We start from the raw sequence: 57,671 nt of genomic DNA, 5'->3' as shown, positions 1-57,671 counted from the left end.
CTTGGCAATTGATTCACCTCGTTTTTATCAAAATAAAAAGTCACCACAGTTTGTCTGCGATGACTTTTTGCATTTTCTTTCTACTTTTCTATTATAACTTTATCATTTTTCTAAGGTGTCTTTCAGTGTCTTTTAGTGTCCTCTTTTAAATTCATCTCACAATTTTCTAATGCTTTTCCATGAAGTTTATGAATATAACGTAAGTCATACCCCATCTCTACTGCTATCTGTTCCCAGGTCTTAAAGCAAAGATATCTAAGCTCCAGCAATATTTGGTATTCAGGGTTGCTAATCTTTTTTATAATAAATACGAATTCCCTTTTTAAATCAACTAATGTGTCTATATCCGCATTTATTTCATTTTCCAGATCCACCATTTTAGCTATTGTGTCCTCCATAGAATGCACATTACGTGTTCCACTAGGCGGTGTATCACTTAATGTGGATGTAGCTTTTGCAGCTAATGCCCTTAAGGATACTATCTGCTCAAGTTTACTGTTTATCCTTTGGTCAATTCTATATGCCTGTGATAAATATTGTTTCGCTGTCATATTACTTGTCCCCCTCTAGCCAAGGCATTTTGCCATTATAGTAAGTATCAGCAATACTTTTTTGAATTGCCTTATCTAGTGAAGCAATACGAGCATTTGCTCTATTAATGCTTTCCTCTTGCTCCTCTTCAGTTTTGAAGAATGAACAAGTAGTTTTAGAGCACTGTATACTGTTAAGGATTTTACACCTATTGTTTTTATTTGCAAAGCAATTTTTATTCATAAGTTTTGCCCTCCTTTAACTTAGCCTTTACTGCAGCTATTAAATCTGACTGTACTTTTTCTTTTCGTTTTAAAGCTCTCATTATATCCTCATCAATAGTCCCTTTAGTAATAATATGGTGGATAACAACTGTTTCATTTTGTCCTTGTCTCCACAATCTTGCATTGGTCTGCTGATAGAGCTCTAAGCTCCAGGTAAGCCCAAACCATATAAGAGTTGAACCTCCTGCCTGAAGGTTTAGTCCATGTCCTGCTGATGCTGGATGAATTACTGCTGCTTCTATTTCACCATTATTCCAATCCTTAATGTCTTTTGAAGTTTTTATTTCACGAACCTTAAATCTCTTTTTAATTCTTTCTAAATCATGATTGAACCAATAAGCCACAAGCACCGGCTTTCCATTTGCTGATTCAATTAAATCTTCCAGCGCATCAAGTTTTTTATCATGTATCGTAAACACTCGCTTGTCCTCACCATACACAGCACCATTTGCCATCTGACAAAGTTTATTTGATAAAGCTGCTGCATTTACAGCATCTATTTCTTCGCCTTTGAGGGATAAAACCAAATCTTGCTTCATGCCATCATAAGCTTTGCGTTCTTTTTCTGAAAGAGTTACAACAACCTCATTTATAACACATTCCGGCATTTTCAAATAATCTGTGCTTTTCATAGAAATGGTAATATCCGAAATAAGACGATAAATTGCATCTTCTGCACCAGCTTTTGGTTTATAACTAAATACCATCTGCTGATTTCTTTTATCAGGGTCAAAGAAGTTATTACGGTAATGAGTTATAAATTTTCCCAGTCTTTTGCCCATATCAAGAAGTCTAAACTCTGCCCATAAATCCATCAAGCCGTTACTGCTTGGAGTTCCTGTAAGTCCCACAATACGTTTTACTTTAGGTCTTACTTTTAATAGGCTTTTAAATCTCTTAGCACTATAAGATTTAAAGGATGACAACTCATCTATTACCACCATGTCATAGTCAAATGGAATGCCACTTTCATTTATCAGCCAGTCCACATTTTCACGATTGATAAGATAAATATTTACCTTTTGCATAAGTGCTGATTTTCTTTGTGTTTCACTGCCTACAGCTACTGAATAAGTAAGTCCTTTAAGATGATCCCATTTTTTTATTTCTAAAGGCCATGTATCTCTAGACACTCTAAGTGGTGCAATAACTAAAACTTTTGAAATTTCAAAGCTGTCAAGGCAGAGGTCAAATATGGCAGTAAGCGTTATTACACTCTTGCCAAGACCCATATCCAGTAATACTGCTGAGATAGGATTTTTTAATATGAAATTAGTTACAAAGTTTTGATAGTCATGAGGATTGTATTTCACTTAAGATCCCCCCAATCTTACCTGAATCATCTATACAGTAAACCAAAAAGCCTAACTGCTCCAGCTGCATTTTTCTATTTACTTGCAGTGGTCTCATTTTCTTACCTTTTGCCTTTAATTCAACAAAGGCGAACTTGCCATGTGGTAAAAGCACTAGCCGGTCTGGCACTCCATCAAATCCGGGTGATACAAACTTAGGACAAATGCCGCCCATCATTTTTACTGCTGTTACAAGTTTATTTTCAATATATTTTTCAAGCATAAATACCTCCCAATTTTTAAATTAGAACAAGAAAACAAATTTGAACTAATTTCCTATACGCGCACATACATACACCTGCACACACTCACTTTTTCTTTTTTATTATTTTTTGTTTATATAGACTTTAACTTGTTCCACCTATTCCAAATAACTTATTTTTCTTTAATCCACTAGCTTTTTTAAGTGAACCAATTTAGAAACAGAGTATAGTACAGCCCTGCTAACGTTCCTTTACTCTGGAATAAGCACGCTGCTTTCCATAGATAGGAAAATTGCTTGTTCCGTTTTTGTTCCCACAGTACTTGCTCCAATCACTGATTTTTCTCATAATGGCTCCAATAGCATAAGAATCTGCTGTTTTCATAGAAGATGCATCTTTGCAAAAACACTCACACCAAATTTCCATGTTGCAGACAAGATTTCGTTTTACAGTACCTACACGAGTGCCGCCGCCAAATTCGCTGCCTCCAAGGAAATTTCTACGTTCGTATAAAGACATTGTGCCCCAATCCTCTGGTAAAAGAATATCAAGATAAGTACGCACCAAGCCTTCGCGCTCGTCAGTTTCCATGGCATCAGCCTGTTCACCACTGGCAAGAACAGCATCATCACCTTCTAGATAGAGTTTTTCGCCTTGTTTATATAGATAAATAGCCTCTGCCCAAATCTGCTGCACTTCTTCAGTAGTAATTTGCCATGACTTTTTATCAGAATTACCATTGATACGCACCGGCCAAAATCTGCGGTTGCCTGAAATATCTCGTAAAAATCCATTCTCAGCATTAGTAGAACCAACAATAACGCACTGTCTGGGGTGATTTTCTACATTTACCCCATAGCTTGCCCTATATTTATCATCTACTCTTGAAATAAAAGATTTAACAATTTCAACATCTGTCTTACGCATTCCAGCGAGTTCACCAAGCTCAAGCATCCAATACCCCTGAAGCTTTTCTGGACCTGCCTTATCTTTCATATCTGTAATGGTTAAGCTATCTGAAAACCATTCTCCGGCTAGTTTTGCGAAGAATGTAGATTTACCAATACCTTGTGGCCCATTTAAGATAAGTACGCTGTCAAATTTTGTTCCTGGTTGATATATGCGTGCAACTGCCGCCACCATTGTTTTTCTAATCACTGCTTTTGTATATGTGCTGTCAGCTGCTCCAAAATAATCTATCAGAAGATTTTCTACACGGGCCACACCATCCCATTTGGGCAAATTATCAAGATACTCCCTGATGGGATGATAAGCTCTTTCCGCAGCTACTGCCAGCACAGCATCTTTTGTTTTAGCAGGAGCATAAATTCCATATTTACTGCTTAGATACACCTTTAAAGATGAGTTATCTGAATCATTCCAGCCGTACTTAATTTGCTTCCAAGGCAACCCGCCTTTGGCATCTATACCATCACGATGGCAGTTAAAAGCAAGTGACTTTAACCTGTCATCATTACGCAAAATCAGCACAATATTATCCAGAGTGTCCTTTACTTTACCTTGCTTATCAAGTTCTAAAGCAGTCTGCCAATCATCCTCTGAAAATTCATCTTCTGCCTGTGCTTGTCTCTCTTTTGCAAATTCTGCTTTTACTGCAGTATCTTTAATTGCAAAATCACACATTGCCACATAAGACGGCAGTTTACCTGCAGCTGTATTTACAGCCGCCTTATCATCGAGAGAACCAAATTTATGGATACGTACAAGGTCAAATGCATTTAGAAGCAGACCACTTGCAGGGTCTGTAGCATGATGGCTGTATGCAAATTTATCATCATAAATAATTACACCAGCACTGCTGTCAGCAGGAATATAATCATAGCGGCCTTCAACTGCAGATGGTTTATAAACATCATTTAAGAATTTTTCAATTACATCACGAATTGAATAAGTACGGCAGAATGTTCCTACTACACCCTCCTTTAAAAGAGGATCTGCTTGTTCTTTTAAACTTCTTTTAATAATTTCAGATTGGCGTGAAGATACTGGCCAAGTAGTGGTATCGTGCCAATCATCATATTTGGCAAGATATAAATCTGGATCAAGTAATGCCCCATCATTTTCTTTATATACAAATACACCATTTGAAGACGTTGAAGGCCAGTACATAAGGCGTTCTGCCTCATAGGTTGTATCATCAAAAAGGTCAATGCCTATTTCTTTTGCTATCATACGAGCAGCAGCTGCATACTCTTCTTCACTAATTTCACGGGCAAGTGGAATGATTAAACGGAATCTTGGATTTTCTAGTGTATGTTTATGGGTTGAATACATACAGCATTTAAAATCAAAAATCATTGTAATCTCCTCCCATATATCGGCTGCTGCATAATCCATATCTAATGTTAAAATAGAACGGCAAAGCACATGCCCTTTCTTACGTCTGCCCTCCCTTAAATAGCCGCCCACAAATCCACCCACATCTTTAATATCATCCTGCTGTCCCCTTTTTAGTTTGCGGTATTCTTCTATGGTTTCTGTTGTTTTTTGAGTAGTCTTTACACGGGAGCAAAAATCTTCCCATGAAATATCTGTGTTTTTCCACTTTTTATCCATACGGCTATTGCCAACTGCAATTTTCATAAACTCCCTACCTCCTGCAGCTTCTCATTAAAATATCTGATTAACTGTTTCCGTTTCTTTGCCTTTTCAATTTCTTGTGCCATCCCATTTGAAATAATGTCACCAAATACCCAGAGTTCATTACATTTTCCAAGTAAGACCATATTCATAAACATAGCTAGTTCCTGCTCCTGTGGAATGTCATCATTCATAAACTGAGGAAAAAGCAAATGTGGAGCAAGCGGGATACAATTCATCTCCAATACAAACCTACAAAAATCACGTGCCTTTTTTACATTTTCCTCAATATCCCCTGAATACGGTGAGCAAATATATACAAGAGGTTTAAAGACAGAGTTTTTTTCTGCCTTTAAACCTTTAGTAATATTTGTAATTGCAGCATAAGGAGTTGGATCATAATAACCCTCGGAGTTAAATTTATTTATATTCATAGCCCTTTTCCTCTCTTACCTTTTTGCTGCATTCACTGCAATAAACATTAGTACCATATAAATCTGCTTCACCATTACTAAATATTTCTGAAAGGTCAACATTAACTTCGCATCCACAGCTAGGACAGGTGCAGAATACATTTTCATCATTTATTTCAACCGCTACTTCCATAGCATCACTAATTTTTTCTTTAACATAAAACATTAATTTTCCCCCTTTTATATTTCCTTGTCTTTTAATTTTGTAACGTACCATTCCAGATGACGCTTACGCTGTTCATACTCCGGAACAGCTACTAGCAAACCCACATCTACTTTCTGTAAAGTTTCAAGCATCGTAATCTGCTCATCAGATAGATAGGGACGGATACTCTTACCTTTTTCAATACCGTTTGCAATTCTAAATTGCTTTGCTGACATCCCGGTAACAATGCGGTTAATCATGTCGCATTCATTACTAAAGTGATATGGCTTTGGATTTTCATGAAGTAACTTAATGTTGTCTGTCAATAACGGGAACTCCTTACGAGCCGAAACAAGAGTTCTAATAAACTGCTCCATTTCATTAAAGCGTTTGATGTATAGCTCTTTGAACTTCATTGCTTTCTGCCCTGTATATCCCATAACCAACATGGTGAAACCATCACGGGTCATGGCATAGCACGGTAATTTTCTGCCAGTACTATCCTTGTAATGGGTTAGCTCAAAGTTGGATTTAGTAAACTCTTCACTCAATCCAGATTTGGTGTCAGTGATTTTTGCAATATCACGCAGTACATGAAAATGCTGTTTTTCAAAGAACTCTGACACAAACAAACTATCCACTCTTGCCGTATCATTGGTGTCGGCAAATACACCATATTCGTCTTTGGGTATCAATTCTTTCATAAGAAAACCTCCTGTAATATAGTCCGAGAATTACTTCTCTGCCTATATGCCAAAAATCCGAAACAATCGAACCCTCTAAATTGGGTATTATTTATTCTTTTTTATAAAACTCACATTCATAGCCATCAGTATTAAGAATCAGTCCTTTTGCCCATGCTGGTGTTTCACTCATAATCCTACATACTTCTTCTACAGAAGATTTCCCTACTGGAACTTCAAGAACCACTTCATCATGAACGTGCATTACAATTTGAAATCCATGAGCAGATAATCTAAGCATTGCTTCTGCTAAAATATCACGGCTGATTGCCTGAACAATATTCTCTGCAAATTTAGGACCATAACTTTCTATTCGTTCCCATTTTTTCGTGCCGCCAACACCTTCATAGGTGACAGACTCACCGCCGAATCTGTTCTCTCCAATAAGAGGTCTCACATAGGCAAGCCTTCTTCCGCTTGGCAGCTTAATAAATAGAATTCCACTTTGATAAAAAATTCCGATACCATATATCCCAATTGGTTGTTTTGTTTTTACTACAGTTTTTACTGCACGGTCTATCCTCCACCAAAGAGAAGTTATATTAGGATTAGAATTTCTCCACGCATCGACGATAGGTTTTAACTCATCTTCAGCAAGTCCCATTTGAACTGCGCCCATAGCTTTAAGTGCTCCTACAGACCCGCCATAACCCAAGGCCAATTCTGCTATTTTGCCTTTCTGCCTTAAATGCCCGTTAATACCGTTTTTCTCAACAGGAACATTAAACATCTGTGATGCTGAAGCACAATAGATATCCCCACCACCTGCAAATATATCCATTCTCCATCTCTCACCAGCAAGCCATGCAATAACACGAGCCTCAACTGCAGAAAAATCTGCTACAATAAACCTACTCCCATACATTGGTATAAAAGCTGTTCTAATTAATTCTGACAGCACATTTGGAATGCTGTCATATAGTAAATCTAAAGCTGCAAAGTTTCCATCTTTCACTAAAGAGCGAGCCTGTTTTAAATCAGGCAGATGATTTTGAGGCAGATTTTGCACCTGGATGAGCCTGCCTGAATATCTGCCTGTTCTATTTGCACCATAAAACTGAATTAACCCTCTGGCTCTGCTGTCACTGCAAACCACATTTTCCATTGCTGTATATTTCTTTACGCTGCTTTTTGCAAGCTGCTGTCTAATTGAAAGCACCTCATGTATTTCTCCATCTGAATCTTCAAGCAACTCCGAAACTACTGCCTTGGAAAGAGAATCTGTTTTCATACCCTGCTTAAGAAGCCAATCCTTTAATTGTGCAGTAGAATTAGGGTTTTCAAGACCTGTTAACTTCTTTGCTTTTTTTATATTTTCTTCTTTTAATTTTTCATCGCAGGAAATTGCCTGTTTTACAAAATCCATATCAAGATTAATACCACAGTCATTGATCATCTGGTCTAAGTGGTAATTCTGCCATTCGGTTTCGGATACAGGAAATTTAGATAATTTATTTTGTATTGCCATTTCTGTTTCCACATCACGTTTGTTATAGAAGGTGAACATTTTCCATTTTTCTATGTCATGGTGTGGTAAATTACGAGTACGCCCACCATTTGATTTTGTTGGAGAGCAGGGAATGCAAAAATATTTAATTAGATTTTTACCTTCTGATAATTTTTGTTTTTTAAGACCCAATACTGCTCCAACACCCTCAAGGGATAATGGAAGCCCTAGAGTTGCCGCCCAAATCATAGTACAGTGCCATGACTTAGGAGAAAGATAAGTACCTGCTTTCATACCAAGCCACTTTGATAAGCAGATTCTTTCAAACTGTGCGTTGAATGCCCATTTAATAACAGAATCATCAGTAAGAGCATTTATAATTTCAATTGAAATTTTCTCACCTCCAGCAAGGTCAATCACCTTCACCTCTCCTCCATCTGCTGAATATCCAAACAGAAGAATGTCAAAATCCTCGCTCTCGGCATAACGGTATACACCTGACTTTTGAAGATTGACACTGGAAAAGGTCTCAATGTCTATTGAAATAAATTTCATATAAATACCATCCTTTCAAAAGCAAACAAGGCAGCAGAAGAATGTCATCCGCCACCTCGTCTTTATATTTATTTTTCTTATGCTAAAAAATCATCATCTTCCACAGTTGTGAAATCATCAGCTGCATTACTTCTACCGCCTAAAGGCTCACCATCTTTAATCTTTTGGATATTTCCAAGTCCACAGGCAACACCCTTGTTGCCATTAATATTGAAAGCATAGAAATTTAAAGACACTCTTGCGTAGCATCCGCTATACACTTCATTGCGGTCAAGGATAGGTCTTACTGCCTTATCTACAATCTGAGGTGCTGTTATGCTATTGGCATTTACAAAATAATGTCCTTTATATGCCTCATCATCACGTTCTGCGTCACCATTTCTTAAAGGCAGTTTAATAGCAGCCTTATTTGGCTTTTTACCACCAAACTTTGAAATCCCTTCTTCAATTGCTGTATCTATTGCTGCATTAACAGCATTGATAGTTTCTGTATCCGTCTTAGGGATAAGTACTGATACGCTGTATTTTTCAGCACCTCCATTAATTGATGCCGGTTCCCAGCCGTGAAAGTAGCTTAGACGTGTATTTACACTTGTAACAACCTTAGTTTTGCTTTGATTTATCATAATTTTCATCCTCCATAATTTCATTAAATTCGTTATTTGCATTTGATGTATTCATAGCCGCTCTTTTATCCGTAATTGGAACCAGTGTCGGCTTTCCTGGTGGTTTATATATGAGCCCACCTAAAATTTTCTCAAATTGTTTCTTACCCATCAGTTTCTGCATTTCCGTAAGGGTAATGAGACTCTGACGGTAGATATCATTATAGCCATTTGCCTTAGCTGCTTCAGCCACGGCATCTTCATTCTTATATTTGCGGACAGATCTGCCCTCGACTATCTTAAAGCCATGCCACTTTTTTCCATGATTCACTGTAGCATCTGTAGCGTAAGCCATAATTTTATTTGCCCACTTCGTAAGGTCGGATAGCCTGAATAGAACTTCCTCAATTTCTGAATCATTAAGTAGAGACGGCAGTTTAAACTCCATCTGTGCCAGTTTCAGATTTTCTTCCGCCCTTGCACGGCATTTAACAGCCGCCCTGCAGAAAGTGCACCACTCACCCGGAAGATATTCGCCTTCACCGTCATAAGCCATCAACGCCTTTGGCTTCAGTTCATTTTCTGCCCAGTCTTTTAATTTCTTTACCGATATAGTCCACGTGCTGATATTCTCCCTGCGTGGCTGGAAGATGCTCATGGAAACCTCCTCAATGTCATACAGTCTATCGTAGATTTCCAAAGCGCCAAGTGCGTACAATTTCATCTGAGGGTTTTCCACAACATCCACCAATACACCCATGCCATACTTGAAATCGATAATATGGAGCTTTTTATCAGCAATGATGATGCAGTCACCGGTTCCGAACCCCTGTGGTACATAGCGGGAAAAATCAAGATGTTGTTCAATAAGCACCAGTGGGTCCCTACAGCTTTGCCTTGCCAATTCAAGCTGCTTCAGCACAAATTCCACATAGACATCACTGTGTTCTTCCATCTCATCGGTGTTATAATCCGAAACAGGACGCTTGCTTCTCATGCGAAGTGCCTTTTTAAGCTTATATTCACAAAGGGCGTGAGCTGCGGTGCCTTCAGCCGCTGCACTGGATTCGTTATTTGCAAACTTCAGTTCCAATCTTGCAGATGGAAGACAATTGAGCCACCTGTGAGACCCGGACGCGGAAAGTACCGCGTGATCACTCATTACCTAGTACCTCCGCATCTTTCAGTATATTCGCATAATGTTTTGGGTTCACTTCACTTAATTTGGAACCGCCATATTTTTTAATGATCTTTCTCACTTCGGCAGTGAGACCAGCCTGACTCTTTTCTGCAAGGACAGCCCTTACATCCTCAAGCTTAATTTTCTTATCAGCTGACTTTGCTGTTTTCTTTAGTTCTGCCTCTTTAACCGGAGCAGGTTTCTTATCTTTATCTGCAGGTTCGCTTTCTGCCATTGCATCACAAACAGCCTGCAGGCTGTCTGCCAAGGATCGCATATCTGAAACCACATCAAGCAGCAACTTGATTTTACTCACTGCTTTCACCTCCTTTAAGTTCACGGATTTCCACGGTTTCAACCGAATCACCCGGTGTAAGAACAAGTACATTCACTTTTTCACCGAAAAGAAAATTTAACAATCTTTTACGGATTTGCATTGTACCACTCTCAATAACAGGATTAGGGTTACCGCTTGGATGTGCAATGTTGATACATACTTTATGTTTTAAACTCATAGCTTTTGCTCCTTTCTGAAGGGCTTTATTTACCCTCTGTCCATATGCAAAAAATCTAGGGGAATCGAACCCCTTTTTTTGAAAACTTTATTTAAGATGATTCTAGCCCCCATTTTTCAGATTTTTTTACTAAGGTTGTCATAAATCCTTTTTAGGCGGTTTCTAATAGCTGCTTCACTAACGCCTTCCTCAGCCGCAATAGAAACATTGGTACGCTTTTCATAGAATACTTTTTTGATTAATTCCTTCTGCTGAGGTTTTAAAGTTTCAATAGCTGCTCTTAGCCTGTCTATCTTTTCCGCATGCTCAGTTTCTTCAATGGATTGGATAATGTTTTCCAATGGGTTAGAATCATTATCAGTAAGATAGGCATTACGATCAGCTGCATCATCCTGATTCTTATCATGATAGGCATCAATGTGCATTGGAGTATGATAGTTCTCACGGCGATTATCATCTACTTCTGCATCATCCAAATTATGTAGAGTAGCAATGATAGCATCTGTTACACCATTCTTATTTGGCACGATTTTTATTGTCTCTCCATCAGCTGAGTAATAAATATAATTTGTTCTGTTCTTTTTGCTTGTTTTGTAATTTCTTAACATAAGTGCATCCTTTCCGCCGAACTGCATTGGCAGCAAAGGATACAAAAATAGGTCTGTGCCTCGAAGTACACAGATCCTTTGTCCTGAAAATGAGCGCAACAAGGTAAGGTACTTCTATTGCAACGCATAACAATCCTAAATGGACTGAAACGTAGCAATATGTATCCTTTGCCCTTATTGCAAATCAGGCATTTGATATTTTTTTGTAGACAAGGAATGGTCTAATTCTTTCTAACTACGAAGAACCTTTCCTTCGTCTATCATTATTGTAAGTGAGAATTGGACAGCCTTGGCGGACACCTCATGCCCGTTAATTTCAGGCTCAAAATAACGCTTTTCCCCACAAGAACACCTAAAAGCAACAATAAAAAAAGCCATACACAAACCCCTAAAAGGATTCATGTGTGGCTCATATATTTAATAACTAAAAAACGGACATCCCGTGTCCGCTTTTTCAAAAATATTTTGATTTTTTATAATATCTCTGCGCCATGTTCCTGTAAAAACGTTCTAATCTCATCCATCGATTTTGGATATAGGTGAGTCAATGCAAAATCATACCAGATATGACTATTGTTATTGAAGTTCAATGAAAATGGGGAATTGCGAATTATATGGCTGCTAATTTTAGGTGGTAGATGGAGTCCAAGGCAAATTAAAACTATGGAATTAATAGATCCCTGTTCTTCCCCATTAACGATTCTTCTTATGGTGCGCTCATTGACCATTATTTCCTCTGCTAATTCATTATAAGTTACTTTTCTCCACTTACGCACCATTTTAAGAGAGCTGGTATAGCTATTTGGTAATTCATTATAGACTCGCATTTCTTCCGCTATTGTATCGGCTAGTAATTGGGCCTTCTTTTCTGGAGCCGCATACTCAAAACCATTACAATATTTTATATCAAAATCAATATTTGATGTCTTATCACGATTGAGAAAACATTCAGTATAGTATCTTTCCCTACACCCAGTTTTGACTGATAACTCGAAAACCAAGCAGCACTCTTCCATATGGGTTCGTGCATAGTCAGTAAGTAGGGTCTGTCCAAATATATCCTGTGTTATATATTTTGGGTGGTTTAAAACAAAGTGGGAATCTGCATATATATAACTTCCGTCCCTAACTAAAGCGGCCATTTCCGTATTGGTTATGCTTTGGATGGCAGCATCCTCTGCACCTATAGAAAAAGTCTGATTTCTTTCAAGCGCACCCTTCTTAAATCTATGAGGCTTGACGTAGCGACCATCTATGTAAGTAAAGGTTCCGATTGCTTCCTCATATCCAGCATCAATCATACGAATTTTAGCTGCTAACCTTGACACACAGAAAAATGCTGCCAATGCATCAATAACTGGTTCCATTACATCTATAAGTTTAGATGTTCCAAGTTCAGTTCTAAACTGCTTGATAAATTCAAATGCCTTGGTCTTAAACATAATCAACGGCATTTGAATCCTTGGTGCAAGTGCATTTGCCTGCCACTCCATCCAGTCAGCTGCATCTCTAATGTTATCTTTTATCCCACCTGCTACTTGACACTTAATTTTACTAGCACTGCTGTTATATAATCGCTCCAATTCAAATGCTTTCCTATGTTTGTCCCAATGAACGCACTCGTGCACAATGGTGTTATTGACTGATCCAAGATTACGAAGGAAGTACGCTTTTGGATCTACGAATATAGTACGGGCATCGACATGAGTTTGTACCATTTCATCGCTATCTTCATCGTAAAATTCTGCATCACAGTCATGAAAGTATATCTGTCCAAAAACAGAGAAATCCTTTGTAATCTCTCTCATTTCCACGACAAGACCCATTTTTTCTGCTAACACTTGTGGTTCAACTGCCATTGGGGTTTTTAATGCTTCTGGGGAATGTCTGCGAAGGAAGTCTGCAGCAGCAGACTCTAGTTGTTCTTTATTAATAATAGGCACAAGAGAGTCCGACATAGGTTTTGACTGTTTATTTTTGCCGGTATACTCTGTTACACTGGAGATTGTAAAATCATCCAAATTGCAATCCAGATCTCCAGAACACTTCAGCATAAACCACTGCCTGCAATTTTCGGATTCATCATAGTGATAATCTGACTCCCGGACCTCTAGTTCAGCTTCAACAGCAACATCAAAGTCTATTTTCATATCCGGCAAATCATTAACATATACAAACTTTACTTCTATATCTGACATTTCTATACCACCGATGTTTCGAACTCTATATAACCTTAAGTCTAAGTCATCGCAGTTATCTGCAGTGTAACTTTGTACGGCAGTAAATAATTCATTATAGAATCTATCAGCCACATAATCTTTAAAAGAACGATTACCTGCCAAGACATTCCCTCCTCACCCCATATGAAATTAATATCTTTAATAATTTTCATTGTTTCAAACATTCAAGCATTAGTTTATAGGTAAATTATAGCATATGTTACACCTATCTCAATGTTTATTTTGCATTCATGAATTTTAATTGTTATATCGCTAATTTTGTGATAAACTTTATTTTGTAACTAAAATGAGTAACTAAGGTGAGGTGGCATTATGTCCATAAGTTATAAAAAGCTTTGGAAACTTCTAATTGATAGAGACATGAAAAAAAAGGACTTAAGAGAAGCCGCTGGTATTAGTACTGCTTCAATGGCTAAACTCGGAAAAAACGAGAATGTTAATACTGACATTTTAATAAAAGTATGTAAGGCTCTTAACTGTGATATTTCAGATATTATGGAAATTAAAAAAACTGAGGAAACCCATTAATCACAAAGGAGTGAGCTAATGAAACTGTTGTATTCAGATATCCTGCCCCTTGCTACATTACAGGGTCAAGAAACAATTATTGACTGTTTTAACGAACAAATTGCAAAGTCAGACCGAGTTGAAATTGCGGTTGGATACATCTCCCGTGTAGCCTTGGAAGAACTAGGCCGCCTGGTCGAGGAACTCAATATATCCAGTATATGCCTTACTATTGGTATGTACTTCATCGAAGGAATGCCGGAAGGATCGTACAATGCTGCGCTTGAACTGAATAAAAAATGGAGAGAGGCAGGCATTGGCGAAATTAAGATTGTAAAGGCATTTAAGTACCACGGTAAATTATACTGTTTCTATAAAGATGGACAGCCTTTTTCAGCTATCATTGGTTCTGCAAACTTAGGTGTAATCAAATTAGATGCAAATAACCGCCGACAGTATGAAATCTCTTCAATTACTGATGATGCCGCTGAATGCAGAGAAACTGCAGATTTTATAGAGAGGCTAAAAATGCAGAATTGCTCAGATAATATTGCCAGCATAACGGGAATGCCAATAATTAGGGAAGTTAACACATCACTTAGCGGCATTAATATGGTAACACAAATTCCCCAAACCGGTGTACAGCTTTATGCGCATCATAAAACAGGTATTTCATTTGTGCTGCCGATAAAAGTTCCTGCTTACAAACAGCGACATATGGACGATGGCAAGCATTTCACGAAATCAAATATTAATGTTAGCTATGCCGCACCGAGAAGCAGGAGAAAATCCCGTGATTGGTATGAAACCCAGCTGACCGTGAGCAAAGAGATAACTCGCTCCAAGGGATACCCTGAAAAGAACAAAATTTTCTTTGTTGTTACCGATGACGGCTATTGGTTTAAAGCTCATACTACAAGTGATGGCAATAAACAGTTCAGCGCTGTTGGCGATGAACTTATTCTTGGCCGTTGGATTAAGGGCAGACTTGCAGCTGCAGGACTTGTAACACCTGTAAATGATACCCAAGCTGATACAGACCGTAAGGGCATGATTACAAAAGAAATGCTGCAGGCATATGGCTGCGATAGCCTTGTACTTTCTAAAACTGACCAGAAAGCATTGGACGAAGACGGCTCTGAACTTGATGTATGGGTTTTATCATTTGAAACAACTACTAAAAAATGAGAGGTGCGGCTATGCAATACTTAAAAACATACCTTCAAAAAATTACAGATCGGGGCAATGTAAAATTGGCGGAATCTATTTTAAAAACTGCTGAAGATGTTGGTGAACAGTATATTCGCAATTTTTCATTTACAAATCATGAGATTGGCCTGTTGTTTGGAAATATACAGTCCGGAAAAACTGGTCAGATGTTTGGCATCATGTGCAAAGCCGCTGACTTAGGTTTCCCGGCATTTATCCTGCTCACTACGGACAATGTTGCTTTGCAGCAGCAAACTTTGGAACGTGTCAAAAACGATTTAGATGGTTTCTGTATTTGCGGTGAAAACGACTCAGGATTGTTTATTGAGAATAGCCTTGTAAAGCCAGCGATTGTCATCTTAAAGAAAAATTCACGAATGCTGAGACTGTGGGCGAATGTATTTAACTCCACGGGCTTTATGAAAGGAAATCCTCTTTTTATAGTTGATGACGAGGCAGATGCCGCTTCCTTGAATACACTTGTAAACCGCAATGGTCAGTCATCAATTAATAGGTATTTGGACTCTATAAAGAATGGTGCATCAAGCAGTCTATACCTACAGGTTACCGGTACTCCCCAAGCAATCTTACTACAGACACTTGCTTCCGGATGGCATCCGTATTTTACATATTACTTCCATCCCGGCAATGGTTATTTAGGTGGAGACTTTTTCTTTCCCACAAGCGGCAAACCTGAATGTATTGATTATCTTGAGACAATCAAACGACCAACAAGAAGTGTTGTTATACGACATATAGCTGTTTCTGCCCAAATTTTAGCATCCAACGGCAAAGTGTCAAACTGCCTTATACATCCGAGTGTACGTCAAGCTGTCCACCAGCGTTTTGCTGACAACGTCACAAAAGAAATAAATTGGTGTATTGAACATATCAATAATGAGTTCATCACCGAATTACAAAGCCAATACAATGCTTTAATGCCTGACAAAAGTAGGAAACTTTCTTTCGATATTATATATAAAACTGCTGGGGACTTGATGGAAAACAAGTGTATAAAAGTCCTTATAATGAATGGAAAGACAGATGTTGAAAGCCATGAATATGCGGCAGGCTGTAATTTTATCATTGGAGGAAATACTCTTGGCCGAGGCGTTACTTTTCCCGGTCTGCAGACAATTTACTATACAAGAACAAGCAAAAAACCTCAAGCTGACACTATGTGGCAGCATAGCCGGATGTTCGGTTATGACAGAGACCCCGGCATGATGAAAATATTTATAAATGAACAACTCTATAAATTATTTGCGGATATTAATGCTACTAACAATGCCATAATCGCCCAGGCAGAACAGGGAATTGATAATATTAAAATCTATTATCCATTTGGATTAAATCCAACTAGAAAAAATGTTCTTAATAACAAACGAGTCAACATTCTCTCCGGTGGAACGAACTATTATCCATTTTATCCTGATAATGACTCTATAGAGGATATATCAAAGCTGTTGGAGCCTTTCTCTGATGATGAACCTTATTACCAAGTAAGTTTAAGATTTATTAAGAAAATTTTGACTCATATTATTGCCAGTCCGGATTTTAAATTAGACGCATTTCTTTCGGTCATTGACACATTTCTTTCAGAGCAGCCTGCTGGACAGGGTATTTTGATAGTTAGAAGAGAAAGGAATGTAGCACAAGGCACAGGTGCGTTGTTATCTCCAAATGACTGGACACTTGGCGGCACTTTTCTCAATAAAGTCGTCCTTACCATGTATCAAGTGACTGGTACTAAGGGATGGGGAGGGAAAACTCTCTGGGTTCCGAATATTAAACTTCCTCACGATACAATGTATTATGATGTGTGTGAAGATAATACAGAAGCATAGGAGGACAAGCATAAATGTTTACCAATAATATAGCACAAAAAATTTTATTTGCTCCTCCACTTCAAGGAGCAGATACATTATTAATATTAAGTGGATATGCTACTCCTAATATGGCATCGTGGCTAATAAAGAGTTTTCAGGAGCAAAATATGCACCTTGTCAATATTTCATTGCTTATAGGGATGGTACCTTACGATGGGTTAAGTGTTCCTATACATGAAGGTTTTAAGGAACTCCATGGCAAGGCATATCCAAATGCTGTGGATAGCTTTTCCTGCAGCTATGTTTGCGAAAACCCTCCGGTCCATGCAAATTTGTACATTTGGCTAAAAGGTAAATTGCCAATACAGGCATATACAGGTTCTGCTGATTTTGTGCAGAATGCATTTATTCCATCTCGAAAGGAAATCGTGGAATGCTGTAATCCAGAAGAAGCACATAAATTTTTTGAGGAAATTGAGGCAAATTCCATCTACTGTAACCATGCAGAGGTTGAAGACCATATTGTTCTCCATCCAACACATCAAATTCTAGATGCTGAAAGTAAGCCAATAACCACTTTAGCTGGGGAAGGTATTATTTCTACAACACTATCTCTTCTTACAAATAGAGGTGATGTTGGAGAAAAGTCCGGTTTAAATTGGGGGCAACGTAAGGGCAGAAATAGAAACCAAGCTTATATACACCTTCCTGCTAAAATTGCAAGAAGTGGTTTCTTCCCGCTTGACAAACAGCATTTTACTGTTGTTACAGACGACAGTCACACGCTTCTTTTAAGGGTAGAGCAGCAAAACAACAAGGCAATTACAACACCTCTCAGCAATGCTCAGCTTGGAGAATACTTTCGAAACCGTTTAGGTCTCGGAAATGGTGCATTTGTTACAAAACAAGATTTATTGAACTATGGAAGAACAGATGTTACCTTTTACAAAATCGATGACGAAGAATATTATATGGATTTTTCTCCGCATCCCTCAATATGAAGGAGGTGATAAACTTATTATGTCAGATAATCACTCAAAAGAAGTTCGCAGCATGAACATGTCCCATATTCGAAGTACAAACTCTAAGCCAGAAGAAATTGTCAGAAAATATTTATTTGCCTGCGGATTAAGATATAGAAAAAATGTACGAACTCTTCCCGGATGTCCAGATATTGTTTTGCCAAAATACAAAACCATTATATTCGTAAATGGCTGCTTTTGGCATCATCATGACTGCGGACGTTTTGTCTGGCCGTCAACAAATAAAGAGTATTGGTACAAAAAAATAAACAAAAATGTTGAACGTGATAAAAAGAATTTTCAGCTACTTAAGCATCAGGGTTGGAATGTCCTTGTTATTTGGGAGTGTCAATTAAAAAAATCTGTTGCTGAATCCAATTTATCTTCACTCTACAATGATATTATTGCACAGCAACATTAAAAAACAGCAAAGAATAAGTTTTCATCTTGCTTACTGCTTTGCTGTTTTTATTCATCAATGTTAGGTTCTACTGATTCATAGGGAATCCCTGCAAAACTTTTTAGAATAGATTCAAAGATAATTTTTGCTCCTCTGCACGGAACAGCCATACCAATTTGCTTTCTGACACTTTCCTTGCTTCCAATAAATCTATAGGTATCAGGAAAAGTCTGAAGCCTTGCTCGTTCTCTGTTTGTTAATGCACGTGCTTCATCCCAATGGTATATATGGGTTCCGCCGCCTCCGCTTCCAGTTACCGTATAAGATGGTTTATTGGGGTCAAGCCGTTTGTAAATTTGGCTGATTTTTGCACCCGTTATATTAAGTCTCAGATTTTCAGGTAAATCAGCTGTAAAAGCGTTCTGTCCTGGACGAATGCACTGCAGTCTTCTGATAACAATTTCTGAATGCCTCGTTCTCTCATTGTTATATGCATCTTCAGGAATAGGAGGAACTTCAATTGCTGTTCTGCAAGTATTATCAGCATCTGCATAGGGTTCTGCAGACGGAACTCTGTATTCAACATCAATATCATTTCTAATTCCTACAATAATCAGCCTGTGTCTCGTCTGCGGAACTCCGTACTCTTCAAATTTGTATAAATGCGGTGTTATGGTATAACCTGATTTACGCAGCTCCGTTAGAATTTTTGTAAATGCCCTGCCATCATTTGCGTTCCTAAGTCCTCCTACATTTTCTGCCAGGAACCACTGTGGTCTAAAATGCCTCAGCGCCTTAACGCCATATGAATACAACGGGCCATATACTCCATCCATTCCTTTCTGTTCACCTACAACACTATAATCGTTGCACGGAAATCCGAACGCTAAAGCATCAATGGGAGCAAGCTTTGACATATCAAATTTTCGAATATCTTCATGGTAAACAGTCTCCGGTGCATCTGGGCAAATATTTTTACGATATGTTTCACAAGTATCTGCATCATAATCATTTGCCCATTGATGTGTAATTATAAATTCTGGATTCCCAATATCGGCGTGCATTGCCCCCCAAGCTATTCCACCCGGTCCGCAGAATAATTCACCTAATCTAAATGGCATAATTACAGCCCTCCTTCTGAAATTCCATCGGTGCTTTTTCTTGATATCATAAAATCTATAAGCAGCTGCAAATATTCCATGTCTTTATCGCTCAATTTCTCCAGGCCATGAAGTTGTGTACTCGAATGAATATCATTTTCGGAAATATATCCTGCTGCTAAAAGCAGTTCAAATGGATGGAATTCGAGTGCTTGAGCAATCTTACACAGATTCTCCCAGTTCGGTTTCTTACGAATACCCTTCTCAATTTTCATTATTTCGCTGTCGCTTAATCCACAGGCATTTCCTAATCTTTTCTGAGACAACCCTGCAGCTTCTCGACGACTTTTAATTAATTGACCTACCTCAGGCATATTCTCACCTCTATATTAGAATAGCACATACGCTGCTTATTGTCAATATATTTCTAATTTATGCTGCCTAAAAGCAGCATACAGCAATTATTATAGTTTTTATATATTCCATACACTTAAGTATACTGCTGCCTTTTTATTGAGTTCTATTTTAGCTGGAATATATGTTACCTTTGGTTTTAAACTAATATTTACCATAACAAAACCTCACTATTAAATTTAGACTAATTATCTTTATTATTGCCAGCTAAATGATAAGTAATCTAAAAGAGTGCTTATTTTATCCATAATTTTCTTTGACATCTATCCCGCCTACTCTTGAAAGCCACATCTATTCTGACTTCTCAACCCTTATGACATCTATCCTGCCTACTACACTATACAAATATTATAATTATTAAAACATTTCTCTGCAAAATAAAAATAAGGATTCCAAGATTAGAGATACTTAAAAATAAACTTTATGGTGATATCCTAATCTAGAAAACCCTTTATTTATCAGCGTTTCACACACTTTTATTTATCTATTCGTGACATCAATACTACCGTCTCCACATGACTAGTTTGTGGGAACATATCTACCGGCTGAATTTCAACAACCTTGTATCCTTTTTTATCTAAGATTTTTAAATCTCTAGATAATGTACTTGGATCACATGAAACATAAACCACTCTTTCTGGTTTAACTTCTCCAATTGCCTCTAATAATTTAATGTCACAACCCTTTCTTGGTGGATCTACAACTATTATATCAGCTTTTATTCCTTCATTTATAAGATTTGGAATTACTTCCTCAGATTTACCCACAAAAAATTCTGCATTATCCACATTATTAAGTTTAGCATTTTCTTTAGCGTTAATAATTGCAGGTTCTATTATCTCAACACCGTACACTTTTTTTGCTTTTTTAGATAAAAATAAAGTTATTGTTCCAGTTCCACAATATGCATCAAAAACAGTTTCATTACCTGTTAAACCTGCATATTCTAATGCTTTATTATACAATATCTCAGTTTGAATTGGGTTAACCTGAAAAAATGATAATGGAGATATATTAAATTTAAATTCTCCTATGTAATCTTTAATAGTATCTTCACCATATAATGTTATACATTCTTCACCTAAAATAACATTTGTATTTTTAGAGTTTATACTTAATATTATACTTTTTATTCCTTTTATATTTTCTAATATTATATTTTTAAATTCATCTAATTTAGGAATGTTTGAAGTAGTAGCAACAAGAACAACCATTACTTCTCCTGTTTTAAATCCCCTTCTTATCATTAAATGTTTTAAGACTCCATTAGAATTAAACTCTCCATCTGTAGTCGCTGGTTCAATATTGTTTTTCTTAATCCATTCTTTTGTAAGCTTTGCTACATCATCTGCAACTTTATCTTGAATTAAACAATAATCTAAATCTATTATGTTATGACTTCTTGGAGCATAAAATCCAATTACAACTTCACCATTTACTTTTCCAATTGGAAGTTGAACTTTATTTCTATATCTATACGGATCAGCTTCCATTCCAATAGGATACTTAACTAAATCTTTAGATAATCCACCAATCTTCTCTATACAGTCTTTTACTCTTTCCCATTTAAAATCTAATTGTTTTTTATAAGTCATATGTTGAATTGAACATCCACCACATCTTTTATAATTTGAACATTTAGGTTCTTCTCTATCTTCTGATGAATTAAGTATTTTTTCTATCTTACCATATGCATAATTTTTCTTAACTTTTATAATTTTTGTTTTAACTTTTTCACCTTGTAAGGCTCCTTGAATAAATACAGGATACCCCTCTATTTTAGCTACTCCTTCGCCTTCATATCCTTGTGATAATATATCTAAAATGTATTCTTTATTTTTTTCTATCAACTTAAAATCCACCTTTATTTAATTATAACTTCTATAAATTATATCACATTATAAGTTTTATATAATAGCTTAATTAACAAACCTTTGAGTTTTATATTTCCTTACTAATTATATATTTAATTATTCATCCATAGTAAACAAATATTCATTAGTAGAAAAATCTCTAAGGCTAATATGAATTAGTAGATTTATATATAATCATATATATGCTAGAAAAAACTTTATAAAAAATATTATTTTACAAAAGTTTCACACATAGCCTTAAACTGATCATTTTTATCAACAGAAATAGCTACATTTCTTGATTCACATTTTCCTGAAGAATTAAAAAAACAATTTACTGCCTGACAATTAATTTGAGGATTCATCTTTACTTCATCCATAGAAGAAAATAATTGCATTACTTCTCCAACATAATTAGTATTAGCAAGTGCCTTTACTTGGTTAATGAATTTATTTGACTTATAACTGGAACATTTTGTTTCTAAAGTCGTTGTTGAATCATTTCCTTCAATTAATATATATCCTGCTTGACACATTCCTGCTTCATTATGTACGCAACTCATGGCTGCACAATTTAACATAGTCATAATTATCACTCTTTCTTATATTTTCCTTATGACTTATTTTGCTCCATTATAATAAAACTTATTCTTTGCTCAGTCCACTTTACTTATTCACATATCAACACACTAAAAAATCAGAACAAAATTGCTAAGGCGACTTTAGAGCCGTCAATTTTTTTAGCCATGCACCCTTTCCAAACGCAGTGCAGGAATAATGGTGCGGCATATGATTATTTTTTATTCTTTAGGGGTACTCATCATACCTTTAAAACACTGTATTCTAAAAGTTATCCACAAATTCTTTAATAATATAAATTCCTAAAGAATAAAAAAAGGCACCCCTAAGGGTGCAAATAGAGAATCAGTTGCCAATTAATTCCTTATTATAATTATTGTCTAATACAATAAATAATATACATTCTATCATAACATAATATAATTATTTTGTAAATTATTTGTAAATGATTTTTACATTTAATTATTTAACTAAAATTATTTGTAAAATAATTAATAAAAAGAATAAAAAAGCTCTCGAATAAAATCGAAAGCTTTTTTATTATAAATTTATTATTCGCCTACTACGCTAACTTTTAATAGGTTAGTTGTTCCTGTTTTATCAACTGGAACTCCAGCAGCTAAAACTACTGTATCACCATTTTTAACATAGTTATGTTCTTTTGCTATTTCAACTGATTTTACCATCATTTCGTCAGTTGAAGACATTTTATCAGCAACTATTGGATAAACTCCCCATGAGAATGCTAATTGTTTTGCTACTACTTCATCTGGAGTAACAGCTATGATTGTACAATCTGGTCTAGATTTAGATATTCTCTTAGCAGTAGCTCCTGTTTGAGTTGAAGAAATTATAGCAGTTGCTTCTAATTCATTAGCTGCATTACATGCTGCTCTTGAAATTACTTCTGACATAGAAGATTTGTTGTTAGAGTAAGCAACTTTATGAGCTAATTGTTTTTCAGTTTCTTCAGCAATTTTAGCCATAGTTCTAACAGCTTCTACTGGGTAAGTTCCGTTAGCACTTTCTCCTGATAACATTATAGCATCTGTACCATCTAAGATAGCATTAGCTACGTCTGAAACTTCAGCTCTTGTTGGTCTTGGATTTCTGATCATAGAATCTAACATTTGAGTTGCAGTAACAACTGGCTTTCCAGCTGCATTACATTTTTGGATGATCATTTTTTGAACTGCTGGTACTTGTTCTATTGGAATTTCAACACCAAGATCTCCTCTAGCTACCATTACAGCATCAGAGATTTCTAAGATTGAATCGATGTTATCAACACCTTCTTGGTTTTCAATTTTAGGGCAGATTAAGATGTTCTTTCCACCATTTTCATCAAGAACTTTTCTTATAGCTACTACGTCAGCTGCTTTTCTTACGAATGAAGCTGCTATCATAGTAACTCCCATTTCACAACCAAATATTAAATCTGATTTATCTTTTTCTGTAAGAGCTGGTAATTGAATTGAAACTCCTGGTACATTTACACCTTTATGAGTTCCAACTAATCCAGTATTTTGAACTTCACAGATAACTGCGTTTCCTTTTACTGATTTAACAGTTAATCCTACTAAACCGTCATCTATTAAGATTGTGTTTCCTGGCTTAACATCATTAGCTAATCCTTCATAAGTAACTGCACATTTTGTAGTGTCTCCAACTACTGACATGTCTCCTGCATATACTGTAAATTCTGTACCCTTAACTAATTCAACTTTGTTTGGTTCGAATTTTCCAGTTCTTATTTCTGGTCCTTTTGTATCAAGAATGATAGCTATTTCTTTATCAAGTTTCTTTGATAATTCTTTAACTTTTTCTATTCTTCCTCTATGTTCTTCGTGATCACCATGTGAAAAGTTATGTCTTGAAGCATTCATTCCTGCTAACATTACTTGTTCTAATATTTCTCTGTCTTCACTTGCTGGTCCAATAGTACAAATCATTTTAGTCTTTCTCATGTAAGTACACTCCTCTTTATTCTAATTAGTTTATAAAAATTTATATAAATAAAAATTTATTAGCGTGATAATACTTCTGCTACATTATATAGATCTATATCGAATTTGCTTTCCATAGCTAATGCTTCATCTATATCTTGGTCTATAATTTGATTATCTCTAATTCCTATTACTCTTGAAGTTTCTCCTTGTAGAAGAACATCTACTGCTCTAGCTCCTAATCTTGAAGCTAAAACTCTATCGGAAGCTGATGGTGCTCCACCTCTTTGAATATGACCTAAAATTGTAGCTCTTGCTTCTATTCCTGTTAATTCTTGAACATATTTTGATAGTTCTTCTGCTCCACCAATTCCTTCTGCAAGAATAACTATACTATGAGTTTTTCCATGGTTTTTACCTTCTAATATAGTTCTGCAAAGAGCATCTCTATCGAAGTCACCCATTTCTGGAACTATTATAGCTTCTGCTCCACTTGATATACCAGCATGAAGAGCTAAATCTCCACAATCTCTTCCCATAACTTCAATTATTGAAACTCTTTCATGAGAAGTTGATGTATCTCTTATTTTATTTATTGCATCAACAATAGTATTTAATGCTGTATCAAATCCTATTGTGAAATCAGTATAAGCTAAATCATTATCTATTGTTCCTGGTAATCCTATAGTCTTGATTCCTAGTTTTGATAGTAACTTGGCTCCCATGAAAGATCCATCTCCACCAATAACAACTAAAGCATCTACACCATAAGCATTTAGTATTTTAACTGCTCTTTTTCTTACCTCTTCATCTTTGAACTCTGGGCATCTAGCAGTTCTTAGGATTGTTCCACCTCTTTGAATAATATCAGATACTGATGTTCTATTCATTGCAAATAGCTCACCATTAAGTAATCCACTGTAGCCTCTTTGAACTCCCATAACTTCAAGTCCTTTATCAATGGCTGTTCTTACTACTGCTCTTATAGCGGCATTCATTCCTGGGGCATCTCCACCACTTGTTAAAATAGCTATTTTCTTCATAATATATTCCTCCTTAAAAAACAACTAGGACACCCAAAGTCCTACCTGCGCATAGTTTATGCATATCTTATTAACCACTAACAATTGTACATAAAAATGTAATATTTATCAATCATATTTAGATAAGTTTTGATATTAATATATTTTTATCTAAAAAATCCATAACATATTTAGTGATTTTTTAGACAACATTATATATAATTCTTTATTTATCATGATAATTATTAAATAAAATAGTGTTAACATATTAGATTATATACTAATTTTATATATTTTTAAATAACACTCAACTTATATTATAACCAAGTAAAATTAAAATCATATACTATTATGATTATTTTTTATTTTACACTATTAGATATTATACCCTTAATAACTATAATTCTATCACTTTTACATTTTCATCTCCAACAAATTTTCTTAGTAAATCTAAAGATTCTTCATTCATATCTATCCATCTATCTCTTGGAACTCTAAACTGCTGTCTTTGCTCTGCTGCAAAAATATAAATAGGTGTATCACCTTTATAATTTTTTATTAAGTCCTTTAAATTTAAACTTAATTCTTTTGCTTTAATAGTATTTTGTACTCTTAAATATATTTTAGAAGCATTTATTTTTTCCAAAGGTTCTATACTTTCACATATTAATTTAGGCAACTCATCTGTTTTTAGACTTATTCTACCTTTAATTATTACTAGATCGTCCTCATTGCATAGTTCTCTAACTCTATCTAATACTTTTGGAAAAACTATAACCTCTATGGTTCCAGTTAAATCTTCTAATTGTAAAAATGCCATAATTGTGTTATTTCTTGTAACTTTTTTATTCACTTGTGTTAATATTCCACCAAGAATCACTCTATCATTATCATTAATTCCAGATTCATTATTAATAATAACATCATCTAGCATTGGAATTTCTAAAGTATCATCTAATAACTCATGATGTGAAAATATTTTTCCTATTTCATTTGAAGTTTGAAATTTTAAACTTTGTGCATAATCATCTAATGGATGACCTGATATATATAATCCCGTCATCTCTTTTTCCATTGTTAATAATGAACGTTTATCAAATTCATTTATATTTGGATATTCTATTTCTGGTACATAAATATCATCTGATGCAAACAAACTTATTTGTCCATCTATATTTCTTTTTCTATCACTTGAAATACTATCAACCATTTTTTCATATACAGCCAATAATTTTGATCTATATATCTTAAAGCTATCAAATGTTCCTGATTTTATTAAACTTTCAATAGTTCTTTTGTTTATAGCAGATAAATCTATCTTACTAATGAAATCAAATAATGAATCAAATTTACCTTTATTCTCTCTTGTTTTCACAACACTATTTATTAAATTCATACCAACATTTTTTATAGCTGCCAAACCGAATCTGATAGTTTCTCCTTTAACAGTAAATTTAGCAAAACTTTCATTTATATCTGGTGGAAGTACTTGTATACCCAATTCTTCAGCTTTCGAAATATAATATACTACTTTTTCACTACTTCCCATAAATGAATTTAACATGGCTGCTATCATTTCTACAGGATAATATTTCATTAAATATGCAGTTTGATATCCAACTACTGCATATGCTGCTGCATGGGATTTATTAAATGCATACGAAGCAAAATCCATCATATTATCAAAGATCTTATTTGCTGCTTCTTCACTAATTCCATTTCTAATACATCCTGGAACTACCACTTCATCATTTTCTATAATTCCATGAATGAAATTCTTTCTTTCTTCTTCCATGACTTTATGTTTCTTCTTTGACATGGCTCTTCTAACCATATCACTTCGTCCCATAGAATATCCTGCTAGCTTTCTAACTATCTCCATAACTTGCTCTTGATATACCATTACTCCATACGTTACATCTAGTATTTCTTCTAGTTCTGGTGCATCATATTTGACTTTCTCAGGATTTCTCTTACATTCTATATATCTTGGTATTTCAGCCATTGGACCTGGTCTATATAATGAAATTCCGGCAATTATATCTTCTAAAGAATCAGGCTTTAATTCTTTCATGAATGATACCATTCCAGGAGATTCTAATTGGAATACTCCCGCAGTCTTCCCTTCCCCTATCATCTTATAAACTTCTTTATCGTCAAAATCGATTTTATCTAAATCTATATCTATATTTCTATTTTCTTTTATAATTTTAAGTGCCTCATTCATTACAGTTAATGTTCTAAGACCTAAGAAATCCATTTTCAATAATCCTAGTTCTTCTAATGTAGTCATTCCAAATTGAGTTACTATCATTTCATCATTTTTTTGTAAAGGTACGTATTGAACCAATGGCGTTGATGCAATAACTACACCAGCTGCATGAGTTGATGAATGTCTTGGAAGTCCTTCTAAGTCCTTTGACATATCTATTAATGACTTAACTCTTTCGTCTTTATCATATATCTCTTTAAGTTCAGGATTAAAATCAAGTGCCTTTTCTATAGTTATACCAAGCATTGTAGGTATCATTTTACATATCTTATCAACTTCACTATAGCTATAATTCATAGCTCTACCTACATCCCTAATACATGCTCTAGCTGCCATTGTTCCAAAGGTTATAATTTGAGATACATTATCTTCTCCATACTTTTCTACTACATAATCTATTACTTCCTGTCTTCTCTCATAGCAAAAATCGCTATCAATATCGGGCATAGATACTCTTTCGGGATTTAAGAATCTTTCAAATATTAGACTATACTTTATTGGATCTATCTTCGTTATTCCTAATGTATATGCAATTATTGAGCCCGCGGCGCTACCACGCCCAGGTCCTGTTGGTATTCCATTATCATTAGCAAATTTAATAAAATCCCAAACAATTAGGAAATAATCAATATATCCCATTTGTTTTATTATCTGAAGCTCATATTCAAGCCTATCTATAAGATCTTTTGCAGAATCATTTTTAGATTTTAAGTCATCTAATTTAGCATAATCTAGATCCTTCCCCCTAAACTCTTTAAATTCCTCATATCTCTCTATTAATCCCATATAACAAGTATTCTTCAAATAATTATACGGTTCTTCACCTTCTGGTAATGGAAATTTAGGTAACTTAGATTCATGGAATTTATATTCATAATTACACTGCTTAGAAATTTTCACAGTATTCTCTAATGCTTCAGGTATGTAAGAAAACATTTCCCACATTTCTTCAGGAGATTTTAAATAGAACTGGTCTGAAGGATATCTTCTTCTATTAACATCATCCACAGTTTTTCCTGTTTGAATACACATTAATATGTCATGTGATTTATAACCATCTTTTTTTATGTAATGAACATCATTAGTTGCTACTAATGGTATTCCTAATTCTTTAGATAACTTTATATTTTCTTCATTTACTTTTCTTTGTTCATCCATGCCATGATTTTGAATTTCTAAATAGAAATCCTCTTTAAATATTTCTTTATATAAAAGTGCTGTTTCTTTAGCCTTTTCATAGTTACCTTTCAACTCATAAGATTGCACTTCTCCGCCTAAACAAGCGCTAAGAGCTATTAGCCCTTCACTATGTGCCTTTAAATACTCGTGATCCACTCTAGGCTTATAATAGAACCCTTCTATTGATGCTGTAGATACTATCTTCATTAAATTTCTATAGCCAATCTCATTTTTTACTAACAAAACCAAATGATATGTTGAATTATCTTTATCAGGTTGCTTTATTTTCATAGATTTTCCTGCAACATATACTTCACATCCAAGTATTGGTTTAATCCCATATTCAATGGCTGCTTTATAAAAATCTACAAGTCCATATAAAACTCCATGATCAGTTATAGCTATACTATTCATTCCAAGTTCTTTTGTTTTTGCCATGATTTCTTTTATTTTTCCCGATCCATCTAATAAACTATATCCAGTGTGAAGATGAAGATGAACAAAGTCTTTTCTTTCCTTATCAGCTATCCCTATTTCTTTCTCATTTTTAGTTGACACCATCTCAGTAATGTACCTCCCTTCCATAAAAATTAAATATATCTAATTATTTTTACTATTATCCTTATATTTTAATATCACATGCTCTTTACTTTCCTCTAAAAATATTTCTAAGTAAGCTAATTTTTGAAAGCAAAAATCTTCAATTTGCTTTTCACTAGACTCTCTCTGATAATAATCATGAGTGTATCTATTTCTTAACTTCACTGCCATAGATAAACAGTTCTTTAGATTTTTATCAAAAAAACCCTCATTAAAAGCTTGTTCTATTAATTTTAATGAAGTTGTAGTACTATTCACTCTTCCATCGTTAATGATTATATAACTTTCGCATATATCAATAATATATTCACAGAAATCTTGAAAAAATGCAAACATAGCTCTTCTAATTATTTTACTATTAGTGTTTTTATATTGATTAATAGATTCCTTTAAATCACTTAAGTTATTATAAGCAGCCTTATATTTTTCTAAAAACTTTTCTTTTTTATACTTATAGTAAGGACTCATCTATCACACCTCCAAAATAACTATACTGTTCATCTATCTTTAAAATCTTCTCCAATCGTTCATTATTTCTAACAAATTTTAAAACATAGTGTTGAAAATCATACCATGCTTCTTCATCAACTATATATTTATTATTACTATCTACTGCAATCCTTGCATACTTGCTTTCGAATTCCTTAAATAATATAAATGTAAGATGAATTTTATCATAATTATAGTATTCCATTGCTAATTCTACAAGTTCCTCTTCAATATCTAATGTATCAAGAAAACTAATGTTTGATTTTACAATCACAGCTAAGTCAATATCACTTCTATCCCTTATCCAATATTCAGTTCCGTAACTACCAAATTGAGCTATACACACAATACTATTAAATTCTCTAAGCTTATTTAAAAATTCAACTTTTTCCAAAAAGTAATCACCACCTATATATAATTATAGACTAACAATATTAATTCTTAAACCAAAACACTAACTTTAGTAAAATTCTTTTATAATACAATATGCGTAAAATAAGTGTATTGTATAATTAATTTAAGAGGTGTTAAATATGCGTAAATTAATTCCTATTAGTATTATAGCCATACTACTAATTTCATATATCAATTATAACAATATTGATAGATTTCCTAACGAAATTCCTACCGTAAAATTAATTATAAATGAAAAAAACTACAATACTAAGATGGAGAAAGCTACGTTAGATACAAAGCATCTAACGTAGCTTTTATTAAATTCATTCTAAAAATCTAATGACTTACTACATTCTACATAAGGTCCAACAACCTTTTTAACTTTTTCCACATGATATTCATTAATATCATAAGCTAAACAGTCTTCCTTAGAGTCAAATCTAGTTATAATTCCAATATCAAAGCTTCTTTCACTTCTTATAACATCAACACCAACTTCTAATTCCTTAAGTTCTTCAATATTTCCGTTCATACTTAATAAAGCTTCTTCAACAAACTTTATATTTTCCTTAGTTGGGTCCTTTAATTTAAAAAATACTATATGTGTAAACATAAATTCACCATCCCTTTTAGTATATATTTTTATATTTAGCTATATTTTAAGTGAATTTGATATTTTAGCATAATGGCGTAGTGGCATTGGAATTTGCTTTTTAGAACTCTTAATAGATATTTGTTGAATTAATTGCTTGTCACAATTTTACATTGGGAGCATGCATTAATTGGACTAGTATCTATTTTAGAGTTCTTAAAGTAAATTCCTCAGTCCACGAGCTTTATACTAAAATATCAGCACCCCTTTAAAACATAGCATTTCTTTTAGTTTCCGGTTCTTAATTCTTCTGCTATTTTCTCAATTTTTCTTAGTCTATGATTTATTCCAGACTTCCCAACTTTTGGATCAAGCATTTGTCCTAATTCCTTTAATGACTCATCTGGATAATTTAATCTTAATTCTGCTACTTCTCTAAGATTTTGTGGTAATCTTTGTAATCCTATTTTATTTTGAATTAATCTAATACTTTCAACTTGTCTAACTGCAGCGTTAACTGTTTTAGATAAATTAGCAGTTTCACAATTAACGAGTCTATTGACATTATTTCTCATTTCCTTCATTATACGTATATTTTCAAGTTCTAATAGAGATGCATGAGCACCAATTATATTAAGTAAGTCTACAATTTGTTCTCCTTCTTTAATATAAATTATATGACTACTTTTTCTTTGGATAACTTTAGAATTCAATCCAAAAGTATTTATAATATCCTTTAAATCTATAGCATATTCTTCACTATGAGTAACAAATTCTAAGTGATATGTTCTTTCTGGATTACTTATACTTCCACCACCAATAAAAGCACCTCTTATATAGGCTCTTCTGTTCTCTTCTGTTTCAATCATACTCTTATTAATTCGGTAATTTAAGTTCATTATGCCATCAATATCTTGTAGTATTCCAGTCTCGTATAATAGCTCTCTAACACCCATATCTTCTGAAATAACAACCATATAAATATTATTCTTTTTTAGAGAATTACTTTTTTTAACCATAAGCTTTGAGTGTATATTAAAATGTTCTTTTAAGAGAGTAAATATTAGTCTTGCACTTGCTGGATTTTCTGTGGTCATTTTGAAGCTTAAACCACTTCCACTAAAAGCTATGGTTCCACTCACTTTCATTATTGCAGATATTTCTGCTAATGCATCTTCTTTACACATATCCACATATCTACATATTTCGCCTTTAACTTTAGATGAAAATGACATCCTATTTCCCCTTATCTATAATTTTTTTAGAATTGATTTAGTTTTCTCTTCTTTTACTCTTTCTTTAATACGCTGAGATAAATACATATATTCTATTATCTTTTTCTTATCATATAGCAATTTCTTTTCCATAATAGTATCAACTAAAACTTGAGCTAATTTATCAGCATCATGCTTTATAAATCCCTTACTTATTTTAACTAAATTGTCACCAATTATTTTTATTCCTAAGTTATCTACAGCTTCACTATCTAGTTTAACTAATTCAGCATCTTCTAATTTATACTTTTCTTTTAATTCATTTTCCACTTCACCAACATTAGCAATAACATAATTCACTATATCTTTACCACCATATTTTTGTAACACCTTTAAGTGATCTGATACTTTAAACTTTGTAGTTTCACCTGGCTGTGTCATTATATTAGATATATAAAACTTTAATGCCTCGCTTTTTCTTACTTCTTTTGCTATATCTTTTACTAATAAATTAGGTATTATACTTGTATAAAGGCTTCCTGGTCCCATAACGATGGCATCAGCTTCTCTTATAGCTTCTATAGCTTCTTTTAATGGCTTTGCATTTTCAGGTATAATTCTAAAATTTCTTATTTTTGAATTTTGTTTTATAGCTTCTTCCGGTATTTGAGATTCTCCCCTAATCACTTTTCCATTTTTAAGGGTTGCTTCAAGTTCCATATTATCTAAAGTTACTGGAACAACTTTTCCTGTAACTGCTAATACAGAACTCATTTTTTGTACCGCTTCTTCAAAATTATCAGAAATTCCATCCATTGCTGCTAAAAATAAATTACCAAAGCTTTGGTTTTTCAGTTTTCCTTCTTTAAATCTATATTGAAGTAAATTCTCCATTATAGGCTCTGTATCTGCTAAAGCTAATATACAGTTTCTTATATCTCCTGGTGGAAGCATTCCTAAGTCTTCTCTTAAATCTCCGGATCCACCACCATCATCAGCAACTGTTACTATTGCAGTTATATTAGATGTATAGTACTTAAGTCCCCTAAGCATAGTAGAAAGGCCTGTTCCGCCTCCTATAACTACTATCTTAGGTCCCTTTATTAATAATCTCTTTTCCTCTATAAAACTTTCTATCTTTTTACTGTCAAAAGATACTTTTATATATCCTCTATTTACTAATGCTATTATTGATTTCATACTTTCAGTTACCGAAATATACAAAACAAAAATTCCTGTAATATTTAAAAATACATAAAATATTTTATAATATAAATCATATACTCTATGAGTTACTAATTCTGTAAATCCAAATGCAATTAATAATATCCCAAATATACCAAAGAAGAGCCACCTCTTAACTTTGATTCCCGGTTTAATTAATTCCTTTATCCTCATAGTTTCTTTTCTCCTCTATGAAGATCTTCACCAACATCTCTATGCTCTATCTTTGCTTTGTAATTTCCTTTATTTAATCTTTCATGAATCTCATTAGCAATTGCTACAGAACGATGTCTTCCCCCTGTGCATCCTATAGAGATTATAAGTTGTCTTTTTCCTTCTTTTATATAATTAGGTACTAAATATTCAAGCATATCTTGTAACTTTTCTATAAAAGTAATAGTTTCTTCCTGCTTTAATACATAGTCCTTTACTGATTTATCATTGCCTGAATATTGTTTAAGTTCAGGTATATAAAATGGATTTGGTATAAACCTTACATCAAATACTAAATCTGAATCCACTGGTATACCATATTTGAATCCAAAGCTTAATACAGTAATTGATAATTGCTTTTCTGATTCAATATTATCCCCATAATGTTCATTCATCTTTTCTCTTAAATCTCTTATAGCATATTTTGATGTATCAATTATTATATCTGCTCTGTCTTTAATTTCTCTTAATTTGCTTCTTTCTTGAATTATTCCATTTAAAACTCTACCATCTGGTGATAATGGATGACTTCTTCTTGATTCTTTAAACCTCTTTATAAGAACTTCATCTGAGGCATCTAAAAATAATATTTCATATTTAAATTCATTTTCCTTTAAGTAATTTAAAGTTTCAAATAAATCATCAAAGAAGACTCCTCCTCTTATATCAATTACTAATGCAACTTTATCAATTTTCCCATCGCTTTGAGAACATAACTCTGCAAATTTATTTATTAATTTAGGTGGCAAATTATCAACACAAAAATATCCTAAGTCTTCTAAACTTCTAGTTGCTTGTGTTTTACCTGCACCTGATAATCCTGTAACTATCACAAATCTCATCTAATAAGACCTCCTTATCTATAAACGATAACTTATTTAATAACTATCATCTTAAAATTATAACATATTATAGAGTATACATTGTAATAAAAAAAGTTCTATGACTATTTTTAATTAAATGTTTTATCAATATTATAAGAACAAAGTAGTTGTATCACGCCTTTTAGTTTAAAATAAAAAGATTAGAATTGAAAACTTGGGTTTAAAATCCTAAAAATTTTCTACTAAATATCTACTTTAAAAATTCCAATATAGAGTTTTTTTAGGCTCTGTTTTAAATGCATGTTGATATATGCAATAGGTAAAGTGGCATATATCAACACTCTGCTAAAACATAGCCTTTTTTAAAAATAAAGAACTCAAAAGCATTAACGCTTTTGAGTTCTTTATTTTTTTAAATATTATATGATTAATCTTCACCTATTATTCTAACTTCTGGATATAAATCTACATCAAATTGTTTCTTTACTTCTTTTTGAACATATTCTATTAAATCTAGAATATCCTTAGCTGTAGCATTCCCTTTGTTTATTATAAAACCACAATGTTTGCCTGATACAGCAGCTCCACCTAAAGTAAAACCTTTTAATCCTGCATCTTGAATTAACTTACCAGCAAAATGACCTTCAGGTCTTTTAAATGTGCTACCTGCAGATGGGAATTCTAAAGGTTGCTTTTCTTCTCTTTTGTTTGTTAATTCAGATACTCGTCCTTCAATCTTGTCTTTTTCTCCAGATTCAAAGCAGAAAGTCGCACTTATTACTATATAATTTTTTTTCATTATTATTGATGTTCTATAGCCTAATTTTAATTCCTCTTTTGACAGAGTTATTATATTTCCCTCTTCATCCATAACTTCTGCTTCTTTAATTACAAAAGAAACCTCTCCATCGTAAGCACCTGCATTCATAAACACAGCTCCACCTACACTACCTGGGATTCCACATGCAAATTCAAATCCAGTTAATGATGCTTTCAAAGCTTCAGCTGATACATCTTTTAATAACGCACCACTTTCTGCTTTTATTATATTTCCATCTCTAACTATATTATTAAATTCAGATAACTTTATAACAACTCCTCTTATTCCAGAATCTTTAACTAAAACATTAGATCCATTTCCTAGAACATAAAAAGGTATCTTATTTTCTTTACATATCTTTATTGTTTCTACTATTTGTTCTTTAGTATTTGGAGTTAAAAGTATATCTACTGGTCCCCCAACTCTAAAATTTATATGCTCACTCATTTTTGCATTTTCTTGCATTTGTGTATCTCTGTATAAATTGCTAAATAAAACTCTATAGTTTTTATTTTGATTCATGATAAAACTCCTCAAATACTTATATTGATTTTTTAAGTAAATATTATTATTTCCGTATTATTATAGCATAAATTATGAATTATGTTCATGTTTTTTAAAATAAGATATAATACTATCTGCAGCCTTATTATCTATTGATTCTGTAGATAATAATTCTTCTAATTTAGCATTTTTTATATTCTCAACACTTCCAAATTTCATAAGTAACGCTCTTCTTCTTTTTGCACCAATATTAGGTATATCTTCTAATATTGAATGTAGTGTTCTCTTATCTCTCAAACTTCTATGATATGTTATTGCGAATCTATGAACTTCATCTTGTACTCTTCTTATAAATTGCATAAGATTTGAGCTTCTATTTATAATAATCTCTTCGTTATTATAAATAATCCCTCTAGTTGAATGATGATCATCTTTAACTAATCCGCATACAGGTATCTTTATATCCAACTTATTTAATACCTCTTTAGCTACATTAACTTGACCTTTTCCACCATCCATCATAATTAGATCTGGAAAATTAGAGAACTTTCCATTTGAAAACTTAAGATTTCTCTCTTGTATTTCTTTTACTTCTTTTAATCCATGAGTAAATCTTCTTTCTAAAATTTCTCTCATGCTATCATATTCATTACCATTTTTAACATATTTTATACTAAACCTTCTATAATCACTATTCTTGGCTTTTCCATTTTCAAAGACTATCATAGAACCAACTGAATCTACGCCTTGTATATTAGATATATCAAAAGACTCTATTCTATTTGGTATATCATCTAAATTCAAAAGTTCCTTCAGTTCTTCTAAACACCCTCTATTTATTTCCTTGTCCATTAATAACTTTTCTTTAAATTGTTCTAAAGTAAGCTTTGCATTATTTTTTACTAATTCTAACATTTCTTTTTTACTTCCCTTTTTAGGCACTTTAACATTAACTTTAGAACCTCTTTTTATTTTTAAAAATTCTTCTAAAATTTCAGTATCTTGTTCTTTAGGGATATAAATATGTTTAGGTACTTTAGGCGTTCCCCCATAAAAAGAAATCATAAACTGAGATAGAATACTACTTTCCTCTTGATATGTACTATTTTCCAATATAAAATGTTCTCTGCCAGTAACTTTTCCACCTCTAAGAAAGAATACTTGAACACAACAATCTTTTTCATCTTTATACAAATTAATAAAATCTTCGTCTCCTTCTTGAGATTTAAAGATCTTTTGTTTTTCTACTATATTATCTATAGCTATTATTTTATCCCTCAATGAAGCTGCCTTTTCAAATTCCAAATTTTGTGAAGCATTCTCCATATCTTTTTGAAGTTTATTCACTAAATCTTTATTCTTTCCACTTAAAAGTTCCATTACTTCACTTATCATATTTCTATATTCTTCTTTAGATATGTATCCTGCACAAGGTGCATTGCATTTTTTTATATGATAATTTAAACATGGTCTAGTTGGATTACCACCTTCTGTTATAGCTTTCTTACATGTTCTTATTGGAAATATTTTTTTTATTAAGTTCATAGTTTCATAAACAGAAGCTATATTAGTGTATGGTCCAAAATATTTATTACCATCTTTTGCATATTTTCTAGTAATAAAAATTTTAGGAAATTCTTCGTTTATAGTAACTTTTATAAACGGGTAAAACTTATCATCCTTTAAAAGTATGTTATATCTTGGACTATATTTTTTTATTAGATTACATTCTAATATTAATGCTTCCATTTCTGAGTCAGTGATTATATATTCAAATTCTGCAATATTCTTTACCATAGCTTTTACTTTTTCAGAATGATTTTTTGAATTTTGAAAGTATTGTCTTACTCTATTTTTAAGTATTTTTGCTTTTCCAACATAAATAACTTCACCAAGAGAATTCTTCATTAAATATACCCCAGGCTTATCTGGTAAAATTTTAAGTTGATTTTTAAAGTCAAATATTATCATCACCTCCGCAAATTATATTTTTCTGTATTCTAATAATGTTGATATTATAATATACTATCGATATTACAATATCAACATTTAGTTAACGCTATGTCTAGATAGTGTTACATTATACACACCATCTAGACATAGCGTTAGTTAAATATATTTAATTTTAGCTTTGTTTTAAATATGTGTTAATTATGTAATAGATAAAATTGGACTATACTTATTCATATATAAACATAAATTTAAAACAGAACTTATTCTTTTATTTTTGATTTGATAATGCAGATTGTATAACTTCACCTGCAACTTGGGCTGCGACTCCTGATCCATATCCACCATTTTCAACAATAACAGCTATTGCAACTTTAGGATTATTCTCTGGTGCAAAACCTATGAACCATGAATGAGGTTTAGCATCTTGGCCATTTGGTAATTGATAATCTGCTGTTCCTGTTTTACCACAAGTTTCTGTACCTCTAAATATACTCCAACTACTATTTAATTTAGAATCAACTAAATTTTTCATATAATCTGTTATTATAGCAGCTTCATTTGCATCCATAACTTGTTTTAATTTTTCAGGATTTACTGTTTTTACTGTATTTCCATCCTTATCAATAACTTTATTAACTAATTTAGGTTTCATCATAGCTCCATCATTAGCTATTGTGCTAGATACTAAAGCCATTTGCATAGGCGTAGATAATATACTACTTTGACCTATTCCTGTTTGTGCTATACTTCCAACTTCATAACTTTTTAGTGTTGGAAATTGACTTTTTTGTATTGTAAATCCATCAGCTTCTATAGAATTATTAAATCCAAATTTTTCTGCTGTAGATTTCAATTTATCATTGCCTAATTCCATTGCTAAACCACCAAAGACAACGTTACTTGACACTCTAAATGCATTTTTTAAATCCAAGCTTCCATAAGCTGCTCCACCTGCATTGCTTAATGAATGACTATCATTGAATACAAGCTTACCATCATCTTGGAATTGTCTATTAGTTATTCCTGCTATATTTTCTAAAGCACTTGTAAGAGTCACTGTTTTAAATGTTGAGCCTGGTGGATATAATCCCCCAGTCGCTCTATTTATAAGTGGACTATCATCCGCACTTCCTTCATTAGCTGCTTTCATTGCTGCCTCTAAATTATTGGGATCATATGTTGGCTTTGATACCATTGCAAGAACTTCCCCTGTTTTAGGGTCTAATGCAACTACTGCACCTTTATTCTTTCCAAGAGCATCATAAGCTACCTTTTGAATATTGGTATTTAAAGTAGTTATTATACTATTACCTATTTTATTTTCTTCTTTTTTTCTCTGCTTAAAAGCATCCTTTAAATTATCCATTGAAAAATCTTTAGTTAAGTTTAAAAATGTATTACCAATAGAGCTATACTCTGATAATTCTTTATCATATGCTGCTTCTAGGCCTGTAGCTCTATATATTGGATCTACGTATCCTAAAGCATGAGTATATAAATCACCATATATATATTCTCTTTTCTGAGTAAGAGCATTATTCTTTTCACTTTTAGTTAAAGCATTGTCATTTCTATCATATATAGTTCCTCTAAGTACTTCATTTCTTCTTGCACTTAATCTTTTATTTCCTTGTTGCTCTGCTATTTTCGGAGCATTAAAAACTTGAAAATATGCTATATAAGAAATAAGAGCTACGAAACAAAATAGAAAAACTATCATCACTTTTTTTACACTATCTGAAATATCCTTCATAGTTAGTCCTCCTCTGATATTTTTTGCAGTATTGAAAGCGCAAAAAACATGGTTATAACTGAGGAACCACCATAACTAACAAGGGGTAAGGTTATACCTGTTAATGGTATTACCGCAAAAACCCCACCTATGATAACTAATACTTGACAAGCTATCATGGCACTAAAACCAACTGCAGTTAATTGAGAAAATCTATCTTTTATAAAAACAGCACTTCTCATTCCTCTATAGAACATTAAGAAATATATAATCATAACTCCAAGACCTATTATTATTCCAAGTTCTTCACAAATTACTGCAAATATAAAATCCGAAGTATTAACTGGAACAAATCCTGGATATCCTTGACCAAGACCACTGCCAAATAATCCTCCTGATGCTATAGCATACATTCCTTCAACTATCTGATATCCTTGACCAGTTGTATCACTCCAAGGATCTCTCCAAATTTCTACTCTTTGTCTCACATGACCAAATAACTTATAAGCAATAAAAGCACCTACTAAAAATAGAATTAAACTTATTATTACATATTTCTTTTTTCCTGTTCCAACATAAAGCATTGTAATTGCTATTCCAAAGAATATTAAAGCTGATCCTAAATCTTTTTGAAGAACCATACACCCTAATGAAAACATAACTACCAAAGCCGGTTCCCAAAGTTGTTTAAAATCCTCTTTTATATTATTTTTATCTTCATAGTTTTGAAGTGCTGCAGCAAGATACAGTACAAATGCTACCTTTCCAAATTCCGACGGTTGAAAGCCCATTCCTCCAATAAATACCCAGTTAGTAGCTCCATATATTTTCGAACCAAACATTAATGCTAATGGCATTAACATTAATGTTATAATTAAGAATACATTTTTATATTTTACAAACTCCCGTATATCAGGTATTGAAAGTACTATAAACATATATATTACAATCCCTGCTATAACCCATATTAATTGTTTTATAGCCACTGTAACATCTAATCTATATAATACAGCTATACCTATAACTGACAATATACATGAAAATATAAATAAAAATTTATCTCCATTAGGATAAAACTTATTCATTAAAATCTTAGCTACTGTTATTAACACACATATTATTGCACCCATATATATGGCACCCTTATCTATAGGATCTTTTAAAATTGCTAAATTCACAAAAAGAGCCATGCACAATATATAAGTTAATATCATTAACTTAGTATCACCTTTTCGTCTCACTATCTCACCTCATCCGCTAAATCTCTAGCTTAGAACTTTAAATGTAGAAGTACCTATTCTTATTTCATCTTTGTTAGATAACTTTTGTTTACCTTTTATTTTATTTCCGTTAACATAAGTCCCATTTGTACTATTTAAATCTTCAATAAACAATCCAGTATTTCTTACAAATACTCTCGCATGATTACCTGAAACGTGCTGATCCGAAAGGGAAATAGAATTTTCTTCTTTTCTTCCAACAGTTAAATCGTTTCTTATTGGAATTACCGAACCTTCTTTTAAATCAGTAGACTCGCCCGGTTTTAATACCTCTAAACCAAAATTACCTCTAGAATTAGTCGGTCTTCTTCTTCTTCCTCCACCTTTTATATCTTTATACATTATTTTTAATGCATAATAAATTATAAAATATAAAACCACAATGAAAATTGCTGCAAATATTCCTGCGGATATTTTTGAAAAATCCATAACTTCACCTCAATACATATTTACTACATCATAATAATGATTATACAACAAAAAGAGTAATTATGACATTATAAACATATCATTTTGTTTTTATCAGTAAAACGTACTATTTTATAATATTCCTATGTTTTCTATAATTATCAATTTATTTTCACATTATATTTAATATCATATTTATATTGTAAAATTTATCGTATACAAATGTCTATATTATAAAAGCTCGTAGATGATATCTTAATAAAAAATTAATAACTCAAAACCAAATTACAATAATTTCTTTAAATACTTACCAGTATATGATTTATCACATTTACTTATTTGTTCTGGAGTTCCTGTTTTTACAATAGTTCCTCCTTTATCTCCACCCTCTGGACCTAAATCTATTAGATAATCAGCACATTTTATCATATCTATATTATGTTCAATAACAACAACTGTATTACCCGCATCAACTAATCTTTGTAATATTTCTATAAGTCTGTTAACATCATCTATATGTAAACCAGTTGTTGGTTCATCTAGAATATATAATGTTTTTCCTGTGCTTCTTTTTGAAAGTTCTGATGCAAGTTTAATTCTTTGCGCTTCTCCACCTGATAATTGAGTAGATGGTTGACCTAATCTAATATATCCTAATCCAACATCATTTAATGTTTTTAATTTATTTTTTATTCTTGGTATATTTTCAAAGAACTCTAATGCTTCTTCTACAGTCATATTTAAAACGTCATCTATATTTTTACCTTTGTATTTTACCTCTAAAGTTTCTCTATTATATCTTTTTCCTTTACATACTTCACAAGGTACATAAACATCTGATAAAAATTGCATTTCAATTTTTATTATTCCATCACCAGAACAAGCTTCACATCTTCCACCTTTAACATTAAAACTAAATCTTCCTTGCTTATAACCTCTCATTTTAGCTTCATTAGTTTGAGAAAATAATTCTCTTATTACATCAAAAGTTCCTGTATAAGTTGCAGGATTTGATCTTGGAGTTCTCCCTATTGGGCTTTGATCTATATCTATGATTTTATCTATATTTTCATAACCTAATATCTCTTTGTGGTTTCCTATTGGATTTTTGCTTTTATTTATTAATCTGTTTAATCCTTTATATAAGATTTCATTAACAAATGTACTTTTTCCTGACCCTGAAACTCCAGTTACTATTGTTAAAGTTTCTAAAGGAATTGATGCAGTTATATTCTTTAAATTATTTTCCTTTGCACCTATTACCTTTATTTCTTTTCCATTTCCTTTTCTTCTTTCCTTAGGAATTTCAACATACTTTTCACCTCTTAAATATTGACCTGTTATTGATTCTTTACATGATTTAATTTCATCTACAGTTCCTACTGCAACGACTTCTCCACCATGTTCTCCTGCTCTTGGTCCAATATCAACAATACAATCAGCTTCCATTATTGTATCTTCATCATGTTCAACTACAATAACTGTATTTCCTACATCTCTTAAATTTTTCAAGGTACTTATAAGTCTATCATTGTCTCTTTGATGCAAACCGATACTTGGTTCATCTAATATATATAAAACGCCCATAAGTGATGATCCAATTTGTGTTGCTAATCTTATTCTTTGAGATTCTCCGCCTGATAAAGTACCAGCTTTTCTTGATAAATTTAAATAATCTAATCCTACATCAAGTAAAAACTGAAGTCTATTTCTAATTTCTTTTACGACTTGTTCACTTATTATCTTATTTTTAGGTGAAAATTCTAAACTATTTAAAAATTCCAACTCTTCATTTATTGGCATTGTAGTAAATTCATATATATTTTTTTCACCTACCTTAACAGATAAGGCTTCTTTCTTCAACCTTGCTCCCTTACATTTAGGACAATAACTATCACTCATGTATTGTTCTATTTCATTCTTTATGTAATCTGAGTTAGTCTCTCTATATCTTCTTTTTAAAGAATTTATCTCTCCATCATAAGAATAATTATAAGTAGCTTTTACACCTTCTTTTACATAATCAACTTTGATTCTCTTTCCATCTGTACCATACAATAATAAATTCAATTCTTCTTTACTTAAATCTTTTATTGGTACATTAAGTCGTAAATCATATTCTCTTTCTAATGCCTTTAATATAGCAAATGTCCACGATTCTTCTTTTAGTCTACCTGCACCCCAACTTGCTACTGCGCCATCCATAATACTTAACTCTTTATTAGGTATAACTAAATCTTCATCAAATTCAAATAAAGTTCCTAAACCATCACAACAATCACATTTTCCAAAAGGTGAGTTAAAAGAAAATAGTCTTGGTGCTAATTCATCTATACTAATACTACAATCTGGACAAGCAAAATTTTCACTAAATAATATATCCTCTTTACCAACTACATTAGCTATAACTAAACCATCAGCAAGCTTTAATGCCATTTCTATAGAATCAGTAATTCTTTTTTCAATATCTTCCTTTATTACTATTCTATCTATAATAGCTTCAATATTATGTTTTTTATTTTTATCTAGTTTAACCTCTTCTTCAGTTAAATCATACATTTCTCCATCAATTCTAGCTCTTATAAAACCATTCTTTTTAATATTTTCTAATATCTTTTCATGAGTTCCTTTTCTTCCACGAACTATTGGAGCTAAAATTTGAATTTTAGTTTTATCCCCATAAGATATTATTTTATCCACTATTTGATCCACAGATTGTTTAGAAATTTCCTTACCACACTTAGGACAATGCGGAATGCCTACTCTTGCATATAGTAATCTTAAATAGTCATATATTTCTGTTATAGTTCCAACAGTAGATCTTGGATTTTTACTTGTAGTTTTTTGATCTATTGATATAGCTGGAGATAATCCTTCTATATATTCAACATCTGGCTTATCCATCTGTCCTAAAAATTGCCTAGCATAAGAAGATAGTGATTCAACATACCTTCTTTGCCCTTCTGCATATAATGTATCAAAAGCTAAAGAGGATTTCCCAGAGCCTGATAATCCTGTAAATACTATTAATTTATCTCTTGGTATCTCTAAACTCACATTTTTTAAATTATTAACTTTTGCACCTTTAATTATTATCTTATCATTCATCTTATCCCTCTTTTCTTTTTAATTCTTCTATCTTATCTCTTAACTGTGCTGCTCTTTCAAATTGAAGATTTTTAGCTGCAAGCTTCATTTCGTCTGTATATTCTTTTATAAGTTTCTTTATTTCTTTCTTAGTTAAAGATTTTGTTTCTTCAACGCCATATTCTGTTGATTCTTCTGCTACTTTAGTAGCCTCTATTACATCTCTAACCTCTTTATTAATTGTTTGTGGTATTATTCCGTGCTCTTCATTATACTGTGTTTGTATTTTTCTTCTTCTTTCAGTTTCACTAATGGCCTTTTTCATTGATTTTGTAATATTGTCTGCATACATTATTACTTTACTTTCTGAGTTTCTAGCGGCTCTTCCTATTGTTTGAATTAAAGAAGTTTCAGATCTTAAAAATCCTTCTTTATCGGCATCTAAAATTGCAACTAGTGCAACTTCTGGTATATCTAATCCTTCTCTTAAAAGATTTATTCCAACTAAAACATCGTATTCACCAAGTCTTAAGTCTCTAATAATTTTCATTCTTTCGATAGTGTCAATATCAGAATGCATATAAGTGGCTTTTACACCTAGTTCAATCATATATTTAGTTAAATCTTCTGCCATTCTTTTAGTTAATGTTGTAATTAATATTCTATATCCTCTTGATATTGTTTCCTGAATTTCTGTATATAAATCATCAATTTGACCTTTTACTGGTTTTATAACAATTTCAGGATCTAACAATCCAGTTGGTCTTATAACTTGCTCCGCTATAGACTGTGAATGATCTAATTCATATTGTGCTGGTGTTGCACTAACAAACATGACTTGATTTATCTTTTTTTCAAATTCTTCAAACTTTAGTGGTCTATTATCATAAGCACATGGTAATCTAAATCCATAATCAACTAACGTATTTTTTCTTGACCTATCTCCAGCATACATTGCTCTTACCTGAGGTAATGTAACATGACTTTCATCTATAAATAATAAAAAATCTTCTGGAAAATAATCTATTAATGTCTTTGGCGGTGTACCTGGTGCTCTTCCATCTAAAATTCTAGAATAATTTTCTATTCCGCTACAATAACCCATTTCTCTTATCATTTCTATATCAAAGTTTGTTCTTTGTCTTAATCTTTGAGCTTCTAATAACTTTTCTTGTGAATTCAATTCTCTAAGTCTATTTTCTAATTCATTCTCTATTTCACCTAATGATCTCTCTACAGTTTCTTTTGAAGTTGCAAAGTGAGATGCTGGGAAAATCGAAACATGATTTCTTTCCCCTATTATTGTTCCCGTTAACACATCAAATTCTCTTATCCTATCAATTTCATCACCAAAAAATTCTATTCTTATACCTTTACTAGAAGTTGATGATGGAATGATATCCAATAAGTCTCCTCTTACTCTAAATGTTCCTCTTGAAAAATCTATATCATTTCTTTCATATTGAATCTCTATGAGTTTTTTTATTATCTCATCTCTCTCTTTTTGCATTCCTTTTCTTAAACTTATAGTTAATTTTTTATATTCATCAGGATTACCAAGTCCATATATACAAGAAACTGATGCCACTATAATTACATCTCTTCTTTCAAAAAGTGCTGATGTAGCTGAATGCCTAAGCTTATCTATCTCATCATTTATAGATGCATCTTTTTCAATGAAAGTATCAGTTTGTGGTACATATGCTTCTGGTTGATAGTAGTCATAATAAGATACAAAGTACTCAACTATGTTTTCTGGAAAAAACTCTTTAAATTCAGAACATAATTGAGCTGCAAGAGTCTTATTATGAGCCAAAATTAGAGTTGGTCTTTGTAAATTTTCTATTATATTGGCCATAGTAAATGTCTTACCAGATCCAGTTACTCCTAATAAAGTTTGAAACTCATTACCTTGTTTTATTGACTTTAATATAGTATCAATAGCTTGTGGCTGATCCCCCATAGGTTTAAATTTTGAATGTATTTTAAATTCTCCCATAATTAACACCTCTTTTTTGCGAACAAACATTCGTATGCATTTTATTATATTTTACTTTTCATTATAACCTAAGTCAACATAAACTCATTCAATAATTCATCAACAAAGTTAATTCTCTACTTCTAATACTTGATTTTTAATTCTAACTTAAAGTATTCTAAATTATTAGTTTTTTCAATTTTTAAAGATTTTATAAATTATTAGGCTATGTTTTAAATACAGCCAATTATTAAAGAAAAAAGCCAGTAAATTCAATAAGAATTACTGACTTTATATTATATACTTTCTACTTTAAGCCAATGTTGATATTTTAATATAATTGCGATCTGACATTGGAATTACACTAAAATATCAACTGTTTTTCAACTTATAAAATAAAACTACTAGTGTTTTTCTTTTACATTTTTTAATATCTTAGAAAACTTATTTTCTTTTATACATATTTTATCTTTCTCTTTTATTGTTCTTGGAACTAAGAGCATACCAAGTCTCTTACCTTTACTAGTTTTAACTGGTATTTCTTTTATTATTCCACTTAAGTCTTTAATTTTAAAAGTAACATTGTAAAAATTTTCTTTTAAAATAATAAGTACATCTGCTTCAGAATTTACAACACTATTATTCACTGAGATTAACTTATTTCCTGGCTTTATTCCTAAATTATATGCTATACCTCTAGGAACAACCTCCAATACAACTAGTCCTTCTTCATCGCTAATGAATTTAGGCTTTTGTTTATTTTCGTTATCTCTTTGGATTTTTAACATCACTTCATGTGCAAGTGGAGCAAATATTATTGCTACTATTTCAAAACCAAGTCCAAATCTTGCAATTTGAGCTATTAAAGTTAAACATATTCCATAAAATAATATAGAAAGTCCTGAGTGAACAGCTTTTTCTTTTTTACTTTTTGTAAATGTAATTGATGAATAACCTATTACAGCATAAAATGGCATTATTGATATTGTGCTTAATGCTAATAATTTATTTGTTAAATTTCCACTTATAAATGGCCATCCTTTAGGTGTTGATATAGTTGTTGTTATGTAATTGCTTGTATCATTATTAGACAACGCTAATATTAATATTGCTATAGATAAAACCCAATATCTATTAAGAGAAAATCCACCTATTATCTTTCCATTTTTGTTACTAAAAATAGGAATAGAACCTCTATCTCCATCTATCATTACTAAAAAACCTTCAACAATATGTAATACACCTATAAATGTCATAAGATATATTATATCAATATTGAAAATTGTAGTACTCTTTAATGACGGAAATACATTTGATAATAGACTAATTGCTATACTTATAATTCCTAATATAGCTCCAGAATAAGAAAAACATATAAATCTTGGTTTTACAAACATTAAAATTATTGAAATCATAAATAAATATATTATACCTGAGTTTTCCCAAAATCTTATTCCTAATATGCTAAGTATAACACTGCCTATTGCACCTGCTATTATTCCTAATACAATTTGTGATAAAGTTAGTTCTAGAGGAGTGTTTATATTGTCCCCTAGAATTAATCTTTGCATCATAACCAAATTTCTATTTTTAAAATATAATATTATCCCTAAAAAGATTAGTACAATCATTAATCCTGGATTTACTATTGCACCAGCGACCCCTCTTAATGTATAAAATGTTAATTCCATATTAATCCCCCTAATTAAGCTTCTCAGTTATAAGCTGTAAAGCTTTATTAAATTGTGGATCTATATCTCTAGAATATTTTTCTTTAAATAAATCTTTAGGTATCTCCACATCATAATCAGGCGCTATGCCTTTTTTATGAATATTTTCTCCATTAGGGGTATAATATTTTGAAACTGTTACTTTAAGTCCACCTATATCATTTGAAAATCTAATAGGTTGTTGAACTATTCCTTTTCCAAATGTAGTTGTTCCAACAATTGTTGCTACTTTATAATCTCTTAACGCTCCTGTAACAACCTCTGAAGCACTAGCACTTCCTCCATCAACAAGTAATACTAATGGAAATCCTTCTGCTATTCCTCCAATAGATGGTGATTCAGCTTTATTATTATATTTATCAATAGTATATGTTATTATTTTTCCCTCTGGTATAAATTGAGATGCTACTCCAACAGCTTGTGAAAGCAATCCACCTGGATTTCCTCTTAAGTCCAATATTAAACCTTTCATCCCAGAATTCTTTAATTCATTTATCTTGTTTTTAAAATCGTCAGTAATATTTTCATCCATGAAAGATGTTAATTGTATATAACCAATAGATGAATCAATCATTTCTCCTTTTATTGATTCAACTTTTATAACATCCCTTGTTACATTTACATCAAATGGACTATTTTGACCTCTAGCAATAGTTAATTTTACTTCTGCTTTTTCTTTTCCACTAATCATAGATATTGCTTTATCAAGATCTGTTCCATCTAATTCAACATCATTTACTTTTTGTATTACATCACCAGATTGTAATCCTGCTGAAGCTGCTGGTGAGCCTTCAATAGGAGATATTATTGTTATTTGATCATTCTTTACCCCAACTTGAACTCCTATTCCCATAAAACTACCAGTAGTTTGTTCCATAAACTTACTAAACTCTTCTTTATTCATAAATACTGTATATGGATCTTCTAACGATGCTGTCATACCTTTAATAGCACCCTCTAGCAATGTATTATCATCTATCTCACCATCAAATTTTGATATTAAAGCTTCCCTTACTTGAAATAGCGCTGAATATTTATCTACATCTTTCATTTGTTTTAATTCACTTGAAACCTTTTGTGAAGCTGTAGTTAATAATATACCTTTAGTTGCTAAATAATTTCCTACAAATATGCATCCAGTTCCAATCACTAGTAACATAGCAGTACTTATGATTATTCGCCACGCCTTACTTATTCTAGACTTTTCTTCGTCTCTTCTTAAATCACTCACAGTTCTAGACTTCCTTTCGTATTCTGTGTTATAAAAATATTTCTAATATTTATATGTATTTTGTTTTTTTATTCTTAAAGGTTGTTAAATTTTAATTTTAACTACTATCTAAAACTTAGAAATCGTTATCCAACAATGTACAACCACAATATATTAAATCAATACCTATTTAATTATTTATATAGTTATTTGGGCTTATAGATATAATATAAAACATTTAAAAAAAATAATAAACCATTACTCTTTAATTATTTTACTTATTTATATTATTAGAATAAACAAAGTATTAATACTCTATTTATTCTAATAATTAAAAATATTTAAAGAATATTTGGTCCATTATTTTTATTTATAAGTTAATTTTATTCTTATTTATAAGAAATTATACTATTAAGAATTTTCTTAAAGCTGATGCACTAGCTATTCCACCAACTAAAATTCCACCAATTACAAATTCCAATAACATTACTTTTAAAACATATATAGGAGGAACAAGAGCGACAAACATCATCATTGATGCTATCCAACTAAACACTCCCTTATAAGCAAAGAATAACACTATACATGATAATGTAGAACCTAAAACTCCAATTACCATACCTTCTATTATAAAAGGCCATCTTATAAACCAATCAGTGGCTCCTACAAATTTCATTATTCCAACTTCTCTTCTTCTTGAATAAACTGTTAATTTAGTTGTATTCATTATTAAGAAAATAGATACTCCAACTAGAACTATAAATAATGCTCCACCAACTACATTTATACCTTTTACCAATTTTACAATTCCGTCAACAACCTTTTTTTGATTATCTATCTTTTCAATTCCTGTAAATCCATCTAAAGCTTGGCTTATATTTTCCGCATCTTCTGGTGATTCTAATTTTACGGTAAATGATGCTGGAAATGGATTATGTTCTAAAGTATATCCTTGTAATAATCCTTCATTTTCACTTGTTGTTTTTTGAACTTTCTTATATGCTTCTTCTTTTGATTGATATATAACATCTTTTACGCCATCTACTTCTCTTAATTTTAATTCTATTTCTCTTTGATCAATAAGTTTTATATCATCTTTAAGAAATATTTCAAGATCAACTTTATCTTTAACGCTACTAATAGCTTGGTTTACATTACCTGCTAATAATATAAATATTCCTAAAACAAAGAAAGTTATAAGTACTGTAAGTATTGAGGCAAAACTTATAGTTCTATTTCTTTTTAAACTAGTAAATGCATCTTTTATAAAATATGTAATTGTATTAATTCTCATCTTCGTACTTACCTCTCTTTTCGTCTCTTACTATTTCTCCTCTATCAATTGCTATAACTCTCTTTTTCATATAATCAACTATATCCTTTGCATGTGTTGCCATTAAGACAGTTGTTCCTGATTTATTTATATCATCTAATAATTCCATTATTTCTCTAGCTGTTTCTGGATCTAAGTTACCTGTTGGTTCGTCAGCTATTAAAACAGATGGATTATTTACTAATGCTCTTGCAAGTGAAACTCTTTGTTGCTCTCCACCAGATAATTCATTAGGAAACATTTTATATTTATGAGATAAACCTACTAATGATAATACCATAGGTACTCTTCTTCTTATTTCTCTTGGTGATGCTTCTACTACTCTCATAGCAAATGCAACATTTTCATATACATTTAAATTAGGTATAAGTCTAAAATCTTGAAACACCATACCTATTTTTCTTCTATAATAAGGTATTTGCTTTCTAGTTATAGCTGATAAATCCTTATTTCCTATTGTTATTTTCCCATTAGTTGGTTCTACTTCTTTTAATATCATCTTAATAAATGTTGACTTTCCTGATCCACTTGGTCCTACCAAGAAAACGAATTCGCCTGAATTTATTTCTATATTTACATCACTTAACGCTTTTACATTATTATCATAAATTTTCGATATATTTTTAAACTCAATCATATTAACTCTCCTTTGGATGAAATTATACAATTTCTCTGTAAAACTTACAAAATAATTATATCATAGAAGAGTTTTTAATGTTATACAAATTTCTTAAATATAAAAATTCTATTATATTTAATCCATTTGTATATCTTTAAAGCCTTCTCCCAAGACTTCATGCACTTCTCCAACTGCTATAAATGCCTTTGAATCTGTCTCCTGTATAAATCTTTTTAATTTTATAAACTGATTTCTACTTAATACAGCATACAAAACTGTTGAATTATCTCCAGTAAAACCGCCTATTCCTTTTAAAAAAGTACAGCCTCTACCTAATACATCCATTATATATTTGCTAATTTCATCATTTTTTTGACTAATAATTATTACTTGTTTACATATATTGAATCCTTCTATAAAGTTATCTACAAGAATTCCTAATATTATTACACTAAGCATTGAATATAGACCTATATCTATTCCAAATACTAAAGCTGCTGCAAACGTAATAATAAAATCTACTATAAGCAATGACTTTCCTATATCTAAATTTAAAAATTTATTTAACATTTTAGCTAATATATCAGTTCCTCCAGTAGATGAGTTTTGATTAAAAACTAATGCCATACCGAAAGCTGCTATTATTGTTCCAAATATTGTTGCTATTATAAGATCGTTTGTTATAGCAACTGGACTAAAGAATTTCTCTACAATCCACATTATTATTGATAATCCTAAACTTGCATATATTGTTTTAACCCCAAAATCGCCATTTATAAATATAAATGACAAAACTAATAATATAGTATTTAATATAAAAGTTATTCCTCCAACTGAAATATTAGGTGCAAATTCATTTATTATAATACCTATTCCAGTTATTCCACCACCAGCAAGTTTATTAGGTATAAAAAAATACTCATTTCCTAATGCAACTAGTATTATACCTATTGTCATTATTCCATATTCTCTTATTAAACTTCTCATAATCATTCCCCCTATTTATAAATATATATCTATATTTCCACTATTGCCTTTTATTATTCAAAGTATGTAATAACTCCTCTATATTTTCCCATTATTTTTTTACAATATCAATATTCTTTTTGCTAAATAAATTTCTACTTTACTATTTTAAATCTAATTTGACTATATCTAAAATTTTATACTTATTATTAAACATTTTTAGCCTAAAAAATCACATACTTTACTTATATCAAAGAAATAAAAATAAGGTAGCAATAAATAAAAATATTGCTACCTTAATAATTAAAATTAATTATCTCTTAATTGATACTGCTTTTTTAACTTTTTCAACTATTTTCTCAGTTGTTAATCCATATGCTTTTAATAATTGTTCTGGCTTTCCACTTTCACCAAATGTATCTTCAATTCCAACTTTTAATACTGGAACTGGCATTTCTTCACATAATACTTCTGATACAGCAGAACCTAATCCACCAATTATGCTATGTTCTTCAGCAGTAACAATAGCACCTGTTTCTTTTGCTGCTTTTATTAATAATTCTGAATCTATAGGTTTTATAGTATGAATATTAATAACTCTTGCATCTATTCCATCTTTAGCTAATTCTTCTTTAGCTTCTAATGCTAATTTAACCATTATTCCTGTTGCTACTATAGTAACATCATTTCCATTTGCTAATGTTACACCTTTTCCTATTTCAAACTTATAGTCAGCATTGTCATTTACATTTTCAACTGCTAATCTACCAAGTCTTACATAACAAGGTCCCTTATATTCTGATACAGCTAAAATAGCTGCTTCAGTTTCAATTGCATCTGCTGGATTTATTACTGTCATATTAGGGATACTTCTCATTAATGAAATATCTTCAACTGATTGATGAGATGCTCCATCTTCTCCTACTGTTAATCCTGCATGTGTTGCACAAACTTTAACATTAAGTTTTGGATAACAAATTGAATTTCTAATTTGTTCAAATGCTCTACCTGCTGCAAACATTGCAAATGTACTAACAAATGGAACTTTTCCACAAGTTGAAAGACCTGATGCAACTCCCATCATATTAGCTTCTGCTATTCCCATATTTATAAATCTTTCTGGTGCAGCTGCTTTAAAATCTGCTGTTTTAGTTGACTTTGATAAATCTGCATCTAATACTACAACATCTTTATTCATGTTTGAAAGTTTTACTAATGCTTTACCATAAGCTTCTCTAGTTGCTATTTTATTACCCATTAGTTTTCCCCTCCAATTTCTTTTAATGCTTGATCACGTTGTTCTACGCTTGGTGCTGCTCCATGCCATCCTGCTTGGTTTTCCATGAATGAAACACCCTTACCTTTTACTGTTTTACATACTATAACTGTTGGTTGTCCTTTTGTGTTTTTAGCTTTTTCGATTGCAGCTAAAATTTGATCATAATCATGACCATCTATTATTAAAGTATTCCATCCAAAAGCTTCAAATTTCTTATCAATTGGAGCTGGATTCATTACATCTGAAATATTTCCATCTATTTGTAGTCCATTATAATCTACAAATGCAGTTAAATTATCTAATTTATAGTGAGCTGCTGACATTGATGCTTCCCAAACTTGACCTTCTTCAAGTTCTCCATCACCTAATATAGTGTAAACTCTATAATTTTTATTATCTAATTTACCTGCTAATGCCATTCCAACAGCTGCTGAAATTCCTTGTCCTAATGAACCTGTTGACATATCAATTCCTGGTAAATCATTCATATTAGGATGTCCTTGTAATCTAGATCCTATCTTTCTTAAAGTATTTAATTCTTCTACATTAAAATAACCTTTTCTTGCTAATGCACTATATAAAGCTGGTGCAGCATGTCCTTTTGATAATACAAATCTATCTCTATCAGGATTCTTAGGATTTTTAGGATCTATGTTCATTTCATTAAAAAATAATACACTCATTATATCCGCTATTGATAAAGATCCACCCGGATGTCCTGATGCTGATTCAGTAAGCATAGTTACTATATCTTTTCTTATAAGCTTTGATATTTCTTGAAGCTTTTCTTTGTTATTATTCATACTATAATCCTCCTATGATTAAATTCCTCACCTAGAACATATTCTTTTCATTTTTCAACAGTTTTATTCTATCATGATTTATTATATTTGTATATATTAATAATTATATTGTATACGTTATTTTCTTATATTGTATACACTATTTATTAATATGCTATACTTTTTCCACTTCGATAACCCATAATAATTAATATATGCCATGAAATTTGTTTTTCATGGCATATACAACTTAAGGATTATCTTAAAAACAATATTTAAATTTGAAATTTTTTTATTGGCTCTGTTTTAAATATGTGTTGATATATACAGTAGGTAAAGTTCAATTACTCTATCCACTTTGCATATGCAGATATCAACACCCTACCTTAAAATATAATTTATGTATTTTAGATAATCGATTTATTATATAATGAGTTAAATGGTTATTAATTTAAATAGTGTTTAAAAATTTTATTAATTAGAATATACCTAAAGCTCCTAAAATAGCACCAGCACCTATAAGTATTCCCATTATTTTAATTGGAGAAACTCCTTTTTTAACCATTTGTAATACTATTAATGTCAAAGCAAACGGTATTAATCCTGGCATTAATTTATCTAAAAGATCTGTTTGTAAACTGAAATCAACTTCTCCCATATTAAAACTTATATTAGTTTTTAAATCAACAAATCTACCAACAAGACCACCCATTACAAGAGTACCAAGTACAGATGCAGTTTCAATTACTTTATTTATTTTTCCACCTTGTAATATTTGTTCCACAGCTTTTTTACCAAGGTTGTACCCACTCATCCATAAGCTAAATGATATACCACCCATTATAGCAAATTGTGATATTAAAAATATTATTGGTCCAGCAATATTTCCTGTATTAGTAATACCTATACATATTGCAAGCAAAATAGGTGTAATAATCCCTTGTGTTAATGTATCACCAACGCCTGCTAAAGGTCCCATCAATCCTGTTTTTATAGCATTAAATCCTTCATCACTTATTGGCTTACCATTAGATTTTTCTTCTTCCATAGCTATAGTTATACCATGAATTACAGATCCACAAATAGGTTCAGTATTAAAAAATGCTAAATGTCTTTGTACTGCTGATTTTCTATCCTCTTTATCTTTATATAACTTCTTTACTATTGGTAACATTGAATGTGCAAAGGATGTAGCTTGCATTCTTTCATAGTTATAATTTGATTGTGCAAACATAAACCATCTAATCCAAGATTTTATTACATCTCTTTTAGTTAAAGTTTTAATTTCATCATTTTCAACCGGCTTATTTGTAGGCATAACATTTAATTCTGACATATATAGTTCCTCCTCTCAAATTCCTTTTATGCATTAGAAGTAGAATTACTATTCTTTATAGCAGTTACAGTTAATGCGATTACCATTCCTATTATTGATATAATAACTATATCAAGCTTAAAGCAAACTGACATTATGATTCCTAATACAAAGAATGGCATTGTAAATGAGTTTCCTATTAATTTTAAGTTCATTGCAATACCTAATGCTGGTAACATTGCACCTATTACATTAAATACATGTAATACATTAGGACTTAGAACTTCTAATAGTCCTGATACTGCATTAGGTCCATAATATACAACTAATGCTGCAGGTATGAAGCTTAGTAAAAAAAGTGCTATTTGTGGCGGTATTACATTTATAAATCCGACGGCATCAATATTTCCTTTTTCAACTTCTTTATCTGCCCAGTGAACAAAGAATGAGTTGATTGTCATTTTTCCTATCCATAGAATTGTTGCAATAGTGCCAAGAGGAACTGCTATTGCCATTGCAGTTTCAATATCTAAATCTGAAATTATTGCAAGTGCAGTACCAACATATCCAGCAAAAGCAGGATCTCCCATTTGAGCTCCTCCTGCTGATATAAATCCTAAATAAATAACATTTATACCAGCTCCTATTAATGCACCTTCTAAAGGATGGCCTAATATTATTCCTGTTATAAATCCAGCTACTAAAGGTCTGTTAAATGTAAAGAATCCTGCATAAGTAAACCAAGGACTCCATGATATATAATAGAAAAATCCTATTAATACAGCTTGTAAAATTGTAACATTCATACTGATCCCTCCTATGTATAGTTAAAGTTTATTTGTTATATTTTATCTAATTGAATTTGCTTTGCATCAGGAACAATTTGTACAAAAACGTTTACACCTAATTCCTTAAGCTCTTTAAATGCTTCTTTTTCTTCATCTGAAACTGAAATATTCTTATAGAATTGTTTTCTACCTTGTTTTGCACCCATTCCTCCAAGATTCAATTCTTTTATTGCTACTCCAGCTTTTACAAGACTAAGAACAGGCATTGGAGTCTTAATTAAAACTATTACTCTTTCTCCGTCATCATCTTTATTTAAAGCATTAATAGCATCATTTACTCCGTATATTTCAACTTTAATTGAAGATGGTGCCGCTGATTTTAAAACCATTTCCATAAATGGATCTTGAGCTACTGCATCATCTACTACTATTATTTTAGTTGCCTTTGTAATTTTAGACCAAGCTGTTGCTACTTGACCATGTATTAATCTATCATCTATTCTTGTTAAAACAATATTTAACATATTTATCCTCTCCTTTTTAATTAATTACTCCTTTTTAATAATTCCATTTCTTTAAATAATTCTTTAATTCCTTTTGTTCCTGTTTCCACGCAATGATCAGTTAAATCATCTAAGTTATAAACTTCTCTCATTGTAATTGCTTCAAGTAATATTGGTAAATTAACACCTGTTATACATCTAAAATTAATACTTGATAATTTACTTGAATTTAGAGCAACTACATTATAAGGGCTCCCTCCCATAAGGTCTACTAATACTAAAACTCCATCACCATCTTCTAAAGATTGAACTGACTCCTTAACCTTATCACCTAACATTTCAACACTATCTCCATGTTGAAGTCCTAATGTTAATATTTTTTCTTGTTTTCCTACAATAAGTTCCGCACTCTTTACTATTTCTTCTGAAAATTTTCCATGAGTCACCAATAAAATTCCTATCATCTTGCCTTGACACCTCCTTAGTTTTTCTTATACTTATTTATTAAGCAAGTCCCTTGCCAAAAAATTAATATAATGTGTATCAAAAATAGTATTTTATAATAGATATCCCTTTAACCCCAGTATTGTTAACGTTTAAATAAACAAAAATCATATAATATTTCATAAAATAATTTTATTTAATGCTAAATAAATTAATTATATACATTTTAATTTAGTATCACCCTATGTGTATTAAATGTGTATTAAACGTGTATTAAAAAAAACTAAATGTAAATACACATTTAGTTTTTTATTTATATAAATACACATTTTTTTTACATTTCAGCTCTGTTTTAAATGTGTGTTGATATATGCAATAGGCCAAGTGGCATTGTAATTGGATTTTTAGAACCCTTAATAAGTATTGTCAAATTTACTGCTTGTCTCAATTTTATATTGGGAACAAGCTGAAATGGGACTATACTTATTTTAGTGTTGTTAAGTGAGAGTCGGAATTTTATATTTCGCTCCTCGAACTTACTCAGCGACTATCAGAAGTCGAGTTTCCTTTTTTT

Annotated in this window: 52 protein-coding genes (1 of these 52 running past the window's edge); 5 read left to right on the top strand and 47 right to left on the bottom strand. The window is 31.9% G+C overall.

Features of this window, described 5'->3' with window-relative positions:
• The 16 genes from RGC78_RS00890 to RGC78_RS00815 form a co-directional block, all read right to left on the bottom strand.
• Positions 1-8, bottom strand: partial view of an HNH endonuclease gene (locus RGC78_RS00890; protein ID WP_309555788.1) — the 5' end (the start) only. Its footprint begins 370 nt before the window's first position; only the first 8 of its 378 coding nucleotides appear in the window; it begins with the start codon at positions 6-8; its stop codon lies off the left edge, out of view.
• A gap of 114 nt (positions 9-122) precedes the next feature.
• A complete protein-coding gene (locus RGC78_RS00885; RefSeq protein ID WP_309555786.1) occupies positions 123-551 on the bottom strand; it encodes a hypothetical protein in 429 nt (142 codons plus the stop codon).
• Position 552: 1 nt separating this feature from the next.
• Complete coding sequence (locus RGC78_RS00880) at positions 553-774, bottom strand: hypothetical protein (RefSeq protein WP_309555784.1); 222 nt, start codon at positions 772-774, stop codon at positions 553-555.
• On the bottom strand, positions 767-2,128 hold the full coding sequence (locus RGC78_RS00875; RefSeq protein ID WP_309555783.1) for an SNF2-related protein: 1,362 nt from the start codon (positions 2,126-2,128) through the stop codon (positions 767-769). Before RGC78_RS00875 ends, RGC78_RS00880 begins: the two co-directional genes overlap by 8 nt.
• Positions 2,109-2,390: a VRR-NUC domain-containing protein gene (locus RGC78_RS00870; protein WP_309555782.1), complete on the bottom strand. Its 282-nt coding sequence runs from the start codon at positions 2,388-2,390 to the stop codon at positions 2,109-2,111. The genes RGC78_RS00875 and RGC78_RS00870 overlap by 20 nt, the downstream gene beginning before the upstream one ends.
• Positions 2,391-2,610: 220 nt before the next feature.
• Positions 2,611-4,974 carry a virulence-associated E family protein gene (locus tag RGC78_RS00865; RefSeq protein WP_309555781.1) on the bottom strand — a complete coding sequence of 788 codons (2,364 nt, stop codon included), beginning with the start codon at positions 4,972-4,974 and terminating at the stop codon, positions 2,611-2,613.
• Positions 4,971-5,405, bottom strand: coding sequence for a DUF7768 domain-containing protein (locus RGC78_RS00860; protein ID WP_309555779.1), 435 nt, complete (start codon positions 5,403-5,405; stop codon positions 4,971-4,973). The genes RGC78_RS00865 and RGC78_RS00860 overlap by 4 nt, the downstream gene beginning before the upstream one ends.
• Positions 5,392-5,610: a hypothetical protein gene (locus RGC78_RS00855; RefSeq protein WP_309555776.1), complete on the bottom strand. Its 219-nt coding sequence runs from the start codon at positions 5,608-5,610 to the stop codon at positions 5,392-5,394. Before RGC78_RS00855 ends, RGC78_RS00860 begins: the two co-directional genes overlap by 14 nt.
• A 14-nt stretch (positions 5,611-5,624) precedes the next feature.
• Positions 5,625-6,293 (bottom strand): Rha family transcriptional regulator, encoded by a 669-nt coding sequence (locus RGC78_RS00850; RefSeq protein ID WP_309555775.1) that lies wholly within the window; start codon positions 6,291-6,293, stop codon positions 5,625-5,627.
• Between the two features lie 91 nt (positions 6,294-6,384).
• The gene (locus RGC78_RS00845) at positions 6,385-8,334 is read right to left on the bottom strand and encodes a DNA polymerase (RefSeq protein ID WP_309555773.1); all 1,950 of its coding nucleotides are present in this window, start codon (positions 8,332-8,334) and stop codon (positions 6,385-6,387) included.
• 77 nt (positions 8,335-8,411) lie between these two features.
• Positions 8,412-8,960 (bottom strand): DUF2815 family protein, encoded by a 549-nt coding sequence (locus RGC78_RS00840; RefSeq protein WP_309555770.1) that lies wholly within the window; start codon positions 8,958-8,960, stop codon positions 8,412-8,414.
• Positions 8,938-10,101: a DUF2800 domain-containing protein gene (locus RGC78_RS00835; RefSeq protein WP_309555767.1), complete on the bottom strand. Its 1,164-nt coding sequence runs from the start codon at positions 10,099-10,101 to the stop codon at positions 8,938-8,940. Before RGC78_RS00835 ends, RGC78_RS00840 begins: the two co-directional genes overlap by 23 nt.
• Entirely contained in the window at positions 10,094-10,435 is a 342-nt protein-coding gene (locus RGC78_RS00830) for an rRNA biogenesis protein rrp5 (RefSeq protein ID WP_309555764.1), read from the bottom strand. Before RGC78_RS00830 ends, RGC78_RS00835 begins: the two co-directional genes overlap by 8 nt.
• On the bottom strand, positions 10,428-10,634 hold the full coding sequence (locus tag RGC78_RS00825; RefSeq protein WP_309555763.1) for a hypothetical protein: 207 nt from the start codon (positions 10,632-10,634) through the stop codon (positions 10,428-10,430). Before RGC78_RS00825 ends, RGC78_RS00830 begins: the two co-directional genes overlap by 8 nt.
• A 116-nt stretch (positions 10,635-10,750) precedes the next feature.
• On the bottom strand, positions 10,751-11,242 hold the full coding sequence (locus RGC78_RS00820; protein WP_309555762.1) for a sigma-70 family RNA polymerase sigma factor: 492 nt from the start codon (positions 11,240-11,242) through the stop codon (positions 10,751-10,753).
• A gap of 473 nt (positions 11,243-11,715) precedes the next feature.
• Complete coding sequence (locus RGC78_RS00815) at positions 11,716-13,584, bottom strand: helix-turn-helix transcriptional regulator (RefSeq protein WP_309555760.1); 1,869 nt, start codon at positions 13,582-13,584, stop codon at positions 11,716-11,718.
• Between the two features lie 210 nt (positions 13,585-13,794).
• Between RGC78_RS00815 and RGC78_RS00810 the strand changes: the two genes are divergently transcribed.
• The 5 genes from RGC78_RS00810 to RGC78_RS00790 are packed head-to-tail and all read left to right on the top strand — an operon-like array spanning position 13,795 to position 18,470.
• Positions 13,795-14,010 carry a helix-turn-helix domain-containing protein gene (locus RGC78_RS00810; RefSeq protein ID WP_217821438.1) on the top strand — a complete coding sequence of 72 codons (216 nt, stop codon included), beginning with the start codon at positions 13,795-13,797 and terminating at the stop codon, positions 14,008-14,010.
• Positions 14,011-14,028: 18 nt separating this feature from the next.
• The gene (locus RGC78_RS00805) at positions 14,029-15,177 is read left to right on the top strand and encodes a restriction endonuclease PLD domain-containing protein (RefSeq protein WP_309555759.1); all 1,149 of its coding nucleotides are present in this window, start codon (positions 14,029-14,031) and stop codon (positions 15,175-15,177) included.
• A gap of 11 nt (positions 15,178-15,188) precedes the next feature.
• Positions 15,189-17,045: a Z1 domain-containing protein gene (locus RGC78_RS00800; RefSeq protein ID WP_309555758.1), complete on the top strand. Its 1,857-nt coding sequence runs from the start codon at positions 15,189-15,191 to the stop codon at positions 17,043-17,045.
• A gap of 14 nt (positions 17,046-17,059) precedes the next feature.
• Positions 17,060-18,028 carry a restriction endonuclease PLD domain-containing protein gene (locus tag RGC78_RS00795; RefSeq protein WP_217821441.1) on the top strand — a complete coding sequence of 323 codons (969 nt, stop codon included), beginning with the start codon at positions 17,060-17,062 and terminating at the stop codon, positions 18,026-18,028.
• 19 nt (positions 18,029-18,047) lie between these two features.
• Complete coding sequence (locus RGC78_RS00790) at positions 18,048-18,470, top strand: very short patch repair endonuclease (protein WP_309555757.1); 423 nt, start codon at positions 18,048-18,050, stop codon at positions 18,468-18,470.
• A gap of 47 nt (positions 18,471-18,517) precedes the next feature.
• Here RGC78_RS00790 and RGC78_RS00785 read toward each other — a convergent pair whose 3' ends face one another.
• The 31 genes from RGC78_RS00785 to RGC78_RS00635 all read right to left on the bottom strand — a co-directional run bounded on the left by RGC78_RS00785 (position 18,518) and on the right by RGC78_RS00635 (position 57,117).
• Positions 18,518-19,570: a DNA cytosine methyltransferase gene (locus RGC78_RS00785; protein ID WP_217821443.1), complete on the bottom strand. Its 1,053-nt coding sequence runs from the start codon at positions 19,568-19,570 to the stop codon at positions 18,518-18,520.
• A gap of 2 nt (positions 19,571-19,572) precedes the next feature.
• Positions 19,573-19,923: a helix-turn-helix domain-containing protein gene (locus RGC78_RS00780; protein ID WP_309555756.1), complete on the bottom strand. Its 351-nt coding sequence runs from the start codon at positions 19,921-19,923 to the stop codon at positions 19,573-19,575.
• 516 nt (positions 19,924-20,439) lie between these two features.
• Complete coding sequence (gene rlmD / locus RGC78_RS00775) at positions 20,440-21,813, bottom strand: 23S rRNA (uracil(1939)-C(5))-methyltransferase RlmD (RefSeq protein ID WP_309555755.1); 1,374 nt, start codon at positions 21,811-21,813, stop codon at positions 20,440-20,442.
• A 233-nt stretch (positions 21,814-22,046) separates the two neighbouring features.
• Positions 22,047-22,403, bottom strand: coding sequence for a DUF1540 domain-containing protein (locus tag RGC78_RS00770; RefSeq protein ID WP_252211643.1), 357 nt, complete (start codon positions 22,401-22,403; stop codon positions 22,047-22,049).
• Between the two features lie 543 nt (positions 22,404-22,946).
• Entirely contained in the window at positions 22,947-24,362 is a 1,416-nt protein-coding gene (pyk, locus tag RGC78_RS00765; protein WP_252211642.1) for a pyruvate kinase, read from the bottom strand.
• Between the two features lie 59 nt (positions 24,363-24,421).
• Positions 24,422-25,384, bottom strand: coding sequence for a 6-phosphofructokinase (gene pfkA / locus RGC78_RS00760; RefSeq protein WP_252211641.1), 963 nt, complete (start codon positions 25,382-25,384; stop codon positions 24,422-24,424).
• A gap of 376 nt (positions 25,385-25,760) precedes the next feature.
• On the bottom strand, positions 25,761-29,375 hold the full coding sequence (locus RGC78_RS00755) for a DNA polymerase III subunit alpha (protein WP_309555754.1): 3,615 nt from the start codon (positions 29,373-29,375) through the stop codon (positions 25,761-25,763).
• 39 nt (positions 29,376-29,414) lie between these two features.
• Positions 29,415-29,882, bottom strand: coding sequence for a HepT-like ribonuclease domain-containing protein (locus RGC78_RS00750; RefSeq protein ID WP_309555752.1), 468 nt, complete (start codon positions 29,880-29,882; stop codon positions 29,415-29,417).
• Complete coding sequence (locus RGC78_RS00745) at positions 29,866-30,297, bottom strand: nucleotidyltransferase domain-containing protein (RefSeq protein WP_252223991.1); 432 nt, start codon at positions 30,295-30,297, stop codon at positions 29,866-29,868. The genes RGC78_RS00750 and RGC78_RS00745 overlap by 17 nt, the downstream gene beginning before the upstream one ends.
• A gap of 330 nt (positions 30,298-30,627) precedes the next feature.
• Entirely contained in the window at positions 30,628-30,912 is a 285-nt protein-coding gene (locus RGC78_RS00740) for a Dabb family protein (protein WP_309555750.1), read from the bottom strand.
• Between the two features lie 266 nt (positions 30,913-31,178).
• Positions 31,179-32,126: a DNA-binding protein WhiA gene (whiA, locus tag RGC78_RS00735; RefSeq protein WP_252223989.1), complete on the bottom strand. Its 948-nt coding sequence runs from the start codon at positions 32,124-32,126 to the stop codon at positions 31,179-31,181.
• Between the two features lie 15 nt (positions 32,127-32,141).
• The gene (locus RGC78_RS00730) at positions 32,142-33,503 is read right to left on the bottom strand and encodes a gluconeogenesis factor YvcK family protein (protein ID WP_252211636.1); all 1,362 of its coding nucleotides are present in this window, start codon (positions 33,501-33,503) and stop codon (positions 32,142-32,144) included.
• Positions 33,500-34,384, bottom strand: coding sequence for an RNase adapter RapZ (rapZ, locus tag RGC78_RS00725; protein WP_252211635.1), 885 nt, complete (start codon positions 34,382-34,384; stop codon positions 33,500-33,502). Before rapZ ends, RGC78_RS00730 begins: the two co-directional genes overlap by 4 nt.
• Before the next feature lie 409 nt (positions 34,385-34,793).
• Positions 34,794-35,708 (bottom strand): UDP-N-acetylmuramate dehydrogenase, encoded by a 915-nt coding sequence (gene murB, locus RGC78_RS00720; RefSeq protein WP_252211634.1) that lies wholly within the window; start codon positions 35,706-35,708, stop codon positions 34,794-34,796.
• Positions 35,709-35,780: 72 nt separating this feature from the next.
• The gene (uvrC, locus tag RGC78_RS00715) at positions 35,781-37,655 is read right to left on the bottom strand and encodes an excinuclease ABC subunit UvrC (protein ID WP_252212088.1); all 1,875 of its coding nucleotides are present in this window, start codon (positions 37,653-37,655) and stop codon (positions 35,781-35,783) included.
• Between the two features lie 256 nt (positions 37,656-37,911).
• Positions 37,912-39,396, bottom strand: a complete 1,485-nt coding sequence (locus RGC78_RS00710; RefSeq protein WP_252211633.1) for a peptidoglycan D,D-transpeptidase FtsI family protein — start codon at positions 39,394-39,396, stop codon at positions 37,912-37,914.
• Between the two features lie 2 nt (positions 39,397-39,398).
• On the bottom strand, positions 39,399-40,589 hold the full coding sequence (locus RGC78_RS00705; RefSeq protein ID WP_252212086.1) for an FtsW/RodA/SpoVE family cell cycle protein: 1,191 nt from the start codon (positions 40,587-40,589) through the stop codon (positions 39,399-39,401).
• Between the two features lie 51 nt (positions 40,590-40,640).
• On the bottom strand, positions 40,641-41,084 hold the full coding sequence (locus tag RGC78_RS00700; protein WP_252211632.1) for an FHA domain-containing protein: 444 nt from the start codon (positions 41,082-41,084) through the stop codon (positions 40,641-40,643).
• 264 nt (positions 41,085-41,348) lie between these two features.
• Entirely contained in the window at positions 41,349-44,171 is a 2,823-nt protein-coding gene (gene uvrA, locus RGC78_RS00695; protein ID WP_252211631.1) for an excinuclease ABC subunit UvrA, read from the bottom strand.
• Position 44,172: 1 nt separating this feature from the next.
• Positions 44,173-46,149, bottom strand: a complete 1,977-nt coding sequence (gene uvrB, locus RGC78_RS00690; protein WP_252223984.1) for an excinuclease ABC subunit UvrB — start codon at positions 46,147-46,149, stop codon at positions 44,173-44,175.
• A gap of 383 nt (positions 46,150-46,532) precedes the next feature.
• Complete coding sequence (locus RGC78_RS00685) at positions 46,533-47,819, bottom strand: PDZ domain-containing protein (protein ID WP_252211629.1); 1,287 nt, start codon at positions 47,817-47,819, stop codon at positions 46,533-46,535.
• A 10-nt stretch (positions 47,820-47,829) separates the two neighbouring features.
• Complete coding sequence (locus RGC78_RS00680; protein ID WP_252223979.1) at positions 47,830-49,089, bottom strand: S41 family peptidase; 1,260 nt, start codon at positions 49,087-49,089, stop codon at positions 47,830-47,832.
• Positions 49,090-49,471: 382 nt separating this feature from the next.
• Positions 49,472-50,362 (bottom strand): permease-like cell division protein FtsX, encoded by an 891-nt coding sequence (gene ftsX / locus RGC78_RS00675; protein ID WP_252211627.1) that lies wholly within the window; start codon positions 50,360-50,362, stop codon positions 49,472-49,474.
• The gene (gene ftsE / locus RGC78_RS00670) at positions 50,352-51,038 is read right to left on the bottom strand and encodes a cell division ATP-binding protein FtsE (protein ID WP_252211626.1); all 687 of its coding nucleotides are present in this window, start codon (positions 51,036-51,038) and stop codon (positions 50,352-50,354) included. The genes ftsX and ftsE overlap by 11 nt, the downstream gene beginning before the upstream one ends.
• A gap of 117 nt (positions 51,039-51,155) precedes the next feature.
• Complete coding sequence (locus RGC78_RS00665; protein WP_252211625.1) at positions 51,156-52,007, bottom strand: YitT family protein; 852 nt, start codon at positions 52,005-52,007, stop codon at positions 51,156-51,158.
• Positions 52,008-52,299: 292 nt separating this feature from the next.
• The gene (locus tag RGC78_RS00660) at positions 52,300-53,244 is read right to left on the bottom strand and encodes a transketolase family protein (RefSeq protein WP_252211624.1); all 945 of its coding nucleotides are present in this window, start codon (positions 53,242-53,244) and stop codon (positions 52,300-52,302) included.
• Positions 53,244-54,068: a transketolase gene (locus RGC78_RS00655; RefSeq protein ID WP_309555747.1), complete on the bottom strand. Its 825-nt coding sequence runs from the start codon at positions 54,066-54,068 to the stop codon at positions 53,244-53,246. Before RGC78_RS00655 ends, RGC78_RS00660 begins: the two co-directional genes overlap by 1 nt.
• Positions 54,069-54,525: 457 nt before the next feature.
• On the bottom strand, positions 54,526-55,383 hold the full coding sequence (locus RGC78_RS00650; protein ID WP_252211622.1) for a PTS system mannose/fructose/sorbose family transporter subunit IID: 858 nt from the start codon (positions 55,381-55,383) through the stop codon (positions 54,526-54,528).
• 26 nt (positions 55,384-55,409) lie between these two features.
• On the bottom strand, positions 55,410-56,168 hold the full coding sequence (locus RGC78_RS00645) for a PTS mannose/fructose/sorbose/N-acetylgalactosamine transporter subunit IIC (RefSeq protein ID WP_252211621.1): 759 nt from the start codon (positions 56,166-56,168) through the stop codon (positions 55,410-55,412).
• 35 nt (positions 56,169-56,203) lie between these two features.
• Complete coding sequence (locus RGC78_RS00640) at positions 56,204-56,674, bottom strand: PTS sugar transporter subunit IIB (RefSeq protein WP_252211620.1); 471 nt, start codon at positions 56,672-56,674, stop codon at positions 56,204-56,206.
• 20 nt (positions 56,675-56,694) lie between these two features.
• Positions 56,695-57,117 (bottom strand): PTS sugar transporter subunit IIA, encoded by a 423-nt coding sequence (locus RGC78_RS00635; protein ID WP_252223976.1) that lies wholly within the window; start codon positions 57,115-57,117, stop codon positions 56,695-56,697.
• Between the last annotated feature and the right edge of the window lie 554 nt (positions 57,118-57,671).

The sequence above is a fragment of the Clostridium aquiflavi genome, assembly GCF_031344075.1.
Lineage (GTDB): Bacteria > Bacillota > Clostridia > Clostridiales > Clostridiaceae > Clostridium > Clostridium aquiflavi.
This window is presented reverse-complemented; position numbering and strand designations above follow the sequence as displayed.

What these genes read in the sequence shown, in the direction of transcription:
- pfkA (WP_252211641.1), bottom strand. Translation starts at nt 25,384, where the DNA reads ATGAAGAAAATAGCTATTTTAACAAGTGGTGGAGATGCCCCAGGAATG.
- ftsE (WP_252211626.1), bottom strand. Translation starts at nt 51,038, where the DNA reads ATGATTGAGTTTAAAAATATATCGAAAATTTATGATAATAATGTAAAA.
- RGC78_RS00780 (WP_309555756.1), bottom strand. Translation starts at nt 19,923, where the DNA reads ATGCCTGAGGTAGGTCAATTAATTAAAAGTCGTCGAGAAGCTGCAGGG.
- murB (WP_252211634.1), bottom strand. Translation starts at nt 35,708, where the DNA reads ATGAATCAAAATAAAAACTATAGAGTTTTATTTAGCAATTTATACAGA.
- RGC78_RS00845 (WP_309555773.1), bottom strand. Translation starts at nt 8,334, where the DNA reads ATGAAATTTATTTCAATAGACATTGAGACCTTTTCCAGTGTCAATCTT.
- rapZ (WP_252211635.1), bottom strand. Translation starts at nt 34,384, where the DNA reads ATGAGATTTGTGATAGTTACAGGATTATCAGGTGCAGGTAAAACACAA.
- RGC78_RS00730 (WP_252211636.1), bottom strand. Translation starts at nt 33,503, where the DNA reads ATGAGGATAAAGGAATTAATTAAACCGGGAATCAAAGTTAAGAGGTGG.
- uvrB (WP_252223984.1), bottom strand. Translation starts at nt 46,149, where the DNA reads ATGGGAGAATTTAAAATACATTCAAAATTTAAACCTATGGGGGATCAG.
- RGC78_RS00645 (WP_252211621.1), bottom strand. Translation starts at nt 56,168, where the DNA reads ATGAATGTTACAATTTTACAAGCTGTATTAATAGGATTTTTCTATTAT.
- RGC78_RS00810 (WP_217821438.1), top strand. Translation starts at nt 13,795, where the DNA reads ATGTCCATAAGTTATAAAAAGCTTTGGAAACTTCTAATTGATAGAGAC.
- RGC78_RS00770 (WP_252211643.1), bottom strand. Translation starts at nt 22,403, where the DNA reads ATGACTATGTTAAATTGTGCAGCCATGAGTTGCGTACATAATGAAGCA.
- RGC78_RS00685 (WP_252211629.1), bottom strand. Translation starts at nt 47,819, where the DNA reads ATGGAATTAACATTTTATACATTAAGAGGGGTCGCTGGTGCAATAGTA.
- RGC78_RS00700 (WP_252211632.1), bottom strand. Translation starts at nt 41,084, where the DNA reads ATGGATTTTTCAAAAATATCCGCAGGAATATTTGCAGCAATTTTCATT.
- RGC78_RS00805 (WP_309555759.1), top strand. Translation starts at nt 14,029, where the DNA reads ATGAAACTGTTGTATTCAGATATCCTGCCCCTTGCTACATTACAGGGT.
- RGC78_RS00790 (WP_309555757.1), top strand. Translation starts at nt 18,048, where the DNA reads ATGTCAGATAATCACTCAAAAGAAGTTCGCAGCATGAACATGTCCCAT.
- RGC78_RS00820 (WP_309555762.1), bottom strand. Translation starts at nt 11,242, where the DNA reads ATGTTAAGAAATTACAAAACAAGCAAAAAGAACAGAACAAATTATATT.
- uvrA (WP_252211631.1), bottom strand. Translation starts at nt 44,171, where the DNA reads ATGAATGATAAGATAATAATTAAAGGTGCAAAAGTTAATAATTTAAAA.
- RGC78_RS00650 (WP_252211622.1), bottom strand. Translation starts at nt 55,383, where the DNA reads ATGTCAGAATTAAATGTTATGCCTACAAATAAGCCGGTTGAAAATGAT.
- RGC78_RS00835 (WP_309555767.1), bottom strand. Translation starts at nt 10,101, where the DNA reads ATGAGTGATCACGCGGTACTTTCCGCGTCCGGGTCTCACAGGTGGCTC.
- RGC78_RS00855 (WP_309555776.1), bottom strand. Translation starts at nt 5,610, where the DNA reads ATGTTTTATGTTAAAGAAAAAATTAGTGATGCTATGGAAGTAGCGGTT.
- RGC78_RS00800 (WP_309555758.1), top strand. Translation starts at nt 15,189, where the DNA reads ATGCAATACTTAAAAACATACCTTCAAAAAATTACAGATCGGGGCAAT.
- RGC78_RS00825 (WP_309555763.1), bottom strand. Translation starts at nt 10,634, where the DNA reads ATGAGTTTAAAACATAAAGTATGTATCAACATTGCACATCCAAGCGGT.
- RGC78_RS00710 (WP_252211633.1), bottom strand. Translation starts at nt 39,396, where the DNA reads ATGAAGGATATTTCAGATAGTGTAAAAAAAGTGATGATAGTTTTTCTA.
- RGC78_RS00840 (WP_309555770.1), bottom strand. Translation starts at nt 8,960, where the DNA reads ATGATAAATCAAAGCAAAACTAAGGTTGTTACAAGTGTAAATACACGT.
- RGC78_RS00850 (WP_309555775.1), bottom strand. Translation starts at nt 6,293, where the DNA reads ATGAAAGAATTGATACCCAAAGACGAATATGGTGTATTTGCCGACACC.
- RGC78_RS00865 (WP_309555781.1), bottom strand. Translation starts at nt 4,974, where the DNA reads ATGAAAATTGCAGTTGGCAATAGCCGTATGGATAAAAAGTGGAAAAAC.
- RGC78_RS00740 (WP_309555750.1), bottom strand. Translation starts at nt 30,912, where the DNA reads ATGTTTACACATATAGTATTTTTTAAATTAAAGGACCCAACTAAGGAA.
- RGC78_RS00870 (WP_309555782.1), bottom strand. Translation starts at nt 2,390, where the DNA reads ATGCTTGAAAAATATATTGAAAATAAACTTGTAACAGCAGTAAAAATG.
- RGC78_RS00755 (WP_309555754.1), bottom strand. Translation starts at nt 29,375, where the DNA reads ATGGTGTCAACTAAAAATGAGAAAGAAATAGGGATAGCTGATAAGGAA.
- RGC78_RS00655 (WP_309555747.1), bottom strand. Translation starts at nt 54,068, where the DNA reads ATGAATAATAACAAAGAAAAGCTTCAAGAAATATCAAAGCTTATAAGA.
- RGC78_RS00795 (WP_217821441.1), top strand. Translation starts at nt 17,060, where the DNA reads ATGTTTACCAATAATATAGCACAAAAAATTTTATTTGCTCCTCCACTT.
- RGC78_RS00750 (WP_309555752.1), bottom strand. Translation starts at nt 29,882, where the DNA reads ATGAGTCCTTACTATAAGTATAAAAAAGAAAAGTTTTTAGAAAAATAT.
- ftsX (WP_252211627.1), bottom strand. Translation starts at nt 50,362, where the DNA reads ATGAGAATTAATACAATTACATATTTTATAAAAGATGCATTTACTAGT.
- RGC78_RS00640 (WP_252211620.1), bottom strand. Translation starts at nt 56,674, where the DNA reads ATGTTAAATATTGTTTTAACAAGAATAGATGATAGATTAATACATGGT.
- RGC78_RS00660 (WP_252211624.1), bottom strand. Translation starts at nt 53,244, where the DNA reads ATGGGTAATAAAATAGCAACTAGAGAAGCTTATGGTAAAGCATTAGTA.
- RGC78_RS00860 (WP_309555779.1), bottom strand. Translation starts at nt 5,405, where the DNA reads ATGAATATAAATAAATTTAACTCCGAGGGTTATTATGATCCAACTCCT.
- RGC78_RS00785 (WP_217821443.1), bottom strand. Translation starts at nt 19,570, where the DNA reads ATGCCATTTAGATTAGGTGAATTATTCTGCGGACCGGGTGGAATAGCT.
- RGC78_RS00635 (WP_252223976.1), bottom strand. Translation starts at nt 57,117, where the DNA reads ATGATAGGAATTTTATTGGTGACTCATGGAAAATTTTCAGAAGAAATA.
- RGC78_RS00705 (WP_252212086.1), bottom strand. Translation starts at nt 40,589, where the DNA reads ATGATATTAACTTATATATTGTGCATGGCTCTTTTTGTGAATTTAGCA.
- RGC78_RS00880 (WP_309555784.1), bottom strand. Translation starts at nt 774, where the DNA reads ATGAATAAAAATTGCTTTGCAAATAAAAACAATAGGTGTAAAATCCTT.
- pyk (WP_252211642.1), bottom strand. Translation starts at nt 24,362, where the DNA reads ATGAGAAAGACTAAAATGATTTGTACTATTGGACCAGCAAGTGAAGAC.
- whiA (WP_252223989.1), bottom strand. Translation starts at nt 32,126, where the DNA reads ATGTCATTTTCATCTAAAGTTAAAGGCGAAATATGTAGATATGTGGAT.
- RGC78_RS00885 (WP_309555786.1), bottom strand. Translation starts at nt 551, where the DNA reads ATGACAGCGAAACAATATTTATCACAGGCATATAGAATTGACCAAAGG.
- RGC78_RS00665 (WP_252211625.1), bottom strand. Translation starts at nt 52,007, where the DNA reads ATGAGAAGTTTAATAAGAGAATATGGAATAATGACAATAGGTATAATA.